The sequence below is a fragment of the Streptomyces sp. NPDC048734 genome (assembly GCF_043198675.1).
Classification (GTDB): Bacteria; Actinomycetota; Actinomycetes; order Streptomycetales; family Streptomycetaceae; genus Streptomyces.
Genome location: NZ_JBICUZ010000009.1, coordinates 210631 through 266393, shown reverse-complemented (window position 1 = coordinate 266393; position 55763 = coordinate 210631). Strand labels below are relative to the sequence as shown.

Annotated in this window: 52 protein-coding genes and 1 tRNA gene; 20 read left to right on the top strand and 33 right to left on the bottom strand. The window is 73.3% G+C overall.

Going from position 1 to position 55763, the window contains the following annotated elements; all coding sequences use genetic code 11:
- Nucleotides 1-213: 213 nt before the first annotated feature.
- Nucleotides 214-1776, bottom strand: coding sequence for a pectate lyase (locus ACGFQC_RS24290; RefSeq protein WP_363089358.1), 1563 nt, complete (start codon nt 1774-1776; stop codon nt 214-216).
- 803 nt (nt 1777-2579) lie between these two features.
- A complete protein-coding gene (locus ACGFQC_RS24285) occupies nt 2580-2984 on the bottom strand; it encodes a MerR family transcriptional regulator (RefSeq protein WP_363089359.1) in 405 nt (134 codons plus the stop codon).
- Between the two features lie 431 nt (nt 2985-3415).
- On the opposite strand from ACGFQC_RS24285, the gene ACGFQC_RS24280 reads away from it, so the two are divergent.
- Nucleotides 3416-4924, top strand: a complete 1509-nt coding sequence (locus tag ACGFQC_RS24280; RefSeq protein ID WP_363089360.1) for a SulP family inorganic anion transporter — start codon at nt 3416-3418, stop codon at nt 4922-4924.
- A gap of 65 nt (nt 4925-4989) precedes the next feature.
- Here the strand turns inward: ACGFQC_RS24280 and ACGFQC_RS24275 are convergent, their stop codons facing one another.
- Entirely contained in the window at nt 4990-5574 is a 585-nt protein-coding gene (locus tag ACGFQC_RS24275) for a DM13 domain-containing protein (protein ID WP_363089361.1), read from the bottom strand.
- Nucleotides 5575-5847: 273 nt separating this feature from the next.
- Between ACGFQC_RS24275 and ACGFQC_RS24270 the strand changes: the two genes are divergently transcribed.
- Nucleotides 5848-6552, top strand: coding sequence for a hypothetical protein (locus ACGFQC_RS24270; RefSeq protein ID WP_363089362.1), 705 nt, complete (start codon nt 5848-5850; stop codon nt 6550-6552).
- Nucleotides 6553-6982: 430 nt separating this feature from the next.
- Here the strand turns inward: ACGFQC_RS24270 and ACGFQC_RS24265 are convergent, their stop codons facing one another.
- Nucleotides 6983-7435 (bottom strand): hypothetical protein, encoded by a 453-nt coding sequence (locus ACGFQC_RS24265; RefSeq protein WP_363089363.1) that lies wholly within the window; start codon nt 7433-7435, stop codon nt 6983-6985.
- 106 nt (nt 7436-7541) lie between these two features.
- On the bottom strand, nt 7542-8471 hold the full coding sequence (locus ACGFQC_RS24260; protein ID WP_363089364.1) for a hypothetical protein: 930 nt from the start codon (nt 8469-8471) through the stop codon (nt 7542-7544).
- A gap of 330 nt (nt 8472-8801) precedes the next feature.
- On the opposite strand from ACGFQC_RS24260, the gene ACGFQC_RS24255 reads away from it, so the two are divergent.
- The 4 genes from ACGFQC_RS24255 (at nt 8802) to ACGFQC_RS24240 (ending at nt 14479) form a co-directional block, all read left to right on the top strand.
- Complete coding sequence (locus ACGFQC_RS24255) at nt 8802-9782, top strand: helix-turn-helix domain-containing protein (RefSeq protein ID WP_363089365.1); 981 nt, start codon at nt 8802-8804, stop codon at nt 9780-9782.
- Between the two features lie 239 nt (nt 9783-10021).
- Nucleotides 10022-12103, top strand: coding sequence for a DUF4139 domain-containing protein (locus tag ACGFQC_RS24250; RefSeq protein WP_363089366.1), 2082 nt, complete (start codon nt 10022-10024; stop codon nt 12101-12103).
- 7 nt (nt 12104-12110) lie between these two features.
- Nucleotides 12111-13682 carry a DUF4139 domain-containing protein gene (locus ACGFQC_RS24245; RefSeq protein WP_363089367.1) on the top strand — a complete coding sequence of 524 codons (1572 nt, stop codon included), beginning with the start codon at nt 12111-12113 and terminating at the stop codon, nt 13680-13682.
- 344 nt (nt 13683-14026) lie between these two features.
- Nucleotides 14027-14479, top strand: coding sequence for a YbhB/YbcL family Raf kinase inhibitor-like protein (locus ACGFQC_RS24240; RefSeq protein ID WP_363089368.1), 453 nt, complete (start codon nt 14027-14029; stop codon nt 14477-14479).
- 77 nt (nt 14480-14556) lie between these two features.
- Here ACGFQC_RS24240 and ACGFQC_RS24235 read toward each other — a convergent pair whose 3' ends face one another.
- Both ACGFQC_RS24235 and ACGFQC_RS24230 read right to left on the bottom strand, forming a co-directional pair.
- Nucleotides 14557-14889, bottom strand: coding sequence for a DUF6343 family protein (locus ACGFQC_RS24235; RefSeq protein WP_363089369.1), 333 nt, complete (start codon nt 14887-14889; stop codon nt 14557-14559).
- A gap of 162 nt (nt 14890-15051) precedes the next feature.
- On the bottom strand, nt 15052-15762 hold the full coding sequence (locus ACGFQC_RS24230) for an alpha/beta family hydrolase (protein WP_363089517.1): 711 nt from the start codon (nt 15760-15762) through the stop codon (nt 15052-15054).
- A 299-nt stretch (nt 15763-16061) separates the two neighbouring features.
- Here ACGFQC_RS24230 and ACGFQC_RS24225 point away from each other — a divergent pair, with 299 nt between their 5' ends.
- On the top strand, nt 16062-16724 hold the full coding sequence (locus ACGFQC_RS24225) for a phosphoribosyltransferase family protein (RefSeq protein WP_363089370.1): 663 nt from the start codon (nt 16062-16064) through the stop codon (nt 16722-16724).
- Nucleotides 16725-16743: 19 nt separating this feature from the next.
- Nucleotides 16744-17055, top strand: a complete 312-nt coding sequence (locus ACGFQC_RS24220; RefSeq protein ID WP_363089371.1) for a hypothetical protein — start codon at nt 16744-16746, stop codon at nt 17053-17055.
- Nucleotides 17056-17121: 66 nt separating this feature from the next.
- On the opposite strand, the gene ACGFQC_RS24215 is transcribed toward ACGFQC_RS24220, so the two are convergent.
- From ACGFQC_RS24215 to ACGFQC_RS24205, 3 genes are all read right to left on the bottom strand, one after another.
- Nucleotides 17122-17198, bottom strand: a tRNA-Met gene (locus ACGFQC_RS24215).
- Between the two features lie 49 nt (nt 17199-17247).
- Nucleotides 17248-17451 (bottom strand): cold-shock protein, encoded by a 204-nt coding sequence (locus ACGFQC_RS24210; protein WP_073499692.1) that lies wholly within the window; start codon nt 17449-17451, stop codon nt 17248-17250.
- 550 nt (nt 17452-18001) lie between these two features.
- Entirely contained in the window at nt 18002-18565 is a 564-nt protein-coding gene (locus ACGFQC_RS24205) for a snapalysin family zinc-dependent metalloprotease (RefSeq protein ID WP_363089372.1), read from the bottom strand.
- A gap of 207 nt (nt 18566-18772) precedes the next feature.
- Between ACGFQC_RS24205 and ACGFQC_RS24200 the strand changes: the two genes are divergently transcribed.
- Nucleotides 18773-19222, top strand: coding sequence for a DoxX family protein (locus ACGFQC_RS24200; RefSeq protein WP_363089373.1), 450 nt, complete (start codon nt 18773-18775; stop codon nt 19220-19222).
- 314 nt (nt 19223-19536) lie between these two features.
- Here ACGFQC_RS24200 and ACGFQC_RS24195 read toward each other — a convergent pair whose 3' ends face one another.
- Entirely contained in the window at nt 19537-20526 is a 990-nt protein-coding gene (locus ACGFQC_RS24195; protein ID WP_363089374.1) for a phosphotransferase, read from the bottom strand.
- Between the two features lie 514 nt (nt 20527-21040).
- On the opposite strand from ACGFQC_RS24195, the gene ACGFQC_RS24190 reads away from it, so the two are divergent.
- Together ACGFQC_RS24190 and ACGFQC_RS24185 are read left to right on the top strand one after the other, a co-directional pair.
- Nucleotides 21041-22480: a multicopper oxidase domain-containing protein gene (locus ACGFQC_RS24190; protein WP_363089375.1), complete on the top strand. Its 1440-nt coding sequence runs from the start codon at nt 21041-21043 to the stop codon at nt 22478-22480.
- A 142-nt stretch (nt 22481-22622) separates the two neighbouring features.
- Nucleotides 22623-23291 (top strand): DUF4232 domain-containing protein, encoded by a 669-nt coding sequence (locus ACGFQC_RS24185; RefSeq protein WP_363089376.1) that lies wholly within the window; start codon nt 22623-22625, stop codon nt 23289-23291.
- 44 nt (nt 23292-23335) lie between these two features.
- Here the strand turns inward: ACGFQC_RS24185 and ACGFQC_RS24180 are convergent, their stop codons facing one another.
- From ACGFQC_RS24180 to ACGFQC_RS24160, 5 genes are all read right to left on the bottom strand, one after another.
- Nucleotides 23336-26191: a hypothetical protein gene (locus ACGFQC_RS24180; protein ID WP_363089377.1), complete on the bottom strand. Its 2856-nt coding sequence runs from the start codon at nt 26189-26191 to the stop codon at nt 23336-23338.
- Nucleotides 26185-26652, bottom strand: coding sequence for an STAS domain-containing protein (locus ACGFQC_RS24175; protein WP_363089378.1), 468 nt, complete (start codon nt 26650-26652; stop codon nt 26185-26187). Before ACGFQC_RS24175 ends, ACGFQC_RS24180 begins: the two co-directional genes overlap by 7 nt.
- Nucleotides 26649-27032: an STAS domain-containing protein gene (locus tag ACGFQC_RS24170; RefSeq protein WP_363089379.1), complete on the bottom strand. Its 384-nt coding sequence runs from the start codon at nt 27030-27032 to the stop codon at nt 26649-26651. Before ACGFQC_RS24170 ends, ACGFQC_RS24175 begins: the two co-directional genes overlap by 4 nt.
- Nucleotides 27029-27406, bottom strand: a complete 378-nt coding sequence (locus ACGFQC_RS24165; protein ID WP_363089380.1) for a hypothetical protein — start codon at nt 27404-27406, stop codon at nt 27029-27031. The genes ACGFQC_RS24170 and ACGFQC_RS24165 overlap by 4 nt, the downstream gene beginning before the upstream one ends.
- Nucleotides 27407-27544: 138 nt before the next feature.
- Nucleotides 27545-28156 carry a hypothetical protein gene (locus ACGFQC_RS24160; protein ID WP_363089381.1) on the bottom strand — a complete coding sequence of 204 codons (612 nt, stop codon included), beginning with the start codon at nt 28154-28156 and terminating at the stop codon, nt 27545-27547.
- Between the two features lie 517 nt (nt 28157-28673).
- Between ACGFQC_RS24160 and ACGFQC_RS24155 the strand changes: the two genes are divergently transcribed.
- A complete protein-coding gene (locus ACGFQC_RS24155; RefSeq protein ID WP_363089382.1) occupies nt 28674-29270 on the top strand; it encodes a hypothetical protein in 597 nt (198 codons plus the stop codon).
- 162 nt (nt 29271-29432) lie between these two features.
- Here the strand turns inward: ACGFQC_RS24155 and ACGFQC_RS24150 are convergent, their stop codons facing one another.
- From ACGFQC_RS24150 to ACGFQC_RS24140, 3 genes are all read right to left on the bottom strand, one after another.
- Complete coding sequence (locus ACGFQC_RS24150; RefSeq protein WP_363089383.1) at nt 29433-30182, bottom strand: cupin; 750 nt, start codon at nt 30180-30182, stop codon at nt 29433-29435.
- 157 nt (nt 30183-30339) lie between these two features.
- Nucleotides 30340-31989, bottom strand: coding sequence for a cellulase family glycosylhydrolase (locus ACGFQC_RS24145; protein ID WP_393288643.1), 1650 nt, complete (start codon nt 31987-31989; stop codon nt 30340-30342).
- A gap of 388 nt (nt 31990-32377) precedes the next feature.
- Nucleotides 32378-34036, bottom strand: coding sequence for a catalase (locus tag ACGFQC_RS24140; RefSeq protein ID WP_363089384.1), 1659 nt, complete (start codon nt 34034-34036; stop codon nt 32378-32380).
- Between the two features lie 222 nt (nt 34037-34258).
- On the opposite strand from ACGFQC_RS24140, the gene ACGFQC_RS24135 reads away from it, so the two are divergent.
- Nucleotides 34259-35152, top strand: a complete 894-nt coding sequence (locus ACGFQC_RS24135) for an aminoglycoside phosphotransferase family protein (protein ID WP_363089385.1) — start codon at nt 34259-34261, stop codon at nt 35150-35152.
- A 176-nt stretch (nt 35153-35328) separates the two neighbouring features.
- Here ACGFQC_RS24135 and ACGFQC_RS24130 read toward each other — a convergent pair whose 3' ends face one another.
- Nucleotides 35329-35820, bottom strand: coding sequence for a VOC family protein (locus ACGFQC_RS24130; RefSeq protein WP_363089386.1), 492 nt, complete (start codon nt 35818-35820; stop codon nt 35329-35331).
- Nucleotides 35821-36122: 302 nt separating this feature from the next.
- Here ACGFQC_RS24130 and ACGFQC_RS24125 point away from each other — a divergent pair, with 302 nt between their 5' ends.
- Nucleotides 36123-36776 carry an ATP-dependent Clp protease proteolytic subunit gene (locus ACGFQC_RS24125; protein WP_363089387.1) on the top strand — a complete coding sequence of 218 codons (654 nt, stop codon included), beginning with the start codon at nt 36123-36125 and terminating at the stop codon, nt 36774-36776.
- A gap of 1 nt (nt 36777) precedes the next feature.
- Nucleotides 36778-37380: an ATP-dependent Clp protease proteolytic subunit gene (locus ACGFQC_RS24120; protein ID WP_363089388.1), complete on the top strand. Its 603-nt coding sequence runs from the start codon at nt 36778-36780 to the stop codon at nt 37378-37380.
- A 21-nt stretch (nt 37381-37401) separates the two neighbouring features.
- On the opposite strand, the gene ACGFQC_RS24115 is transcribed toward ACGFQC_RS24120, so the two are convergent.
- Nucleotides 37402-37806, bottom strand: coding sequence for a helix-turn-helix transcriptional regulator (locus ACGFQC_RS24115; protein ID WP_363089389.1), 405 nt, complete (start codon nt 37804-37806; stop codon nt 37402-37404).
- 227 nt (nt 37807-38033) lie between these two features.
- Between ACGFQC_RS24115 and ACGFQC_RS24110 the strand changes: the two genes are divergently transcribed.
- Entirely contained in the window at nt 38034-38921 is an 888-nt protein-coding gene (locus tag ACGFQC_RS24110) for an RNA polymerase sigma factor SigF (protein ID WP_363089390.1), read from the top strand.
- Nucleotides 38922-38956: 35 nt separating this feature from the next.
- On the opposite strand, the gene ACGFQC_RS24105 is transcribed toward ACGFQC_RS24110, so the two are convergent.
- Nucleotides 38957-39412, bottom strand: a complete 456-nt coding sequence (locus tag ACGFQC_RS24105; RefSeq protein ID WP_363089391.1) for an ATP-binding protein — start codon at nt 39410-39412, stop codon at nt 38957-38959.
- Between the two features lie 108 nt (nt 39413-39520).
- A complete protein-coding gene (locus tag ACGFQC_RS24100) occupies nt 39521-40795 on the bottom strand; it encodes a DUF6777 domain-containing protein (protein ID WP_363089392.1) in 1275 nt (424 codons plus the stop codon).
- A gap of 163 nt (nt 40796-40958) precedes the next feature.
- Between ACGFQC_RS24100 and ACGFQC_RS24095 the strand changes: the two genes are divergently transcribed.
- The gene (locus ACGFQC_RS24095; protein WP_363089393.1) at nt 40959-42236 is read left to right on the top strand and encodes a streptophobe family protein; all 1278 of its coding nucleotides are present in this window, start codon (nt 40959-40961) and stop codon (nt 42234-42236) included.
- Nucleotides 42237-42256: 20 nt separating this feature from the next.
- Here ACGFQC_RS24095 and ACGFQC_RS24090 read toward each other — a convergent pair whose 3' ends face one another.
- The 4 genes from ACGFQC_RS24090 to ACGFQC_RS24075 form a co-directional block, all read right to left on the bottom strand.
- Entirely contained in the window at nt 42257-43261 is a 1005-nt protein-coding gene (locus ACGFQC_RS24090) for a serine/threonine-protein kinase (RefSeq protein WP_363089394.1), read from the bottom strand.
- The gene (locus ACGFQC_RS24085) at nt 43258-43854 is read right to left on the bottom strand and encodes a hypothetical protein (protein WP_363089395.1); all 597 of its coding nucleotides are present in this window, start codon (nt 43852-43854) and stop codon (nt 43258-43260) included. Before ACGFQC_RS24085 ends, ACGFQC_RS24090 begins: the two co-directional genes overlap by 4 nt.
- A gap of 7 nt (nt 43855-43861) precedes the next feature.
- Nucleotides 43862-46201 (bottom strand): FHA domain-containing protein, encoded by a 2340-nt coding sequence (locus ACGFQC_RS24080; RefSeq protein ID WP_363089396.1) that lies wholly within the window; start codon nt 46199-46201, stop codon nt 43862-43864.
- A gap of 168 nt (nt 46202-46369) precedes the next feature.
- Nucleotides 46370-46780 (bottom strand): hypothetical protein, encoded by a 411-nt coding sequence (locus ACGFQC_RS24075; RefSeq protein ID WP_363089397.1) that lies wholly within the window; start codon nt 46778-46780, stop codon nt 46370-46372.
- A 306-nt stretch (nt 46781-47086) separates the two neighbouring features.
- Here ACGFQC_RS24075 and ACGFQC_RS24070 point away from each other — a divergent pair, with 306 nt between their 5' ends.
- A complete protein-coding gene (locus ACGFQC_RS24070) occupies nt 47087-47470 on the top strand; it encodes a nuclear transport factor 2 family protein (protein ID WP_363089398.1) in 384 nt (127 codons plus the stop codon).
- 195 nt (nt 47471-47665) lie between these two features.
- On the opposite strand, the gene mgrA is transcribed toward ACGFQC_RS24070, so the two are convergent.
- Nucleotides 47666-48658, bottom strand: coding sequence for an L-glyceraldehyde 3-phosphate reductase (gene mgrA, locus ACGFQC_RS24065; RefSeq protein WP_363089399.1), 993 nt, complete (start codon nt 48656-48658; stop codon nt 47666-47668).
- A gap of 145 nt (nt 48659-48803) precedes the next feature.
- Here mgrA and ACGFQC_RS24060 point away from each other — a divergent pair, with 145 nt between their 5' ends.
- Together ACGFQC_RS24060 and ACGFQC_RS24055 are read left to right on the top strand one after the other, a co-directional pair.
- On the top strand, nt 48804-49691 hold the full coding sequence (locus ACGFQC_RS24060; RefSeq protein WP_363089400.1) for a LysR substrate-binding domain-containing protein: 888 nt from the start codon (nt 48804-48806) through the stop codon (nt 49689-49691).
- Nucleotides 49692-49779: 88 nt separating this feature from the next.
- Nucleotides 49780-50295, top strand: coding sequence for a DinB family protein (locus ACGFQC_RS24055; protein ID WP_363089401.1), 516 nt, complete (start codon nt 49780-49782; stop codon nt 50293-50295).
- Here the strand turns inward: ACGFQC_RS24055 and ACGFQC_RS24050 are convergent.
- The 5 genes from ACGFQC_RS24050 to ACGFQC_RS24030 all read right to left on the bottom strand — a co-directional run bounded on the left by ACGFQC_RS24050 (nt 50259) and on the right by ACGFQC_RS24030 (nt 55375).
- Entirely contained in the window at nt 50259-51347 is a 1089-nt protein-coding gene (locus ACGFQC_RS24050) for an adenosine deaminase (protein WP_363089402.1), read from the bottom strand. The genes ACGFQC_RS24055 and ACGFQC_RS24050 overlap by 37 nt on opposite strands.
- Nucleotides 51348-51424: 77 nt before the next feature.
- Entirely contained in the window at nt 51425-51817 is a 393-nt protein-coding gene (locus tag ACGFQC_RS24045) for a VOC family protein (protein WP_363089403.1), read from the bottom strand.
- Nucleotides 51818-51945: 128 nt separating this feature from the next.
- Complete coding sequence (locus ACGFQC_RS24040; protein ID WP_363089404.1) at nt 51946-52851, bottom strand: aldo/keto reductase; 906 nt, start codon at nt 52849-52851, stop codon at nt 51946-51948.
- A 29-nt stretch (nt 52852-52880) separates the two neighbouring features.
- Nucleotides 52881-53771 carry a glycoside hydrolase family 19 protein gene (locus ACGFQC_RS24035; RefSeq protein ID WP_363089405.1) on the bottom strand — a complete coding sequence of 297 codons (891 nt, stop codon included), beginning with the start codon at nt 53769-53771 and terminating at the stop codon, nt 52881-52883.
- A gap of 281 nt (nt 53772-54052) precedes the next feature.
- Nucleotides 54053-55375, bottom strand: coding sequence for an aldehyde dehydrogenase family protein (locus ACGFQC_RS24030; protein WP_363089406.1), 1323 nt, complete (start codon nt 55373-55375; stop codon nt 54053-54055).
- Nucleotides 55376-55763: the final 388 nt, after the last annotated feature.

The window sequence follows — 55763 nt, the reverse complement described above, 5'->3', positions numbered from 1 at the left end:
CCTGCCGACGCGGTGCGTCAGTCGCGGTCGGGACGCAGCCTGCGGTGCGTCCCGGAGCGGCCGATGACCAGGTAGGTCCAGGCTTGTCTCCTTGCTTGCGCAGCCGGATGGAGCCGCCCCCGCGGGGGCGGCTCCATCCGGCGCCGGGGACGGGGGATCAGTCCGGCCCGTCCCGGTGCCGCGTCGGGCACCGGGACGGGCCGGACCGCCCGCCTACTGGGCGTAGGTCTCGAACTCGGCGACCCTCGGCGTGCCCGTCGAACCGGTGATCTCGAAGGTGACCTTGCTCAGCGAGGTCCGCGGGAAGGTGATGGCACCCGCGCCGCTGCCCGAGGTCAGCACGGTGCCGGTGTCAGCGTTGACCACCTTCCAGGCGCCGATGACACCCGTGGCCCCCGCCGCCTCCCGGATGACGACCCTGGAGACGGACGTGGCGGAGCCCCACTTGATCGAAATGGCTCCGGTCGAGGCGGCGGGCGACCAGTACGTGCTCATGTCGCCGTCCCGCACGTTGCCGTAACTCGTCCCGGTGGCCTTGCTGGAGCCGTCCGATCCGGCCCCGACGCTCAGGTTGGTCCCGCTGGGCTGGCTCGGTCCCGAGGTGGGACTGGGGGTCGGGGTCGGGGTGGCGGACGTGGGCGGGGTGGTCGGGGTCGACGTGGGCGACTGCACGGCGCAGCTGCCGTTCGACACCTGGAGGCCCTTGCCGGCCCCGGCCGTGCGGCTGACGACGTCCGGGACGCACGCGGCGGCGTCGAGCGTGTAGGCGTAGGGGATGCTGACCGTGGTGTTGGACTGCGGGTTCGGTCCGGCGGGGTTGTTGTCGGTGCCGGGGCTGGACCAGGTCACGTTGTCGAAGACGTTGCCGCTGACCTGCCAGTAGCCGGCCGCGTCCGTGTAGAAGGTGCCCAGGACGTCCTTGGAGTCCTCGAAGTAGTTGTTGTCCACCTTGGCGCGCGCTCCGGCGCGGGAGTTGATGCCGGACTCGTTCAGGCTCACGTAGTGGTTGTTGTAGATGTGGGCCGTTCCGCCGCGCAGCAGGGGCGTGCGGGAGTCGATGTTCTGGTAGAGGTTGTGGTGGAAGGTGATGAACCCGTTCGAGAGGTCGCTCTCGCTGGAGCCGACCAGGCCGCCGCGCCCGGAGTTGCGCAGGACGCTGTACGACAGCGTCACGTACTTGGTGTCGTCCTTCATGTCGAAGAGGCCGTCGTAGCCTTCCGACTCCCCGCCCGACGCCTCCAGGGTCGTGTGGTCGACCCAGACGTTGCGGACGCCGCTCTCCATGCCGATGGCGTCGCCGCCGTTGGATGTGGGCGAGCCCGACTTCTTCACGTTCTTGATCGTCACGTTCTGGATGATGATGTTGCTGGCTTCACGGATGTGGATGCCCAGCTGGTCGAAGACGGCTCCGCCGCCGACGCCGACGATCGTGACGTTGCTGATCTGCTTCAGCTCGATCACCCCGGCGGCGGTGTTGCAGCTGCTGCCCGACACCTTGGCCGTGTTGCCGTGGTTGATGGTCCCCTCGACCTCGATGGTGATCGGGGTGCTGCTGCTGGCCCTGCCGCACAGGGCCGCGTGGATCGCGGTTCCCGTGGTGGCCCGCACCGTCTGACCACCGGCTCCACCGGTGGTACCGCCGTTCTGGGTCGCGTAACCGGTCGCGGCACCGGTCGCCGCGGAGGCCTCCGGCATCGACAGCACGACACCGACCCCGGCCGCGAGGGCCATCGCGGCCGATGCGGCGGACAGTCGCAGGGCGACTTTTCTCTGCATGGATGTCTCCTGACTCCTCGTTCTTCCTGGCCTGGCATTGCTGCCGCACACGGCGAAGGTTTGTCCGTGGACCGTCAATCCAGACTGACAGGAAGAACGTGCTGGACGGTCGCATGCCGGCTCGTCATGACGTGCACCCTTCGTTCGGCGGCACGTCGGCGTCGCGGGACACTCCGTGCCGGATCACTGGCGGCTCGTGCACAAGTCGCGGCGCCCACCGCGACGGTCGGCTCCCCGGAATGGTCCCGGCTCCGAGAAAGCGCTTTCCGTGCGGCGACGATAGGGGTCCGGTGGCGAGGTGGCAAGAGGTCGGGAAGGGCCCGCGCGGAGGGCGGCAACCGCCCGCGACCCCGTTCCACTTCACGACGTACGGCACTCACGCCCGAGTGCTGACGTTGCTTCCGTGAACGCGTTTCCCCGCCCGTGGAGCCGTTTCCGCCGCAACCGGGCCTGCCAGGCGGCATGACGTCCGACTTCTCTTCACGTTCCCATACGTGAACGTGGGTGATGTACGTGGTCAGCTCGGGCGTCCGGGCGGCGCCCCCTGAGGGTCTCGACGCGGCGCGGGGTGAGCACGGTCTCCACCGCGCGGACACCGCTCAGGCCAACGGGCTTCTCGTCGACGAAGACGGAGAGGCCGTCCACCGTTCGACACCGGACAAAGGCGACGAGGCCGAGAAGGCCGCCACGATCCCGCCGCTCCTCATCACCGAGGACGACATCGACCAGGCGCCCCGCACCACCTCGACTGACGCGCGCATCCCGCCCGCCGGCCAGGGCATCCCGCTCCGCCCGCCCGCCGGTCAGGGCGCCGTGGTCCGGGTCAGCCGCTCGGCGAGCGCGGCCGCGAACTCCTCGGCGCGTGCCAGCTGGACGCGCAGGTCCTCGACCCGCCGCTGCGCGGCCTGTTCGAAGCCTCGGATGCGCCTCCGCAGCTCCTCGCGCTCCGCGGGCGGCAGTTCGTCGTCCGAGTCCAGGCGGTCCGTCGCCTCGAGCAGGCCGCGCATCTCGTCGAGGGTGAAGCCGAGGGGTTTCATCCGGCGGATGACCATCAGGCGCACGACGTCCGCCTCGGTGTAGAGACGGAAACCGCCCTGGGAGCGGGCCGAGGGGATGACGAGGCCTGCGTCCTCGTAGTGCCGGATGGTGCGCAGCGACAGCTCGGTCCGTGCGGCGACCTCGCCGATCTGCATGTGCTCGCTGCTCACGCGGCGCCCTTCTCGTCTCTGGCGGCGATCACCGGAAGCCGACGCCGATCTCTACTCTAACGTCAGGGTAGAGTTGCCCCGGCCCGGGGACGGCTCTCCGCCGCGCCTTCCTCCCGGTACGGGCCCGCCGTCCCGCGCCGCACGTCGTGTCGGGGCCGACGAAGCCCCCGTCGAAATCCGCCGTCCGCAGGAGAGAGCGTGCGCATGTCCGTGACGACCGGTGTCGCCGCCCTCCCGCCGTGAGCCTTCGCCGCCAGGTGGTGCCCGCCGCCCTCACGGCTCGCTTCTGAGCCGCCCACCGGTCCCGTTCCGCCCCTCGCGGACCTCTTGGAGGACCGGTCCGCTCATTCGCGCCTTCCCCATCTCCCACGTCTTTTCCGCACGCCCGCCGTGATGCCGGGTGTGCCCGAGCACGACAGGCCTGCCTTCCCTTGTCTTCCTCCGCACTGTCCCCGGCCGCGTGGCTGCGTGACCCCCGGCGTCCCACCTGGCTGTCCGACCCGAAGGTGCTGCGCACCGAGGTGCTGGCCGGTCTCGTGGTCGCCCTGGCGCTGATCCCCGAGGCGATCTCGTTCTCGATCATCGCCGGGGTCGACCCGGCCGTCGGTCTGTTCGCCTCCTTCACCATGGCCGTCACCATCGCCGTGGTCGGCGGCCGGCCTGCCATGATCTCCGCGGCGACCGGTGCCGTCGCCCTGGTCATCGCCCCGCTGAACCGCGAGCACGGCTTCGGCCACCTGGTCGCGGCCGTCATCCTGGCCGGCGTCATCCAGATCGCCCTGGGCGCGCTCGGGGTGGCGAAGCTGATGCGGTTCGTGCCGCGCAGCGTGATGGTCGGCTTCGTCAACTCCCTGGCCGTCCTGATCTTCATGGCGCAGGTTCCGGAGATGACGGACGTGCCCTGGCCGGTCTATCCGCTGATCGCCGCCGGCCTGGCCCTCATGGTGTTCTTCCCCAAGGTCACCACGGTGGTCCCGGCTCCGCTGGTGTCCATCGTCATCCTCACGGTCATCACCGTCGCGGCGGGGATCGCGGTGCCGACCGTCGGCGACAGGGGGGACCTTCCCTCCGCGCTGCCGGTGCCCGGCCTGCCGGACGTGCCGTTCACACCGGACACCCTGACCACCGTCGCCCCCTACGCGTTCGCCATGGCCCTGGTCGGGCTGATGGAGTCGCTGATGACCGCCAAGCTGGTCGACGACATCACCGACACCCACTCGTCCAAGACCCGTGAGTCGGTCGGGCAGGGCGTCGCCAACATCGTCACCGGCTTCTTCGGCGGCATGGGCGGCTGCGCCATGATCGGCCAGACGATGATCAACGTGCGGGTGTCCGGCGCCCGTACCCGTCTGTCGACGTTCCTGGCGGGCGCCTTCCTGATGGTGCTGTGCATCGTCTTCGGTCCGGTCGTCTCGGACATCCCCATGGCCGCGCTCGTCGCCGTGATGGTCATGGTGTCGGTGGCCACGTTCGACTGGCACTCCGTCGCGCCGAAGACGCTCAGGCGGATGCCGGCCGGGGAGATCACCGTCATGGTGGTGACCGTCGTGTGCGTGGTCGCCACCCACAACCTCGCCATCGGTGTCGTCGTCGGCTCGGTCACGGCCATGGTCGTCTTCGCCAGGCGTGTCGCCCACTTCGCCGAGGTCACCTCGGTCACCGACCCCGACGGCTCGACCGTCGTCCACCGGGTCACCGGTGAGCTGTTCTTCGCCTCCTCCAACGACCTCGTCGACCGCTTCGACTACACCACCGAAGCCGACCGCGTCGTCATCGACCTGTCGGCCGCCCACGTCTGGGACGCCTCCTCCGTCGCCGCGCTGGACGCCATCGAGCACAAGTACGCCCAGCGCGGCAAGACCGTCGAGATCACCGGCCTCAACGAGGCCAGCGCCCGCCTCCACGGGACACTCAGCGGCGAACTCACGGGCAGCGGCTGACCGGGCACCGGCGGCGAGAGGGACACCGCGCGGCCGCGGGGCACCACTGTGAAGACCAACGCCCCTCAGGTGCGGGCGAGTTCGGCCGCGCCGAAGGACACGTCGAAGCGGTCGCACCAGATGCTGACACTGCGGTAGTCCGAGGGATCCACGTCGGCGGGGAGGGCGTAGTTCTGACTTCCCCTGTTGCCCTTGAGTCTGCCGAGGCTGACGTGCTCCCCGTCGTCGAAGACGCGCCATCCGGCGTGTCCCCGCCGCACCGGCGCGTCGGTCAGCCAGACGCGCAGGTCCGGTCCGTTGCTGGTGTCCAGGTTCTCCAGCCTGACGACGTGGGAGCCGTCGACCAGCCGTACGAGCTTCACCGTGCCCGAGGTCGCGTGCTCATGGCTGATCAACTCACCACTCGCCAACGTGTGCGGACCGGCGGCCGGGGCGGACCGCCCGGAGGGCTCGTCCGAGGGGGCCGGTGCGGGAGCCGACGCCGGAGGGGTCGAGCCGCTCACGACTCCGGGGAGAGCCTCCTGGACGGTCTCGTCCTGCCACAGCTTCCACGGCTGGAACCAGTACAGACCCAATCCGGCACCCGCCACCGCCGCCACCAGCACCGCGATGGCCAACGGCCCGGTCAGCGCCCTGCGCATGCGCCCCATCTCCGCCCCGATCTCTGGGAGTTCACTTCGTCGTCCGCCCATTCAACGGGCGGGGACGGCCGTCGCGCACCCCGTGACCGATGACGGAATCCTTACGTCGCGCCGGTCGCGCCGGTCGCACCGGTCGCACCGTGCGAGCGGCGGCAACGCGGCTGCGCACGAGGGCTGACCGCGGGAAGGCCGCGCTCCGTAGTATCACTTCGACACAACGCCGTACATGCCGTGGGTCGGCGGCCCGCGACCTGTCGGGTCCTATCAAGGAGCGTGAGCGTCATGTCCGAGACCACCACCCAGACAAACGGGGTGACCAGCCAGTATGCGGCGCAGGTCGCCGGTGACCTGGAGCGCAACCTCAAGGAGCAGGACCGCGTTGCCGGTGAGATCGCCGCGCTGCAGGAGCAGTTGGCCTCCCTGGAGAAGGACCGCACGGTGCTGCTGAACGTGCAGCAGGCCCTCGGTGTGGAGTCCGCGCCCGCCGCGCCCGCGACCGAGAAGACCGCCACCGAGAAGACCGCCGTTGAGAAGAAGGCCCCGGTCGAGAAGACCCTGGTCGAGAAGGCCGCGGCGGTGCCCGCTCCGCGGAAGAAGGCGCCGGCCGGTGCCTCCCGCCGGCCGAAGGCCGCCAAGCCCGCGGCAGCGGCTGCCAAGCCGGCCGTCAAGAAGCCGGCGGCCCGCCCGGCGGCCTCGAAGACGGCCCCGAAGGCGGATCAGCCCTCGCTCGTCTCCCTCGTCCGCGAGCACCTCGCCGGCCGGAGCGAGCCGCGTTCCGCGGCCGAGGTCGCCCAGTCGCTGGGTGAGCAGTACCCCGAACGGAACATCAAGACCACCGTCGTGCGCACCGCCCTCGAAGCGCTGGTGGCCAGGAACCACGCCCAGCGCGGCAAGCAGGGCACCTCCGTCTTCTACACCTCCCCGGAAGCGCCCGCCGCCCCGGCCGCGGACGCAGAGGGGGCGCCACGAGAGGAGCGGTCCGCGTAAGGACGGGCCCTGCGCCGTCAGGTGCGCACTCCCGGCGTGCCGGGCCCTGCCGCTCGTGCTGGACGTACTCGGGTCAGGACCCGGTGCGGCGAGTGGGCCCCTCCGCAGGAGCGAGCATGGCGTCACGGGGCGGGCGGGAAGGTGCCGACAGGGCCTTGTGGGGATGCCGGGCGCAAGGCGTCCCCACAAGGCGCGGACTGTCAGTCCCGGCTGTGCGGGAGCGAGGGTCTTTCGTCTGGATCGGGCCGGATCAGGGAGCGCGGTCCGGTGCCGGGGGCACCTCCCGCGCCTTTCAGGCGGTGGGAGAGCCTCGCGAGGCGGAGGAGGGAGTCGGGGCGGAGCCCCGGCGACCGACGACAACGCGGCGAGGGGCGGTGCCAGGGCCCGCGAGCCCGGCCTGATCCAAACGACAGGCCCGAGGGCGCGGGGATCAGACCGCCCACCTGTCACACGTGCTGGCGCCCACCCAACGGTGCGAGCTGATGGCGTTGTTGGCCGAGTGGCCGGTGGTGAAGTAGTCGTCGGTGAGGTTGGAGGCGTAGCCCTCGGCGCGGGACAGGCAGATGTGGCCGCCGGTCCACGACGTGCCGGTTCCGTTGAAGAACTGGACCTCCTGGTTGTTGCCCTTGTTGAGGATGGACGAGGCCTTGTTGGTGTCGCCGCCCTGGAAGCTGTACGAGCCGTCGCCCCAGTTGGCGTCGTCGCCCTCGGCCCGGCCGAGCCGACCGACGCAGTTGAGGCTGTCGTAGGCGTACATGGAACCGGCGGCCGCGGCCGAGTAGTCGTCGGAGCAGGTCTCGGCGGCGTGCGCGGTGGAGAGAGGGACGACGGTTCCGAGAGCGGCCATGGCCAGCACGGTCAGGGTGGCGGGAAGCTTCTTCATGCGGACAACTCCTTGGACGATCTGTCGGGTGGGAACTTCCCCGCGGCCATGACGCCGCGGAAATCTGCGGTGGGACGCCTACCGGACACCGGGTACCGGATGTCTTTTACCTGCTGTCGCGGTTCCTGGCCCGGGAAAGCGCGGTGATCCTCATCTGCTGGTAGGTCGCAGACTCTTCGGAGTGGGCAAGCAGCGCCTGTCCCCTGTACTCGTCCTCAAGGGAACGCGCGGTTTCCCCGAGGGATGTCCTCCGGGCGCATTCGGCCTCGGTCACGGCCAGTTCCACTTCGGCGCTCTGCGCTTGGGACGCGTTCATTCCCTCGACCAGGGAATCCCGTTTCCGGCGTATCTCGTCCGGGCTGCTGAAAGGGGCTCCCGAAGCGGTCATGCACCGGGACCATGCCTTGACCGCGGTGGCCAGGCGCTCGTCCCGGAGAATCCTCGGCACATACAGCGGGGTCAGTCCGTTCACCGTCTTCTTGACCCGGAACCAGGTCGGGTAGTCGCCGAAGAGCCGCTCCCGCGCCTCGGCGTGACAGCCCTCGCGCGGTGTCCGGACCGTGCCGCCGGACGGCAGCTCGACGGAGATGGTGTCGTCGAAGTCGCCGTCCAGCGCGAGTGAGTAGCGAATGCGCTCCTTCTCCGGGAGTGCGTTGGCGTAGGTGATGTTGGGATGGCTACGGCGTGACTCCTCGGCCGCCAGGTCGAAGGGGCGGCCGTACCCGTACCGGCGAGCCCAGTCGACGTCGTCCACCACGTACGCGCCGACCTTGCGTTCCGCGACGCCGGCCACGGGATTCGGCCAGTAGGAGTAACCCTGACGGGTCATGCACTCTCCGACGAGCTCTTCCTCCGCGAGCTCGATCTCGGCCTCCTCCGCGAGGGTCAGCTCTCTGATCTGCGCACCCGCCACGCCGGCCCCCGCGCCTTTCTGCGGCCGCTCCGCATCCTCCGCGTCTTCGCCCTGGGCCCCGCAGCCGGCCACCAGGAAGGCGAGGAGAGCGCCGGAAAGACGAACGGAGGTTTTTCGCTTCACTCGGCACGTCCTCCTCGGATGGGTTCCTGCGCCGGCCTTCGAACGACAGGGGACTCACCGCCGGCTCGAGAACGACGCCCCCGCCGAGAGACCTTAGGGTCATCGCGGGGCGCGGACTTTGTCATCCGTGCGGGGGACTTTGTCATTCGTGCGGGGGGTCCGGGGAACGGCCACCAGCTCCGCACGGGCCCGTGGAAGTCGTTGCACAACCAGACATGATCCTGCCAAGCTGATGCCGGAAGTCGTCCGTACAGAGAGGTGGCTTGTGGGGGAACGAGCCGAAGTGTCGCCAGGCCGGCTCCACGAGCGGTGCGGGCGGAGTCCCGCCTCATGAGCGCGGTCCTGGACACCGCGTGCGTACCGCCACAGGACCGGAAGGAGGCGATCCGGCACGCGGTGTGGGAATCCGTCGTGGCGGTCGACATCGATCACCATCCGCCGACCGAGGACATCTCGGTACGCATGGGCCTCGGCGCCGTCGGCCCCATCGGGATCTGCTCGGCACGGGCGACCGCCACCACCATTCGCCGGACGGAGCGGCTGGCCCGGCGGGACGAGGAAGCGGCGGTCTTCCTCGGCCTTCAGGTGACGGGCACCAGCCTGGTGGTGCAGAACGGCCGCCAGTCCTTACTGGGCCCGGGAGACTTCACCGTCTACGAATCGACCGCTCCCTACACCCTTCTCTTCGCCGAGGGGGTCGACCATCACTTCCTGCGTTTCCCCCGTACGGCACTCGCGCTCCCCGAGCGGTCGCTGCGGGACATCGCCGCGGTCCCCCTCGGCTCAGGCAACCCCGTCGCACGCCTCGCCTTCACGTACTTCTCCCAGCTGGCCGTCAGCGAGGAACTGCGCGAAGGCGTGCACACCGACGCCGTCCTGGAGCCCAGCATCGAACTGCTCCGCGCCGTCGTGGCGTCCCATCTCGGCGACTCCGGTGCGGCCAAGGCACCGTTGGAGGCGACACTCAGTCTGCGGATCACCCGGTACATCCGGGCGCACCTGGCGGATCCCGGCCTGTCGGCGGCACGGATCGCCGGCGCGCACGGCATCTCCGTGCGTCATCTCTACACCGTGCTGTCCCGGTCGGGGATCAGTCTCGGAGACTGGATCCGCTCGCACCGCCTGGCGGCATGCAGACGAGAGCTGGCCGGGCCCGACAGCCGGCTGCGGACCATCGCGGCGATAGGGCGGAGCTGGGGCTTCGTGGACGCGACCCACTTCAGCAAGGTGTTCAAACAGGCCTACGGGATCTCACCTCGGGCCTGGCGTGACCAGAACCACGATCACCCGGCGCCCCCGTCCACCGCGTAGTGTCCAGGGACAACTCCCCCCTTCCACCGGCCCTTTGCCCGTCTCCGCCCCGTACGACCCGTAGACCAGGTGGGGCGACGACACCAGCCTCGACGGCTGCGACACCGCCGGCTCCGTTGCCGTCCGTCCGCCGTCACCCGCAGACCGCCACCGGGCCGCGTCCGGTCGTCGCCACGGGACCCGCGGGGAACGCGCACGGGACGTAGGCTGTACTCGGCACGGACACGGTGGGGGCGTACATGCGGGTGGAAGAGGCACGGAGTTGGGGGTCGACCCTCGATTCGGTCGTGGTGTACGCGCAGGGCGCGCTCTGCCGCCGTCTGGCCCGCGGCAGCGTGCCGCCGGACGGGCGGGTACGGGTGACGGGGCTGCCCCGCTCGCTGGACCCCGGCTCACTGCGGGCGCGAGTCCTCGGCGCTCCCGGCGTGCGCGTCGTCGAGGCCAGGGTCGAGGTCGGGGCCGAGCCGCGGGACGCCGGCGTCCCCGACGCGTTGCGGCGCGAGGTGGAGCGGCTGGGCGAGGCGTACGCGGCGGCACAGGGGCGTCGGGACCGGCAGCTGGATCTGATCAGGGAAGTCGCGGCCCTGCACCCGGTCCCGCCGGCCCGCAGGCGCGACGATCCGCACCGGCGCACCCCGGTCGACGCGTGGCTGGAACTCGCCGACTTCGTCGAACAACGGCTGACGGACCTGCACACCCGCCTCGCCGAACTCGACGAGGCACTGCGTCTCGTCGGGCACGACCTCGCCGTCGCCACGGACCGGCTGGCCCGCGCCTCCACCGACGTACCGCCGGCGCACGTCGCGACCACGGTCTCCGCGGTCCTCACCCTCGCCGGCGGCACCGGTGACGCGGAAGCGGAGCTGGAGCTGGAGTACGGGGTGCCGGGCGCCGTCTGGGTACCGGCCTACCGTCTCGGCCACCGCCGCGGCGAGGACAGCGGCCGCCTGGTGCTGCGCGCCTCGGTCGCCCAGCGCACCGGGGAGGACTGGACGGGCGTACGGGTCGCCCTGTCCACCGCCGACCTGCGGCGCCGCACCGGTCTGCCGAAGCTCGGCTCGGTCCGGATCGGGCGCCGCCAGCCCGCCCCCGCCCCCTCCGGCTGGCGCGAGCCCCCGGCCGGGCTCGCCGACCTGTTCACCGGATACGACGCCCCGGGCCCGCGTCCGGCCACGGCCGCCGCCGCACCCAGGGGTTCGGGGGCGGCGACCGTGGCCGGCACGGCCGACCTCGCTCGCCCTGCCCCTCCGCCGTCCTACGGCGGACCCCCGCCCCTGCCCGCGGCGCCCGGCGGCCCGCCCGTCGCCCCTCCGATGCCCTTCGGCGGCCCGGTGCCGGACCTCGCGCAGCCGACCAGGCCGCGTCCGGGCGGCGCCCCGCGCAGCGCCGGCAGGGCCTTCGCCGCTCCCTCCGCTCCCGCCGCCAAGGCACCCCCGGCTCCGGGCCGGGCCGCGCCCCCGCCACCGCCCGCCCCGGCGGTCGGTCCGCCGCGGCCCAGCGGCACCGAACTCGACTACGCGGCACTGGTGCTGTGCGGCCCCGACGAGCCGGGCGACCGCCGGGGCCGGCTGTTCCCCGACTCCCCCTTCGACCCGGTGGCGGCCGAGCACCGGCGCCGCGCCGAGGCGGTGGCCGCGCTGCCGCTGCCCGGGCACGCCGTGCGGCCCCGCGAGTCGGCGGGCTCCTTCGACCACCGCTTCGACGCCGCCGCCCGCGCCGACATCCCCTCGGACGGCACCTGGCACACCGTCACCGTCGGCGAGATCCCGGTCGGTCTGCGCACCGAGTACCTGTGCGTGCCGTCGGTGGAGCCGACCGTGTACGCCACCCTCGTGCTCTCCAACGCCACCGACCAGGCTCTGCTGGCCGGCCCGGTGGAGGTCACCGTCGACGACGACTTCCTGCTGACCGCGGCGCTGCCCACCCTCGCGCCCGGTGGGGTGCGCCGGGTGGGACTCGGGCCGGCCGAGGGCATCCGGGTCACCCGCCGCACGAACCTGCGCGAGTCGACGGCGGGCCTGCGCAACAACATCACCGTGCTCGACCACCGCGTGCACGTGGAACTGGCCAACCGGCTCGCCGGGCCCGTGACCGTCGAGGTGCGCGAGCCGGTGCCGGTGACCTCCGACCCGGACGTCCGGATCGAGGAACGGGCTGACTGGACGGCACCCGAGGACGGTTCCGGGTCCGACCGGCACGCACCGGGCACCCGCGTCTGGCGGGTGACGCTGCCCGCCGGCGGCACCACCGCTCTCGACGGCGGCTACGAGATCCGCATCCCGGCCGGCAAGACCCTCGTCGGCGGCAACCGCAGGAGCTGACCCACCCATGTCCACGGCCCCGAAGCCGATCCCCCTCCCCGTCACCGCCGTCACGTGCCTGGAGGACCGCGCCCACGTCGAACGCACCGCCGTGCTCGACCTGCGGGCCGGTGTCCAACGGCTGCGGCTCGGGCCGGTCGGCGCGCTGGCCGTCGACCGCACCTTGCACGCCGAGCTGACCGCCGAGCACGACGCGAGCGTGCTCGACGTGCGGATCGTCCGCGCCTGGACGCCGCGCGGGCCGCTGCCGTCCGCCGACGACGACTCCGCCCTCCGCCGGCACGTGCACGCCCTCGAAGAGGAACGGCTCGCCGTCGAGCAGCGCCGCGACCGGCTGCGGTCCCGCCTCGACCTGCTCGGCCGCCTCGCCGCCGACCTGCTGCGGGAGATCGGCGAGGGCGCCGGCCACGGGGAGACCGAGGGCCCGCGCTGGACCCGCGAACTGGACCGGGTGGACGCCGAACGCGACGCGTACGGTGAGCGACTGCGCGCCGCGGAAGCCCGGTTGACCGCCCTGGCCGCCGAACTCGGGGAGGCGCAGCGGGCCGTGGACCTCGCGGAGACGGAACCCGCCGAGCTGGTCGGGTACGTCGAGCTGACCGTGGAGGCCGGCGCCGCCGGCCCGGTGGGGCTGCGCCTGACCCACCTCACCCCGTGCGCGCTGTGGCGGCCCGCCTACCGGGCCGTGCTCGACGGGGACTCCCTCACGCTGGAGACCGACGCGATGGTCTGGCAGCGCACCGGCGAGGACTGGTCCGACGTACGGCTGACGTTGTCGACGGCCCGGTCCGCGTCTGCCGCCGAGCCGCCGCGCCTGCGGGAGGACCGGCTGACGCTCACGGACCGCACCGCGGCGGAGCGCCGCACGGTCGACGTCGAGGTGCGCGAGCAGGAGATCGGCGACCTCGGCCCGGCCCCCGTGATCGGCCTGCCGGGAGTCGCCGACGGCGGCGAGACCCGCGTGCTCAACGCCTCCGCGCCGGTCTCGGTGCCCGCGGACGGCCGCGCCCACCGCGTGCCCCTGTCCGTCTTCACCACGGCTGCGCGAAGCGAGTACGCCTGCGCGCCCGAGCTGTCACCCCTGGTCACCCGCGTCGCGCGGTTCGACAACCGCTCCGGCCACGCCCTGCTCGCCGGGCCCGTGGACCTGGTCCGCGACAGCGGGTTCACCGGCCGCGGCACCCTGGACTTCACGGCCCCGGGCGCCCCCGTCGAGCTGGCCTTCGGAAGCTGCGACGACTACCGCGTGGTCCGGCACGCCGAGGAGTCCCACGCCTCCTCCGGCCTGACCCAGCGGACCGTGACCACCCACACCGTCCGGCTGCACCTCTCCCGGTTCTCCGCCCCCGCGGAACGGGCCGAACAAGTCGTCGCCGTGCGGGAGCGCGTCCCCGTCTCGGAGGTCTCGGCGGTGGAGGTGCGGCTGCGCGAGGAGGCCTGCTCCCCCGTGCCGGACACGGTCGACGCGGAGGGCATCGCCCGCTGGGACGTCGTCCTGCCCCCCGGCGGCCGCCGCACGATCACCCTGGTCTACGAGGTGTCGGCGAGCGCGAAGGTGACGGGGCTGTCGGGACGGTGAGGTGAGGGCGCACGCCCGGCCGGCCCCCGTCCGTCGTGGACCGCCCGTCGGCGCGGGGTCACCGCGGCACCGTCACCGCGGCCACGGCCCGTGCTCCCGGCCCGCCTGCGCCCGGAGCCGGACCGGCGGGCGTCCCCGGCAGGTCGCCGACGTGGCGTGGCGGGCAACCGGCCACCGGCCCCGTACCGCCGTCGGTACGGGGCCGGTCGCTCCGGCCCGGGCGAGGCCGCTGCCCGGGCACCGGCCATCCTGCCGGGCCGTACGTTGCAACACCGTTGCACGGTCCGGCTCGTGCCGCGGCGCCCCGCCGGTACGCGCGGACCAGGACGGGTACTCCGGGTTCCATGGCCGGCATCGAACTCATCAGCAGCGCGTTCGACGACCACGCCGTCCTGGCGCGCAGGTACGCGTACGAAGGAGAGAACGAATCCCCGCCGCTGGCGTGGAGCGGCATCCCGGACGAGGCGACCGAGCTGGTGCTGTTGTGCGAGGACCCCGACGCGCCGTCGGGCACGTTCGTGCACTGGGTGGTGGTCGGCATCGACCCCCGCAGCGGGGGTACGGAAGCGGGCGCGGTCCCGCCCGGCGGCACCGAACTCGTCAACGGCTTCCACGAACGGGGCTGGGGCGGACCACACCCCCCGCCGGGGGACGAGGCACACCGGTACCACTTCCGCCTGTACGCGCTCGGGGAGCCGTGCGTCCTGCCCGGGGCGCCGAGCGCCGACCAGGTCCACCGGGCCGTCGACGACCGGCGACTCGCCGTCGGCACCCTCGTGGCGCTCTACCGGCGCTGAACGAGGACCGGGGCCCACGGCAGGAGACCGGGCCCACGGCAGGAGGGGCATCCTTGCTGCGGCCCCGCGTCACGCCCTCACCGTGCGCCCCGCTCACGCCGCAGCCGACGCCCGACCACCAGGAGATCGGCCGCCGCCGACAGGGCCAGGGCCCCGCACAGGACGGCTACGGCGATCAGGGGGCCGCGTCCCGGGCTGTCGCCGGGTCCCGAGTGGGCGGCCCACACGGCGAGGACGACGGCCGCCGCGACGAACACCGGCACGAAGACACCTGACAGGAGCAGGCGCAGCGCGAGGGGGCTCTGTGCGGTGGCCGGTTCGGTTCCGGTCCTCGGGGAGCGCCGTCCGAGCGTCCCCGAACGCGCGCGGCGCGCCCGCCGCTCACGGCGTCCCGGATCCGACGCGCTCATGGTGTTCCTCCCTCCGCACCGGTCCGGCTCCCGCCGTACCTTCCGCGCACGGCGCACCGCGGCGCCGGCGGCGGGCGGTGGCCGTCCCCGGCGCCCGTCGGCGCCCCCATGTCGTCTCCGGCACCGTGCACCGCGCCGCGCGGCGGCCCCGCGTCCGACCGGTCACCTCTCGTTGCGGGCCGGAGCCCGGGTCGGTCCCGGCCGCGCGGTCGTCCGGGACTCGTGCGCGGAGCGCAGCCGGTCGTCGCACCACCGCCTGGCCGTCGCGGCGACGTGTTCCAGAGCTCCCGGTTCCTCGAACAGGTGCGTCGCCCCCGGGACGACGTGCAGGGCGTGCGGGCAGCGCATCCGCCGGGCCGCCTCCTGGTTCAGGGCCAGCACCTGCTGGTCCCGCCCGCCGACCAGGAGCAGTACCGGGACCGTCACCTGCTCCAGGGCGTCCCCCGCGAGATCCGGGCGCCCGCCCCGCGACACCACGGTCAGCACGCGGTCCGGCCGTTCGGCGGCCGCCACCAGCGCCGCGGCGGCACCGGTACTGGCGCCGAACAGGACGACGGGCAGGTCGTGGGTGTCGGGCCGGGTCCCCAGCCAGTCGATCGCGGACACGAGCCGCCGGCCCAGGAGCGCGATGTCGAACCGGTGCTCGGCGGTCAGCGCGTCGTGCCGCTCCTCGCGCTCGCCGAGCAGATCCATCAGCAGCGTGCCCAGCCCGGCGGTGCGCAGCTCGGCGGCCACCATGCGGTTGCGCGGACTGTGCCGGGAGCTGCCGCTGCCGTGCGCGAAGAGCACCACGGCCCGCGCCGGTGCCGAAACGACGAGGTCGCCGGAGAGCGCGACCTCGCCGGCGGGCACCAGAACCATGTCGGAGGTCATCGGTATCAGCCTCTTCCCCATCGGCCGATCGTGTGGATCGCCAGGACCCGGATGTCCCCCACCGCGTACCCACGATGCCGGGGGGAACCCGCTCGCGGCGGCGGAGTTCCCGTTTGGCCGCCGTCCGGGAGGAAACCCCGGACAGGAGGGGGCGACCGCGCGCACCGCACGTACTCGCGCGAGCGGGAACCCGCGGGAGACGGACAGGGAGGCGGACGGGAACCATCCCCGACGAGCAGGCCCTGCCCGCGGCGGACACCGTGCGCACGTCCTCGTCCGAGGAAGGCAGGTGAGAGGTCATGCGGTTCCAGGACCGTCGCCAGGCCGGCCGGGAACTCGCCGCCCGGCTGCTGGAGTGGTCGGCGGACGGTGGTCTCACCGATCCCCTCGTGCTGGCGCTCCCCCGGGGTGGCGTCCCGGTGGCCGTCGAGGTCGCCCGGGCGCTCGGGGCACCGCTCGACGTCCTCGTGGCACGGAAGATCGGCGTCCCGGGACACCCCGAGACCGGCATCGGCGCGATCGTCGGGGACGACCCTCCCCTGTTCGACCGGCGCTCGGTGGAGATGCTCGGCCTGAGCGAGGACATGCTCGACCCGGACGTCAGCCGTGAGCGGACCGAACTGCGGCGCCGGGAACGGCGGTACCGCGGCGACCGGCCCGCACCGCGCGTCGGGGGCAGGACCGTGATCGTCGTCGACGACGGGCTCGCCACCGGCGTGACCGCGCGTGCCGCCCTGCGCCACCTGCGCCGGCAGGAGCCCGCGCGGCTGATCCTCGCCGTTCCGGTCGGCGCACCCGAGTCGGCGGCGGCCCTGCGCTCGGAGGCGGACGACGTCGTCTGCCTGCACCGGCCACCGGACTTCCGGGCGGTCGGCCTGTGGTACGCCGACTTCGGCCAGGTCGGCGACGAGGAGGTCACGCGGACCCTGCACGGGCACAGCGCCGGCGCGGGCAGGGGCTGAGGGAGAGGAGCCCGTGTCCATGGACCGCGGGAAACGGGATGACGACGCACCGCAGGAGCGTGGGACCGCTCCGGAGAGCCGGTCCTTCGAGGGCCGTGGGCCCTACTCCGAGGAGCACGAGCGGGTCTTCCAGGCGTTGAGCCGTCTGCAGCGGGAACACCAGGGCGAGGCCGTCCACCTGGAGGAGGTGGCGAGCGCCTCGCGCCTGCCGCCGGAGGAGACCTCCGAGCTGCTGCACGACTTGGTGGCCGTCCACGGCCTCGCCACCGAACTGGCCGGATCGGACACCCCGGGTCTGGGCCCCCGCTTCGGACTCAGACCCCACCTGTGACGGCCCCGGCCCGGCTCCGTGCGCCCACGGGGAAGAGGGGCCCGGCTGATGCCGGGCCCCTCTTTTTGGTAGCGGGGACAGGATTTGAACCTGCGACCTCTGGGTTATGAGCCCAGCGAGCTACCGAGCTGCTCCACCCCGCGTCGGTTCCGCCACTCTACACGGCGATCCGGGCGGGCTGGGTACAGGGGGTCAGCCGCGGACGATGTTCTCCGCCTGGGGGCCCTTCTGTCCCTGGGTCACGTCGAAGGTGACCGCCTCTCCCTCCACCAGCTCACGGTAGCCGTTGCCGGAGATGTTGGAGTAGTGCGCGAAGACATCCGGGCCGCCGCCGTCCTGGGCGATGAATCCGAAGCCCTTTTCGGCGTTGAACCACTTCACGGTGCCGCTGGCCATACTGCTGTGTCCTTCGTTCTCGCCGGCGGACGCCGGCTGGAATGGGTGTGGGCGCCATCCATGATCATGGATCGCGTCCCAGACCCGTTCTACCCCACGAAGGGCCCCGCAATCCGCACCTGGCGCTCAAAAAATTCTCCATCGTGACCTGTTCTCAGCCGATGGGCGGACGGCTACGCCCCGCAGTCACGACGGGACCTTCCGTGGCGGTCAGTCACCTCCGCCGCCGCCCCCGCAGGACGATCCGCCGCCGCCCCCGCAGGACGATCCGCCGCCGCACGACCAGCCGCCGCCGTCACCACCGCCGTCACCGCCCCCGTCACCGCCCCAGGACCGGCCCCGCGACCTGAAGCGGCGCCGGTCCTGACGTATTCCCGCGATCAGGATCACGAGGAACGCGAACCCTGCGATCACCATGAATTCCACTGCACTCGACCCCCGTAGTCGTCCGATGTGAATTCCTACCAGGGCCATGCCCGGCGACGTCGAGGGGTCAAGCGCGTCTTGAGGAACTCCAGAGCTTCGGCGGCCCGCCCGAGCCGGCGACGGCTCAGTCCACGGTCGTCACCGTCCCCGGCGCTCCCGTGGAGCGGGCGGGCGCGACACCGAAGTCGCCCTCGACCTCCGCCTTCTCGGCCGCGTTCGGGTAGGGGTTCGTGCACGCGACGCCGGCGCTGGAACCCGACATCAGGCTGGTGCAGGGGCCGGGTTTGCGGTCCGGCAGGCCGAGAATGTGGCCGAGTTCGTGCGCCGATATGCGAACCGTGTTGTAGCCCTGGTCGACGGCCTGCCGCCCGATGTAGACGGTGCCGTTGCCGAGCGAGGTGGTCAGGGCGCGGGGCCAGCCGTTGTCGGCGAGGATCCGGATGTTGGCGCGTTGCCCGGAGGCGACGGGTCGCAGTTCGACGTTGTCCACGCTCTCGTTCCAGATCGCCGCGCCGCGGTCGACGGCGGCCCGGAACTCCGCGGACGCGGCGGCGTCGTAGGTGACGATCCGGGCCGCGAGGGGCTGGTCGGCGGGGGCTTGCGCGTGCGCGTGGGCCGGGCCTCCGAAGAGGGTGGCGGCCGCCGCGAGGACGGCGGCCAGTACCGGGACACGGGTGCGTGAGTGCATGATCGACCTCCTGTGGGGGAAGGTGGGCGTGCTCATGTCACGTGCTGCTGGCCCTCTGCCCATGTCCGGCGACCGTCAATCCGTCATTCGGTGCCGCACCGCTTGAACGAGGCCCGCCGTCCGCACGTAGGGAGAACCGGGAGCCCCGCCCCCGCGTCATGACAGGCGTCGCCCCGCACCCGGACCGCAGCCACTCAAGGAGCACCGATGACCACTCCGCGCCTCAGCGACCGGCTGACGACGCACCAGCCCTTCGTGCTCGGCCTGTTCCGCATGGTCCTCGGCCTGTTGTTCGCCAGCGAGGGCGCCGCCACGGTCTTCGGGGTGCTGGGGCGCAAGGCCAGTCCGGCGGGAGACTGGCCATTCTGGTACGCCGGGGTGATCGAACTGACGTGTGGCGTACTCGTCCTCCTGGGGGTGGCGACCCGCAGTGCGGCGTTCCTCAGCTCGGGCGTGATGGCGTTCGCCTACTTCACCGAGCACCAGCCGGACGGCCTGTTCCCGCTGCAGAACGGTGGGCTCTCCCCCGCCCTGTTCTGCTGGGGTTTCCTGCTGCTGGTCTTCTCCGGGCCGGGCGCCCTGTCCCTGGCCGCTCTGACGGGCCGGGAGGGGGAACCGCGACCCGCCGGCCCGGGGGTGACCGAGCCGTCCCGGTGACGTCCGTCCCGCTCCCCGAGGCCGCCCGGAATGCGCTTCGCCCCCGGAGAACGGGCCCTTGGTGTGACGCGGTGACGACAACTCGGATGATCGTTCTCAACGGTGGTTCCAGCCTGCACGCCACCCGTTCACCCCGGTGGTCGGCGCTGCTCGTGGACTGGGCGCCGGCAGTGCCCGGTCGCGCGGGCCGAGCGCCGTACGCCCGGCGGGTGCCCGGCAGACCGGCGCCGGGCCGGCCGCAGGCGGGTGCACCCGACACGTCCGCGCCGGACCGGCGGCGGGCGGACCGGTCCGGCGGCGCCCGTACCGGCGGTTCAGGTGCGGGCCAGTGTCAGCGCCTCGTTGAGGTTGTGCTCGGCTATGGACGCCATGGCAGCACGGTCGGGGAAGTCGCCGTCGAGCAGGCGTAGCGGACCCGCCGTCAGCGAGAGCCGTTGGGCGAGCGTGTAGAGCGCGAGGCGGGTCTCGTCCAGGCCCGGTGCCTCCAGCGGGCGGTAGGCGTCGTGCAGGCGGATCCGCAGAAAGGCGTGCTCCCACTCGACGTCGAAGTACATCGTGCCCTCGATGTCGATCAGCACGGGGTTCCCGTCCGCGTCCACGAGCACGTGGTCCGGGCCCAGTTCACCGTGTACGACCGCGTGCTCGGCGCGTGGCCGCACCGCCGCGGTCAGCTCCAGCAGGCGCTCCGCCAGCCGGTCGCGGACTCCCGCGATCCGCGGATCACGCGACGCGGCCTCGGCGAGGTCCCGCAGTGCGCGGTCCAGCACGACCGCCTCGCACGACGACCCCCGCGAAGTTCCTCCCGCGTCGGCCACGGCCACCTTGCCGTGGGCGGGTGCCCGATGGCGTCGCATCGCCTCCAGCGCCTCCCCGAGCCCGGCCATGACGGGGGCGGCCGCGCGCGGGTCGCGCGCGAGCAGCTCCTCCAGGTTCTCGCCCGAGAGGTCCTCGACGATCGCGAGGCCGCCCGCGTGGTGGGCATTGTCGCGGTCGACGAAGCGGACCGCCGGGACACGGACGCCGAGCGCGTCCAGCCGCGCGTGCGCGGCCTCGAACAGGTCGAGTCCGAGGCCGGGCGAGAGGGGGTCGGTGAGGTCGTCGTCGCCGTGGGCCGCCGGCCAGTAGTTCTCGGCGGCGTCCCAGAGATAGGCGATCGCCGTCGTCGCGTCGTCCATCACGAGGCGGTACACGCCCTTCTTGCTGCCACCCGCGACGCGTGTGACCGCCGCCGTCCGGCGCCCGCCGCCCAGCGCGGTCCGCGCCGCGTCCGCCAACCGCTCCCGCACCGACGCCCTGAGTGCCACGTCCCGAACCGCCCCTCTTCCGCTACGACTTGGGCACCTTAGGGGAGCGTGGACGCGGGAGCGACCGCTTTTCTCCGTGTCCTACCGCGCCGCTGCGGCCGTCGGAGCCGTTCCAGCCGTTCCGACCGCCCCACCAGCTCCACCGCTCCCGCCGGTTGCCGTCATGACCAGGACGGCGACGCGCAGGGCTCCGAGGCGGGAGCCGCCGGGTGCGCGCCCGCCGTGTTGCACCGTCACCGCGGTCGAGCGACCTCTACACTGCGACCACTCTCGTGTCAGAAAATACCCATTCGTCACTTTCCGCGCGGATGTCGGCGGCCGTCCGCCGCCGGTCTGCCGCCCCAGGAGGCGCCCCGTGACCACTCTGCCCCGACGCGGCGTACTGAAGAGCCTGCCGCTCGCCGCCGGAGCGGTCCTGACGGCATCGCCGGCGGGTGCGCACGCGGTGCCGTCGACGAGTGCGCACGCGGTGCCGTCGGTGGGTGCGCACGCGTCGTCGGCAAACGCTCGTACAGTGCCGCGCCACGAGGACGACCCCGGCTTTCCCCAACCGGAGACGCGCGGCACCCCGCCCTGGAGCACCTCCCTGACCACACGGCTCACGATCGGATTCACCGAAGTGGCGCTGCCCGGCGTGGGCACCGTCCGCACCCGCACCTACGAAGGGGCGGTCCCCGGACCGACCTTGCGGGTGCGCCCCGGCGACGCCCTCGAGATCACGCACGTCAACACGCTGCCGCCGGACACCGCGGGCCCCCACCAGGACATCAACGTCCCCCACCGTTTCAGCACCTTCAACCTGCACACCCACGGCATGCACGTGGACCCGACGGGCGACGCGGACAACGTGTTCCGGGCCTTCGAGCCCGCCGCGGAGCCGGGCGGCACCACGACCCACCGCAGCCGCGTCACGGTCCCGGCCGGGCATCCCGCCGGCACCTTCTGGTACCACCCCCACCATCACGGATCGACGGCCACCCACGTGCTCAACGGCATGGCCGGCGTCATCGTCGTGGAGGGGGACGTCGACGAGGTCCCCGAGATCGCCGCCGCCCGTGAGGTCGTCGTCTGCGTCAACGAACTCCGCCTGAACGGCGGGCGGGTGCCGGATCTGACGTCGGAGGACGCCTTCGAGGGACTCGCCCCCACCTTCCTCGTCAACGGGGCGAAGAATCCCGTCCTCACCATCGCGCCCGGCGAGGTCCAGCGGTGGCGGATCGTGCACGCCGGAGCACTCACCCCGCTCTCCCTGCGGCTGGACGGGCACACGATGCACCGGATCGCCCAGGACGGCATCACCTTCATGGCCCCCGTCCCCTCCTCCACGGTGGCTCTGCCCATGGGCGGCCGGGCCGACGTGCTGGTCCGCGGCGGTGAGCCCGGCACGTACGAACTGATCACGGACGGCGTCGACCGGCCCCTGATGACGGTGGTCGTCGCCGGCCCGCCCCGCGACATGTCACTGCCGGCAGACCTGCCCGGACGGCCCACCAGCCTGCCCGCCCCCACCCGCACCCGGCACGTGGCCTTCCGCAGCTACAGCGACGTGCTCTCCGGCGCCTTCCCCAACGCCTACCGCATCCTGGGCGACGGGGAGACGCCGCACGCTGATGCCGCGGCGGGCCCACGGGACCTGGCCTGGGGCCGCTTCTCCCCCGATCACGTCAACCACCGCGTCCGGCTGGGCGAAGTGGAGGAATGGACCGTCGCCAACGACTCGCACAGCCATCCCCACCACCCCTTCCACCTGCACACCAACCACTTTCTGCTCACGGCGGTCAACAGCCGCCCGCTGGCCACCCCCGTCTGGCACGACACCGTCGGCATCCCGTCCCGCGGCACGATCACCTTCCGGCTGTGCGCCGAGGACTTCGAGGGCCGTTCGATGCTGCACTGCCACCAGCTCCAGCACGAGGACCAGGGCATGATGCAGATCGTCGAGTACGTCCGCTGAGCCCCGCCCGTGGACGCGGCCGGCCCCCGGCACCGTGAACGGTGGTGGATCCGGCGAGATCCTGTCACCAAGCTGTGAAGAACCCGCGGGACGCTGGAGCAGCACTCCGGAACACCACGCTTCTCATCGGGGGAACCACGCCATGAGCACCGTACGCAGAGCCGCCGTCGTCCTCGCCGCCCTCTCCGCGCTGGCACTGACCGCCTGCGGTCCCGCCGAGGACGGCACGGCGGGCGACACCGGCACGACATCGTCCACGAGCCCGTCGGCGACCCCGTCGAAGGCGCCGTCGAAGGCGCCGTCGAAGGCGCCGTCGAAGGCGCCGTCAGGGCCGGCTTCCCCCGCCGGAAGTCCGTCCGGCACCGGCTCGTCCGGCGGTGGCTCCTCGGCCGACCACGACGTCTTCCCGTGCAGCACGTACGACGTGAAGTTCACCGCGAGCCTCGCCGAACCGACCACCAGCAGCTACCTGTTGAAGATCACCAACAAGGGCGAGAAGGCCTGCCGGGCGCTGGGCCACCCGGTCGTGACCTTCGGCGAGCTGGACGGCCAGGCCACGGAGCGGGGCGCGGCCCCCGGCATCGAGGACGCGCTCAGGCTCGAACCGGGTGAGTCGGCCTACGCCGGCCTCATGGGGGGCGCCGACGACGGCCGGGGCAGGACGGTCGCTTCGATCGCGATGACCATGAACACCGAGTCCGATCTCGAACAGACCCCCCTCAACGCCTCGACCCCGGGCCTGTACGTCTCCCCCGACACCAACTCCGTGACCCCGTGGATGGACAACGTGGAGGACGCGCTCAGCCTGTAGGCCGAACCGAGAACCGCACGCCCGTCCGGGAGTCGTGACCCTCGTCAGTGCTCCGCCGGCAGCCCCGTCGCGCGGAGCACGGACACGCCACGGGCCGCGGCCGGTCCCTCGGCCCGGGTGGTGAGGACCGACAACAGGCCGTCCCAGGCCTCGGGGCGGCCCGCGTCCACGGCGGTGCGGTAGGCCTCCTGCGCCTCGACGAGACGACCGGCTTCCCGGTAGAGGGCACCGAGCAGGGCGTACGCGTCCGTGTCTCCGCCGGCCGCGCCCGCGCGGTAGGCCTGTTCGGCCGCCGGCCCGTCGCCGAAGTCCTCGCGGACCCGGCCCAGGGCGGTCCAGGCGTCCGTCGCGCCCAGCTCGGTGGCCCGCTCCACCGCGCGCCGCGATCCGTCGCGGTCTCCGGCCCGCTCGCGGACACGGGCCAGCGCGGACCAGGCCGACGGGGAGCCGTGTTCGGCGGCGAGGTCGGCGGCCCGTTCCGCACCTGGTGTGTCGCCGGCGGTCTCGCGCGCTCTGGACAGCGAGATCCAGGCCTCGACGTCCCCGGAGCGGGCGGCCTCCGCCGCGGCACGCTCCGCGCCGGCATCGTCGCCGCGCGCCCGGCGGACCGCCGACAGGGCGGTCCACGCGTCGCCGTCACCCGCCTGTGCCGCCCGGGCCGCGGCGTCCTCGGCCGCGTCGCGGTCGTCGCGCGCGTCGGCGAGCAGGGCGAGGTCGCGCCAGGCGGCGCCGACCCCGTGCGCGGCGGCCTGCCGGTGGGCGGCCAGCGCTCCCTCGGCGTCGCCGTCCCGCGTCCGCAGGAACGCCAGTGCCGACCAGCCTTCGGCGGTACCGGCCCGCGCGCCTTCCTCGGCCGCGCGCAGGGCCGCCTCCCGGTCGTCGCGCGACCAGTGCAGGCGCACCGACTCCGCCCAGGCGGCCGTGACTCCCGCGGCTGCCGCGCGCGAGGCGTGTCCGGCCGCCGCCGCGGTGTCGCCCGTGCCCGCCGCCAGGCGGGCCAGCCCCAGGTGCGCCCAGGTGTCGCCGGCGGCGACCGCGCGGGCGTACGCGTGTGCCGCCGACGGCGGGTCCGCCGCACGCATGCGGCCGAGGACACCCCACACCAGCGGGTGCCCCGCGGCGACCGCCTCGTCCGCCACGGCGTCGGCTCCGGCCCGGTCCCCGCTCTCCTCGCGCAGCCGCGCCAGCGCGGCCCGGGCCCAGACGTCCCCGAGCTCGGCCGCCCGCCGGTACGCGGCCTGCGCGTCGCCGCCCGCGTCCTCCCGCGCCACGGCGAGGGCCGCCCAGGCCGTCGCGCTCGGGCCGGCGGTCTCCTCCGCGGCGGCAGGGCTCGCCGTGGTGTCCAGGAGCACGGCCCAGGCCGCGCGCGCCCGTTCGCTGCCCAGTTCCACGGCCCGCTCGTACAGGGCGACGGCGCCGGCGTAGCGTCGTCGCTCCTCTGCGGCCCGGCCGAGCGCGAAGGCGTCGTCGCCCGTTCCGGCCCGACGCCCGGCTTCCCAGAAGCCCGCCGGTGGCGCCCGGTGGGCGCGGACCCGGCGTACGTGCTGCTCGAGGTAGTCGTCCGGCCGGTAGCCGTCCGCCTTGCCGACTCCCGGTCCGTGGCGGTCGGCGATCAGTGCCGCGGGACCGCTGTCCGGCGACGTCAGGGTGTCGATCGCGGTCTCGAACCAGTCCTCGCCCGCGGTGGCCCGGGCGGTGGAGTCCATGAAGGCGACCGCCGCGTCCATCAGCAGGAGCGGCGGGACCGCGCCGGTGTGGCCCAGGCGGCGCACCTCGACGGCCGCGGTGAGTACGGCGTGCTCGGCCGCCGTGAACCAGTGATCGGGGCCGTCCTCCCAGTGCCGCACCAACTCCGGTCCGCAGGTGAGGTGCTGGAGGATCCGCCGGCCGGTACCGGCCGCTCGCACGGCGGCGGCCATCCGCGGGTCCCGGGCCGCGGCCCGCCTGGTCGCGGGATGGTCCGCCGGCAGCAGTTCGGGCACGCGGACGGTGGCGTTCCGCCCGACGATCAGGGAACGGACGTGGAAGTTCTCCTCCGGGTCTCCGCGGCCGGCGGCGGTCAGCCGCCGCAGGTGCTCGGGCCACGTCGTGCCGATGACGGCGAGCGGCGCGATCCGGTCCAGCAGGTCGCCCAGCGCCCGGGCGGCGGCCTCGCCGGACGCGCCGGTCACATAGCGCTGGGTCTCGTCGAGCCACAGCACGGTCCGCGCGTCGATGCCGTCCTCGTCGATCCAGCGGGTCAACTGGCGGGCGTCGGCGGGGTGCAGAACGGGCCAGTCCGGCAGTGTCTCCCTGACGGCTTCGTAGGCCGCGCGCGTCTTGCCCGTCGCGGAGCGCCCCACCAGCAGCGCGAACACGGTGCCGTCGGCCGCCGCCGCGTGGGCGAGGCGCCGGCGCAGCGTCGCGTCGTGCGGACGCTCGACGTACTCGGTCAGCGGCCCGCTCACCGTCCCGTCGCTGCCGGGCGAGGGGCGCACCCCCAGCCCTACGGCGTCCCAGTGGGCGGCGGTGCGGAGCGCGACGGGGTGTTCCCGCTCGGCTCGCAGCCAGAGCGGCTGCAGGTCCGCCGCCACGGCGACCGGGTCCGTCCCCGCGTGCCGGGCCAGGGCCGACGCCAGTGCGAGCGTGTCCCGGAGCGATCCGAGTCCGGGCGAGCCCAGGAGCCCGAGGACCGTGGCCTCCGTCGTGCTTCCCTCCCCCTCCTCCCTCGGCCCCCGCGTCTCCGCCGTCATCGCGGCGAGTCGGGCGGGGGACGGCGTGCCGCCCGCGCGGTACAGGGCGTGGAGGCGTCGTTTCAAGGTGCGCAGTGCGCTCGGCGGGAGCCGAGGAGGTGTCAGGGGGCCCGGGCCGGCGGCGGGCCGGAGCGTCACGTCCGGCTCGGGGACCTGCCCGCTCAGCATCTGCCGCCTCCTCCGGGCAGGGCCTGCCCCGAGAACTCGGGAACTCGCCTCCCGGCGGCGTCCGCGCCGTGGCGCCCCGGCTGCTCGACGGCTCTCCCTACCGAGTCGCACAGGGCGGAGTGTCTGTTCGGACCGGTGATGCGGAAGATCTTCCGCACGCGCTCCGACGTCACCACCAGGGCGACGTCACCGCCGCGAGCACGGGTCCGTACGAGCGTCCCGCGCAGCATGAGCAGCCCGGTCGAATCGATCAGGCCCAGTCCGGTCGGGTCCACGACCAGCGGGCACCGCCCCTGTCCGATCAGGTCGGCCGTGAGAGCGTGCATCGGCCGGGCGGTGCCGGCGTTCGGGTCGTCGGTGTCGGGGTCGTTGCCGACCCGTACCACGCTGGCGCTCTCGGACAGGTGCTCGGACGACGGATGAGCCGGTGCCGGTCGCTGCGTGGGGTTCGCCCCGGTCACCGGGGCCCCGCCGACTGCTCCGGGCGGGCCAGGTGCTCGACGGCGCGGGCGACGGTGGGAAACACCAGGACGGCCTTCACCAGCCCCGTCACCCGCAGGATCTTCCCGATCCGCTCCTCGGTGAACACGAGCACCAGGGCGCCGCCCTGCGCCCGGCTGCGCGCCGCCCCGCGGGTGACCTCGCCGAGGCCGGTGCTGTCCAGGTGGCCGGAGCGGCTCAGGTCGACGATCAGCCGGCTTCGCCCCTGCCGCAGCAGATCGAGCAGGGTGGCCCGCAGTACGGGCGCGCCGTACACGGTGACGTCCCCGGCGACGCGGATCACGGTGACGGCGTCCGACAGGTGCTCGTGGGTCACCTCCATCGGGTCGCGCGTCGTCACGGGGCGTCCGCGGAGGGCTGGACGCGGGCGAGCGACTCGACGGCTTGCGGCACGGTGTCGGACAGGACGAAGACGGCGTCGAGACCGGCCTTGGCCAGCGCCTCCCGGTGCTGCCGCATGCCGCAGACCAGTGCGATCGCGCCCCCACCGGTCCGGCACAGCTGGAGGCCGTGCATCAGCGCCGCCAGGTCGAAGCTCCACAGCTCCCCCAGGTCGGCGAGGTCGAGGACGATCCGTACCCGTCCCTGCCGCGCCAGGTCCGCGATCAGGACCCGCAGCTGCCTGCCGTCGCGCGAATGCTGCACCGCGGCGGTCGGAACCACCAGGGTGACCTCGTCCGTGAGGTGTTCGACCGACGCCAGGTAGTCGTCCACGTACTCCCCGCTCCGCAAAGGCGTTTGACGGTACATCAGCGTGCCACAGGAGTGACCTCGCGTGCCGGGAGAACGCGTCGGTCCCGCGCCGGGTTCCGGTCGCCGGGGGAAGCGCCCGGACGGAGGACGCCGCCCCGGTCACCCCGTGCCGGTCAACGCGGTCCGGGCCGCGCTCAGGAACTCCCGATGGGCGAGGGCGTGACGCTCGGGCGGCTCGGACTCCGCGAGGGTCGTCTCGAGGGCCTCGGCGGCCACGGTGACGGCGTCGGGACCCTCCAGCCGGATCACGTTGAGCGCTTCCCGGACGGCGGGCAGGGCCGCGCGGTACGCGTCCCGGTGTGCGGCCGCGTCCGTCGTACCGGCCGCGTCCAGCCACCGGCGGCGCCGCTGGTGGGCCAGGTCGGCGCCGGCCAGGAAGGTGACGTACGCGGCCCGGCGCACCGTCCGCCGGGCCGCCAGCGCCTGGGCGTCGAGGGTCCGGGTGGCGACACTGAGCTGTGCCTCGGCCTGCAGGCGTCCGGCGTCCCACGCCGCGTCGGCCTGCCGACGCCCCGCCTCCCAGGCGGCCTCGGCCTGGCGCCGACCGGCCGCCCATGCCGCGTCCGCCTGACGGACCGCCGCGTCCACAGTGCTCTGCGCCTGGCGTCTGGCCGAGGCCAGTGCGAACCATCCCGTCACGGCGCCGCCGGCGACCGCGCCGGCCAGCGCGGAGCCGGCGGCGATCCACGCGGTGATCATCTCGTCGGCCACTGGCTCCCCCGGCCCGCTCGTCGTGACGGAGCGACAGTCTCCCAGAGAACGCCCTCGCGCCGCCGCGAGGAACGGCACACCGATCACCGTCTCGGCCGTCGCCCGGCGAACCGGAGTCGAGCACAGCTTCCTCCGTCGTCACCGCGACCTGCCCGAAATCGTCCATGCGGCCGAACTCGAGCCGACGGCCCAAGACCCGGCCGTCGGCTCGCCGGTCAGCCGGGCATCGCTCCACGCCGACCTCGCCGACGCCCGGGCCCGCCGCACCCGCCTGGCTGTCCGCACACAGCAGTGGGCGAAGCGACTGTCGCAGACGCCGGGAGCTCAGGCACGGCAGGAGTCAGGACCCGGGAGTGCCGGCGACCGCCCGCGGGCGCGACGCCGGCAAAGGTGTCGGAGGCGTCCGACCGGCACGCGGTCCGGCGGTTCGGGTGACGGATCCGCCGAACGGTGCAACCATTCGGCCAAGCGGGCTGTCTCAGCTGATAACAGTCACACACACCCTCAGGGGGACATCATGGCGCGAACCAGAACCATTTGGGTCACCGCCGCCGTCATGACGGCCACGCTCGGCGCGGCCGTGATCCCGGCTCAGGCCGCTTCGCCCACCGCCCCGGTCGCCGCCTCGCGCGCGGCCGTCGCCTGTCCCACCGGCTGGGGCAGCCTCGGCAAGGCGTACACCGCCGGCGCGACGACGCCGGTGCGCAACGCGCGGACCGGACAGCACGACTGCTACGACCGGCTCGTCATCGACGTTCCGGGCGCGGCAGCCGGCGAACTCGGCTACTCGGTCCGTTATGTGGACCGCCTCTACCAGGACGGTTCCGGCCGTCACATCCCGGTGGGCGGCGGAGCGATCCTGGAGGTGCGGGTGAGCGCGCCCGCCTACGACCCCGAGACCGGCGCCCCGACGTATCCCGCGCGTGCCGCCCAGCCGCTGCCCGGCGTGAACATCACCGGCTACCGGACCTTCCGCGACACGCGGTACGCCGGCAGCTTCGAGGGCGAGACGCAGATCGGGCTCGGGGTGCGGGCGCGGCTGCCCTTCAGGGTGCAGCGGCTCGACGACCGCCTCGTCGTCGACGTCGCCCACAGCTGGACGGCCACCCGCTGACACCGGCCCGCTGACACCGGCCCGTTCCGCTGCCGCTGCCGTCGCCGTCGGCGGCGACGGCGGACGCGGCCTGTTCGCCGCGAGCCGGAGCGTGGAGCAGGAGGGGGCGCGCCTTCAGGGGCGGGCGGCACGCGCCGGTCCGCTCACGGCGTCGCGTGCCGGTCACACGGCCGTGGCGCCCGGCAGCGCGTACTCGTCCCTGCGGCCGCACATCCCGAAGCCGTCGCGACGGGTCGGTACCGCCTCGTGCGCGGTCGCGCCGGCGAGGTACGACGGCTTCCCGGCCGCCAGCGCGTCGAGCTGGGCGCCGGTGCGTTCGGCGGTGGCGAGCGCACCGGTCCGCCACAGCTCGCGCCACACCGGCACCCTCTCGCGCACCAGTGCGGCGGCGGCCCGCTGGAAGGCCAGGAGCGGCTCCGGGTCACCGGCGACGAGGGCCTTCCGCAGGTCGACGTACCCCTCGACCGCGAGGTCCCGGCGCCGGCGCGCGGCAGCGGACGCCTCCGGGCCGGTTCCGGGCGGGAGCGCCGCGGCGGCCGCGTACCGCCGCGGATCGGCGAGCACCTCGGGCGGGAACGTGAAGACGGCGTCCCCTGCCTCGGGCAGGCCGCTGTTCTGCATCAGCACCGTGACGCGCAGGCCGCCGCCCTGCACCATCCGGTGCACGGTGCCCGGCGTGAACCAGGCCACCGATCCGGCCTCCAGGGGGATGTCCCGGTAGCCGTCGGGGCTCAGGGTCTGCACCGCTCCCCGGCCGTCGGTGACGACGTACGCCTCCGTGCACACCAGGTGCAGGTGCGGGCTGCCGCCGCACACGCCGTCGGCGGCCTCCCAGTCGTACGCGCTCAGGTGGGACAGGCCGACGGCACCGGGCAGCGGGTGCGGCGGCGCGGATCCGGACTCGCTCACCACGACGCACCCTTCATCGAGAAAGCGCTCGCTCCACGGCGAGCCTAGGCCAGGGGGCGGGTGGGTACAAGGCCGCCCGTTCGACGCCGGTGCCGGCCCCGCGGCACGCGTCGGCCGGCGAAGGCCCGATGCCCTCGCCGGCCGACGGGAAGGGCATCGCTCAACCGGTCGTGCAGGCGGTGCCATTGAGGGTGAACGCGGTCGGCGCCGTGTTGGTGGCGCCCTTGGTGCCGATGAAGCCCACGCTCACCGAGCCGCCGACGGGGATCGTCGAGGTGTACGACGCCGCGGCCACGCTCACCGCGCTCCCGCTCTGGGTGGGGGTGCCGCCCCACATGTTCGCCACCGTCTGGCCGTCCGGGAAGGCGAAGGCGAGGGTCCAGCCGTCGACCGCCGCCGTGCCGGTGTTGCGCAGGGCGATCTCGGCCTGGAAACCGCCGGACCACTGCCCCACCACGCGGTAGCCGACCGAGCACGCCGCACCGGGGGTGCCACCACCCTCGTCGGTGGTGACGTCCACCGCGGCCGAGCGCGCCGAGCGGTTGCCGGCCGCGTCGCGGGCGTAGACGGCGAACGTGTACGCCGTGTCCGGGGTGAGGCCCGTCAGCGTGGCGGTGGTCGCCGTGGACGCGGCGACCTTGCTCTCGGTACCGCCGCTGATCCGCACGACGTCGTAACCGGTGACACCGACGTCGTCCGTGGCCGCGCCCCAGGTGAGAGTGGCGGAGGTGGCCGAGACGGCGGAGGCCACCGGGGTGCCCGGGGCGGTCGGCGCCTGGGTGTCGCCCGGGGTGCCGCCGCCGAAGACGGTGGCCTCCTTCGCGGTCCGGGCGATGCCGTTGGCGCCGTTGAAGATCCGCTGCCCCCAGGAGCTGAGGCGGGTCGGGTCGAAGTCGGTGGCGAGGTCGAGGACCGGGTCGGTGTTGCCGCTCCAGGACCAGGCCAGATAGCCGAGGTCGAGCTGTTCGGCGGTGGCCATCATGGTGTCCTCGTCGGGGTCGCCCCACTGGTCGGCGGGGCCGCCGAACTCGCCGATGAGCAGCGGGAGTCCGGCGTCGACGAAGGCGTTGAGGTAGTCGGTGATCTCCGCCGCCGTGTCGAAGACGCTGTACATGTGGATGGAGAAGATCAGGTTGCCGGTGGGATCGGCGTCGTAGACGGTCCGGGCGTTGGCGCGCATGACGCCCTGCCAGTCCTGTCCCCAGTTGGGGGCGTCGACCATGATCGTGTGCTGGAAGCCGGCGGCGCGCAGTTTCCTCACGGCGGCGATCGTCGGGTCGGTCCAGCCCTCCGGGGCGGTGTTGCCCCAGGGCTCGTTGCCGATGTTGACGATGACGTAGTCCTCCTGGCCGGCCAGGACGTCCTTCAGGCCGATCCAGTAGTCGGCGGCGTGGTCGAGGGTGCCGGCGGCGGCGTCCTCGCCGTAGCCCGTGGTGTCGTGCACCTCCAGGACGCAGATGAGGCGGTTGGCCTTGCACTGGCCGATGACGGCGGCCACGTCCTCGGGGGTGTTCCTGGTCCAGCGGTGGCCGTCGGAGAGGACGACGCGGACGGTGTTGGCGCCCAGCGCCTTGACGTCGGCGAGGGACTGCGTCTCGCCGGGGTACCAGGTGTGGGCGTGGTTGACGCCGCGCATCACGAAATCGTTGCCGTTGCCCTCCAGCAGGCGCCCGTCGCTGATGTGCAGGCCGGTGGCGAGGGCGCGCGGGGCCTCGGCGGCCTGCGCGCCGGCCGGGACGAAGAAGCCCAGGACGACGGCGAGGGCGAGCAGAGCGGCCAGGAGGGGGGCGGGGTGGCGCAGACCGGCCAGGAAGGGGACGGGGTGGCGCGGACCGGCCGGGGCGGAGCGACTCGCCGACGCCGCCTCCGTCGGACCGACGGGAGCGGAGGCCGGGGCGGAGACGGGAGCGGAGGCCGGGGCGGAGACGGGCAGGAACCTCTTTCGGGTCGTGCTGCGTGCTCTTCTCACTGCGACTCCAGGAGTGAGCGCCAGAAACTCAGGCATCGGGAGGATGGGTGGGAGCGCTCCCATGAAGCCACTGCGACAAGTACACGTCAAGACATCGCGCACAGGCCGTCGGCCGCCCCGTCACTCCGACGAGGTGGCCGGCGACCTGTCTCCGGGGCGGCCCGTCCGGCCGCCCCGGTGTACCGGGGGAGGCGCCGAGGTGTCCCGGCGGACCGCCGCGCCGGACCTCTCAGCGGGTGACGACGTGCCGCTCGTCCGGTACGCAGTGGGTCATCGTGAGGCCCTCCACGTCGCGGGGCGGGTTCTTGCCCAGGTGGGCGAGCCGGTCGCGGTCCTCATCGGTCAGGTCCTGGCCCGCCAGGGGTTCGAGGTCGGCGATGTCCTCGGGGGTGATGCCGAGGCCTTCACCGACCCTCAGCCCCAGGTCGTTCTCGACCAGGAGGAAGTGCCAGACCATGCGCTCCCGCACCGGCCGGTCGCACTCGGCGAGCGCCGCCGTGAGGTTCTTGACCAGGTCGTCGCGCTCCCACTGCTCCATCAGCAGGTAGCGCTGACCGGCCTGCTGGTAGTCGTTGGTGCGCGGGATGCGCTTGCGGGTCAGCCGGCCGCGGATCTCCGGGCCCTGCTCGTCGTGCGCGGGGTACCGGTCCTCCCGCAGCCCGCCGGTGATCGACGGTTCGTAGTTGACGCTCGGGTTCTCGCCGCCGCCGTCCACGTGGTACGTCATCTGCCCGTCGCGCTGGTTGGTGCGCACGTCGGCGTTCTTCGCCTGGTTCACGGGCAGTTGGAGGTAGTTCGGGCCGACGCGGTGGCGCTGGGTGTCGCTGTAGGAGAAGGTGCGGCCGACGAGCATCTTGTCGTCGGAGAAGTCCAGTCCGTCGACGAGGACCCCGGTGCCGAAGGAGATCTGCTCGTTCTCGGCGAAGAAGTTCTCCGGCATCCGGTTCAGCACCATCCTGCCGACCGGCTTGGGCGGGAACTCCTGCTCGGGCCAGGTCTTGGTGTCGTCGAGCGGGTCGAAGTCCAGCTCCGGGTGCTCGCCGTCCTCCATCATCTGCACGAGCAGCTCCCACTCGGGGTACTCACCGCGCGCGACGCTCTCGTAGAGGTCCTTGGTGGCGTGGCCGAGGGAGTCCGCCTGCACGTTGGCGGCGTCCTCCTCGGTCATGCTGCGCACCCCGGCCTTGGGCATCCAGTGGTACTTGACCAGCACCGTGCGGCCCTCGGCGTCGACCCACTTGTAGGTGTTGACGCCGAAGCCCTGCATGTGGCGGTAGTCGGCGGGGATGCCGCGCGGGCTGAACAGGTTGACCAGCATGTGCATCGACTCGGGGGTCTGCGACATGAAGTCGAAGATGCGGCGCGGCTGCTGCTCGAAGGTGACGGGGTCGGGCTTGAGCGCGTGGATGACGTCCGGGAACTTGATCGCGTCCCGGATGAAGAAGACGCCGAGGTTGTTGCCGACGAGGTCCCAGTTGCCGTCCTCGGTGTAGAACTTCACGGCGAAGCCGCGCGGGTCGCGGGCGGCCTCGGAGGAGTCGCGACCGCCGATCACCGTGGAGAAGCGGACCGCCAGGTCGGTGCGCTTGCCGCGTTCCTGGAACAGCTTGGCGCGGGTGTACCGGCTGATCGGCTCGTCCCCCCAGGTGCCGTATGCCTCGAAGTAGCCGTACGCGGTGACGCCGCGGGCGTGGACGACGCGCTCGGGGATGCGTTCGCGGTCGAAGTGGCTGATCTTCTCGAGGAACTGGTAGTTCTCCAGGGTGGCGGGGCCGCGGGCGCCGACGGTGCGCTGGTTCTGGTTGTCGTGGACCGGGTGGCCCTGTCGGTTGGTGAGCACCTTCCGGTCGCCGCCGCGATCGGGCCCCTTGCTCGATACGTCGGTCATGTACATGCTCTCCTTCGCGTCGGTTCCCCGCGGTCGCGGGGCGCGGGGCTGCCGCGCAGCCACCGCCGGAATCTCGGACGGACGGCCCGGGTACCCGATGGGCCGGGACGAGTCACACGAGTCAGCTTGGGGCCGGGCGCGGCGCGCTGCATCCGGACGGCGGGGGCGCCCGCCCGTAAACCTGCTGGACAGCCGCCGGGCCGTCCACCTGGAATGAGCGGCATGTGTGCGATGAAGATGCGCCCGGACGAGGTCGACGTGGACGCGGCGCTGGTACGGCGGCTCGTCGCCGGGCAGTTCCCGCGGTGGGCATCGCTGCCGGTGGAGCGGCTGGAGTCCTCGGGCACGGAGAACGCGATGTTCCGGCTGGGCGCCGACAAGGTGGTGCGGCTGCCCCGGCATCCGGGGGCGGTGGAGAGCGTGGCCCACGAGCGGCTCTGGCTGGAGCGGCTGGGGCCGAGGCTGTCCGTCGCCGCGCCGGTGCCGCTGGAACGGGGTGCTCCCGGCGAGGGATTCCCCTGGCCGTGGTCGGTCTACCGGTGGCTGGACGGCCGCAATCCCGTCGCGGGCGCTCTGGAGCGGCCCGCGGCGCTGGCCGCGGACCTGGGGGCGTTCGTCGCGGGACTGCGCCGGGTCGACGCGCGGGGCGGGCCGCCCGGGCACCGGGGTGTGCCGCTGGCGGAGCGGGACGCGCCCACCCGTTCGGCCATCGCCCGGTTGGCGGGCAGGATCGACACGGTCGCGGTCACCGCCCTGTGGGAGGAGGCGCTGCGGGCGCCGGGCCGCACGGCACCGCCCGCGTGGGCCCACGGCGATCTGTCACCGGGCAACGTGCTGGTGGCGGACGGCCGGTTGGCGGCCGTGATCGACTTCGGCAGCGTGGGCGTCGGGGACCCGGCCGTGGACCTGATCGCGGCCTGGAACCTGCTGCCGGCGCCGGCCCGCGCCACCTTCCGGGCGGCGGTGGGCGCGGACGACGCCGAGTGGGCGCGCGGCCGGGGCTGGGCGCTGTCGATCTCGCTGATCCAGCTGCCGTTCTACTGGGAGACCAATCCCCCGCTGGCGGAGAACTCCCGGCACGTGGTCAAGGAGATCCTGGCGGAGGCCGGAGGATGAGGGGGCCCGGGACCGGAGGGTGACGGGCCGCGGGCGGGCCTCGGCCGCACTCCGGGAGGGCACGGGCCGACGGTGACGGGCCTCGGCCGCACTCCGGGAGGGCACGGGCCGACGGTGACGGGCCTTCCGGACCGGCCGCCCGAGGTCCGCCCCCCTCCCGACGGCCCCTTGCCCGCCTACTCCTCCCCCTCCCCCTCGTAGGCCTTGCGCAGGGCGGCGATGTCGAGCTTGCCCATGGCGAGCATGGCCCTGGTGGCGCGGCCGGCCTTCTCCTGGTCCGGGGAGGTGAGCATCCGGATCATCTCGGTGGGCACGACCTGCCAGGACACGCCGTACTTGTCCTTGAGCCAGCCGCAGGGGCCGGGCTCGCCACCGCCCTCGATGAGCCGGTCCCAGTAGTAGTCGACCTCTTCCTGGTCGGCGCAGTCGATCTGGAACGAGATGGCCTCGTTGAACGTGAACTGCGGGCCGCCGTTCAAGCCGACGAACTTCTGGCCGTTGGCCGTGAACTCCACGGTGATCACGGAGCCGGCGGGGCCCGGGCCGGCCTCGGTGTAGCGGGCGACGGTGCCGACGCTCGAGTTCTTGAAGATCGACGCGTAGTGGTGGGCGGCTTCCTCGGCCTGGCCGTCGAACCAGAGGCACGTGGTGAATCCGTCGGTGGTCATGGGTTCCTCCAGGAGCGCGAGAGTGCGGGGAACGCGGTCATCGGTGTCGACCGGTGCGGCGCCCGGAACTCATCGCCCGGCGGCACCCCGGTTTCGGCTCACCCGGTGCGGGCCCCGGTTTCGGCTCGCCCGGTGCGGGCCGTCCGGGAACCGCCCGCACAGGCTGTGGCAGAAGGCCCTCTGCTGTCGGCGAATCTGCCCAGGGCAGGGAAATCCGCCGCGGGGGCGGTCACGCGCCGAGAGTGGGTGGCGCGGCGGCCGACGCCGCCGCACCCCCTCTCGACTCTCGACAAGGAGCGCCCATGTCCCGACACCTCGCCGGTCCCGCGCCGGTCCTGCTGCCACGGGCCGAGGAGGGTGACACCCCTCCCAGCCGTTTCGACGACCAGCTAGCGGCCCGACTGCTCGATCAGCGCATCGTGTTGCTCGGCACCCAGGTCGACGAGGTGTCCGCGAACCGGGTCTGCGCGCAGTTGCTGATCCTGTCTGCCGAGGACCCGCGCACCGACATCAGCCTGTACATCAACAGCCCCGGCGGCTCGGTCCACGCGGGCCTGGCCATCTACGACACGATGCGGCTCGTCCCGAACGACGTCTCGACGCTGGCGATGGGATTCGCGGCCAGCATGGGCCAGTTCCTGCTGAGCGTCGGCACGGCCGGCAAGCGGTACGCGCTGCCGAACGCGCGCGTCATGATGCACCAGCCGTCGGCCGGCATCGGCGGCACCACCGCGGACATCGAGATCCAGGCCGAGAACCTGGAGTTCACCAAGCGGACCATCGAGCGGATCACCGCCGAGCACACCGGTCAGAGCCCGGAGACCATCTCCCGGGACGGCGACCGGGACCGCTGGTTCACGGCCGAGGAGGCCAGGGAGTACGGCATGGTCGACCGGGTGGTGGAGTCGCTGGCCGACGTCCGCCCGGCCGCCCCGAAGCGACGGATGGGGCTCTGACATGGGGACGTACACGATCCCGAACGTGGTGGAGCGGACCCCGCAGGGCGAGCGGTCCTACGACGTCTACAGCCGGCTGCTGGCCGAGCGGATCATCTTCCTCGGCACCGAGATCGACGACGGCGTCGCCAATGTCGTCATCGCGCAACTGCTCCATCTGGAGTCGTCGGCACCGGAGAACGAGATCGCGATCTACATCAACTCCCCCGGCGGCTCGTTCACCTCGCTGATGGCAATCTACGACACGATGACGTTCGTCCAGGCGCCCCTCGCGACGTTCTGCGTCGGCCAGGCGGCCTCCACCGCGGCCGTGCTGCTGGCGGGCGGGGACCCGGGGCGGCGGTTCGTGCTGGAGCACGCGCGGGTGCTGCTCGGGCAGCCGGCCAGTGGCGGGCGGCAGGGCACGGTGTCGGACCTGGCGCTCCAGGCCAAGGAGATGGTGCGCATCCGTGCCCAGGTCGAGGAGGTGCTGGCCCGGCACACGCACCACGACGTCGCGACCCTGCGCGCGGACATGGACCGCGACAAGGTGTTCACCGCGCGCGAGGCCGTGGCGTACGGCCTGGCGGACGAGGTGCTGAGCCGGCGCCCCGTGCGGGGGTGAGGCACCGGCCCGAGCGTGCCGTCAGGCGGCCAGGCAGAGTCCGTCGAGCGAGGACGTGGTCGTCGTACGGCTCGGGTACGAGGTCCGGCTGGTGAGCCGGACCAGCTCGCCCTGGGCGCGCGCCAGCAGGTCGCCGAGACTCAGGCCCAGCGCGCGGGCGGCGGCCGCCAGGACCTCCGAGGAGGCCTCCTTGCGGCCGCGCTCCACCTCCGACAGGTACGGCATGGAGATGCGGGCGGCGTCGGCGACGTCCCGCAGCGTGCGCTCCTGGGCCTGGCGCTCGCGGCGCAGGACGTCGCCGACGAGGTCGCGCCAGAGGGGTTCTCTGGCGGTGGGCGGCCGGTCGGCGGGGCGGACGGTTCCCGGGCGCTCGGCCGAGGGGCGCGGCGGGATCACGCGGGCGTGGTTCGGCGCTTGGTTGCTCACCGTCCCAGCCTAGGAGGACCGGCCGCCCGGGGAAGGACCCCGGCGTTCCGCCCTCAGGGAAATCGCGGCCGGTTCACCGGCGTGGCACGGGGGACGGAACCGGCGCGTTCCGGTGGGCATGTGTTCGCCGACTCGGGGTAGCCGCTGCGTGAGCGGACTTGCCCTGTCCGGTCCGCTCACGCAGCGGGTACAACAGAGGTCGGAACGTGACTTTCGTGGGAGAGGCAATGCACACCGCCGTGATCGGGTCGCAGGCACAGGTCGTCGAGGACACCGCCGGGACCGGCGCGGGTCGCGCACCGCTGCCGGGAATCGAGGACCCCGGGCGCGTGGCCCCCCGCGACGCGCGCCAGCTGTCGCGTCAGTTCTTCCGACGGCTGACGGAGCTGGAGGAGGGGACGCACGAGTACCAGTACGCACGCAACACCCTCATCGAGATGAACATGTCGCTGGTGCGGTTCGCGGCCGGCCGGTTCCGGGGCCGCGGCGACGACATGGAGGACGTGGTCCAGACCGGGATGATCGGCCTGATCAAGGCGATCGACCGGTTCGAGATCTCGCGCGAGGTGGAGTTCACCTCCTTCGCGCTGCCCTACATCGTGGGCGAGATCAAGCGCTTCTTCCGGGACACGACCTGGGCCGTTCACGTGCCCCGGCGGCTCCAGGAGCTGCGGGTGGAGCTGGCCAAGGCGCGCGACGAGCTCTCCAGCCGCCTCGACCGGGAGCCGACCGTCGCCGAGCTGGCGACGCTGATGAACCTCACGGAACCCGAGGTGATCGAGGCGCAGATCGCGGCCAACGGCTACAACTCCTCCTCCCTGGACGCCGCCCTCACCGGCGACGGGACCGAGGGCGGTGAAGCGGTGCTGGCCGACTTCATCGGTGTGGAGGAGGACGGCCTGCGGCTCGTCGAGGACTTCCACTCGCTGGCTCCGCTGATGGCGGAGCTGAGCGAGCGCGACCGGCAGATCATCCACCTGCGGTTCGTGGAGGAGGCCACCCAGGCGGAGATCGGGGAGCGGCTCGGCTGCTCGCAGATGCACGTCTCCCGCCTGATCAAGCGGATCATCGTGCGGCTGCGCGAGGGGATGCTGGGCGAGCTCGGCTGCGCCTGAGTGCCCGCTGCCGTGGGGCCGCCGGCCCCACGGCGTCAGTCGGCGGCGACCCCGAGGACGGCGCGGACGCGCTTGCCGACGGGGATGCGGTCGACGGTGACCTCCGTGGCGACGGCGTGCACGATCTCCAGACCGTGGCGGCCGACGCGGCGGGGGTCCTTGGGGAACCGCAGGGGCAGCCGGTCGCTGCTGTCGTACACGGCGACCGTCACCGAGGTGTCCGTGCCCTCCAGCTCCAGGATGTAGGGGCCGTTGCTGTGCCGGTCGGCGTTGGTGACCAGCTCGCTGACGACCAGCATGACGTCGTCGCCGAAGCGGGCGTCCATGCCCGCGCACCACTCGGTCCTGAGCTGGTCGACGAAGTGGGCGGCGAAGTCGCGGGCCTCGGCGATGGAGCCGGGTTCACCGGTGTAGTGGGCCGCGCGGCGGAGCGGCTCCACGGGTACGTCGAAACCGGTCGGTATCACTGCCCCGTCCAGGTGCTTGATCATGCTGTTCTCTCTCGGAGGCCGGCCTGGCCGGACACTGCTGCACCAGCCCTCGTACCCCGAAGTGGGCCGTGCAGTCCCCCGCTCTCGGTCCGGCTGCCATGGGCTTCCTCACAGCAGGGGTGAACGGCCAGGGGACCCGTCGGCCGAGGGGGACGCGGAGCGGGACGTGGTGTCGGACGCCCCGGAGGACGTGGATTCCTCGGTCCGCGGTTCGCTCGACGGTCCCGACGGGCCTGAGGGTTCCGGGGGCGCCGAGGGTTTTGAGGGGTCCGGGGGCACCGAGGGTTTTGAGGGGTCCGGGGGCGCCGGCGACGAGGGCGGCTCCTCGGAGCCGGGGGGCCGCGAGGGGCTGGCCGAGTCCGGCGGCTCGGGACCGCGGGAGGTCGACGGCGAGGTGGGCGGCGAGGTAGGCGGCGACGTGGTTGTGGTGGCGCTCGCGGACGGTTTGGGCGGGGTCACCGGGGGCTTGGCGGGCCGGTCCTTGCCGCCGGTGTCGCCCCGCTGCCGGGCGAACCAGCGGTCGGCGCCGGGGTCGTACAGGACCAAGGCCTCGATCACGGTCGTCGACGGGGTGACCACGACGACGTTCGCGGGGTGGTACGACGGCCAGGAGTCGCCGGTGCGCCTCGGGGTGGTCTGCTGCGCGACGGGCGGGGCCAGCGGGTTGCCGCAGGCGCAGCGCACGCGGGGCACGCCGCGGCCGTCGACGAGGACGGCGGTGCCGGACTGCAGGACGGCCTGGTAGGAGGTGGCGGCGCCGTCGCGGTAGCCGTGGTTGGTGACACGGGTGTCCATGCGCAGTTGCACGGGGGTGAGGGACCGCAGGTAGGCGGGGACCTCGGCCGGGTCGATGCCGGGGACGGACGCGAACGCCCGGTTCTTGTCGGGGTCCGCCCGCAGTGCCGTGACCTGCTTCTCCACGTCGCAGGCGGCCACGTCCCGGGTGCCGCCGTACAGGCCGGGGGCGCCGCCGTCGACGCCCCGCACGGCGTTGGCGGGCGCGGAGGTGGTGGCCGGGACCGTGGTGGCGGGCGGGGGTGAGCTGCCGGTGGCGGTGGACTCGGTGAAGGGGTCCGGGCCCGTCTTGCCCGCGGCCTGGAGGAAGACCTCGCTGTCGCCGCCGGAGCCGTCACCGCCGGAGCGGGTCATCAGGACGATCGCGACGGCCGCCGCGACGACGAGGGCTGTGGTCAGCAGCGCGATGCGGGACGCGGACCTCCACCACGGCCGGTTCGGTCCGGGGCCGCCGCCGGGCGCGGTCGAGCCGCCCGGGGTTCCGCCGGGCGGCGGGGCGGGCGGGCCGGAGGGCGGCTGCGAGGGTCCGGACAGCGGGCCTGAGGGCGGGCCGGAGGGGCGGCCGGAGGAGGGCGGTTCGACACTCACGAGCACTCCCGACGGGATCTCCCGCGACGCCACTCACGTAACGCCGCACGCCGCTTGGTCCGCAACATCTTCATTGTGTGCCCTTGTCCGGCTTCATCCGCAAGTGGGCGCGGACGGCCCTCCCGGCAGGCGTGCGGGCCGGGCCCTGCTTAGCGTGGCGAGGGTGAGCCCGAACCTCCCCTCCGGCCAGGCGCCGTCCCGTCACGGCTGGGTGCCGGCGGTCGCCGTGGCGCTGGCCGCGCTGATCGCCATGGTGGTCACGGCCGCGCTGGGACTGTGGGCGGCGGGCGCCACCGATCTGCCCGGCGGGGCCGGTCCGAGGGTGGTCGCGGCGACCGTCGTCACCGCGGTCGGGGGCTCGGTCGAACTCTCCGGCGATGCCGGGGGGATCGCCGCCACGCGGGCGGGCCTCATGGTGATCCCGCTGTCCGTGACGCTCGCCGGCGCCCTGGTGGCCGCCGCCGGGTTCCTCCGGCCGCTGCGGCACCGGGCGGTCGCCTCGGCGGCCGAACTCGCCGGCTGGGCGGCCCGGATCGCCGTGGTGTGGCTCCTCGGTCTGACGGCCCTCGCCCTCGCCGCCCGCCGGACGTTCGCGGTGCCGCTGGGCGACGACGCGCTGAACGACCTCGGTGAGGTGTTCGGCGTGACCCCGAAGGCCGGTTTCACCACCGACGTGCCGCTCACCCTGCTGTTCGGACTGCTGTGGCTGGCCGGCGTGCTGGTGCTGGCGCTGCTGGTCTCCCGTGGGGCTCCGTTGCCGCCGCGGCTGCTGCGCTTCCAGGAGTCGGTGCGGCCGGCGGCGTACGCGATGGTCGCGCTGCTGCTCGCGTGCGTCGCGCTGGGTGTCGTCGTCGCGCTCGTGACCGCGGCGACGCGCGGCCGTGCCGCGCAGACCCTCGCCGTGGTGCTGCTCGGCCTGCCCAACCTGGTGTGGCTCGCGTTCACCGTCGGGCTGGGCGCCACCTGGCAGGGCCGGGTGCAGGGGCCGTTCGGGCTGCCGATGCCGCACGTGCTGGACGAGGTGCTGCGCGCCCCGGACACCGCCACGCTGAACCTGCGCACGCTCGGCGAGCAGGACGGCCGGGTGTGGTGGCTGGTCGCCGTGGACGCGGTGCTGCTGCTGGCGGCGGCGTTCGTGATGGCGGCCCGCTCCCCGGCCCGGACGCCGGCCTGGCGGCACGCGGTGCACATGGCGGTGGCCCTGGTGCTGACGGTGCTGATGATCTGCCTCGTCGGCCGGATCTCCGCGCACTACGGCCTGACGCTGTTCGGCATCAGCGATCTGGGCGGCACGGGCCTCACCGGTGACCTGTTCCTGCGCCCCGAGGTGTGGTCTGCGCTGGGCCTCGCGGCACTGTGGGGGCTGGTCGTCGGCTTCCTGGGCGGACTGGCGGCCCGCGGGAGAGCCGGCCGGGGAAGGGTGGGCCACGGGGTTCGCTAGGCGGCGCTCGCCGGGCGGCGTCAGGCCCGATCGTCCCGTGGTTCGAACACCGGGGCCGCCCACCGGGGCGGCGGCTCGGGGCGGTCCTGGCCTGCTGCCGCGAGCTTGCGGTCCGTCTCCGTCGGCGGATGTCGCCGGGGTGAGCCGGACAGCAGTGCCGTCCTCAGGGCGGCGACGAACGCGAGGCAGGTGGGGTGGCGGGCGTCGGGGGTCTTGGCGAGGGCCCGCGCGAAGACCTCGTCGACGGCGGGCGGCAGGTCGGGGCGGGCGGTGGTGAGCGGGGGCGGCTCGTCGTACTGGTGGGCCCACAGCAGGGCCATGTCGTCGTCGCGGCGGAACGGCGGGTGGCCCGCGAGGGTCTCGTGGACGACGCAGGCCAGGCCGTACACGTCGCAGCGGCCGTCGACCGGGCGGCCGGAGATCTGCTCGGGAGCGACGTAGTCGAGGGTGCCGACGAACTGGCCGACGGTGGTGAAGCCGGTGAGGGACAGCGACTTCTTCGTCAGGCCGAAGTCGGTGAGGTAGACGTGTTCGGGGTGGTCGCTGTCGGTGCCGCGGTCCACGAGGATGTTGCCGGGTTTGACGTCGCGGTGGACGAGGCCGTGCTCGTGGGCGGCGTCGAGGGCGGAGGCGACCTGGGCGGCGATCCGGACGGCGGTGGCCGGCTGCAGCGGTCCGCGGTCGTCGAGGAGGTGGCGCAGGTCGCCTCCGGCGACGTACCGCATGGCGATGTAGAGGAGGCCGTCGGTCTCGTCGGCCTCGTAGACCGGCACGATGTGCGGGTGGTCGATCGCGGCGGCGACCCGGGACTCGTGGGTGAAACGCTTGCGGAAGGTGTCGTTGCGGGCCAGTTCGGGGGCGAGCAGTTTGAGCGCGACGGTCCGTTCCAGCCGCAGGTCGCGGGCGCGGTACACGACGGCCATGCCGCCGCGTCCGATCTCCCGCTCGATGCGGTAGCCCGCCACCTGGCGGCCGACGAGGTCGGAGGGCCGGCCGGAGAAGGGGCTCGTCGTCCCGCGGGTCATCGGCGTTCGCCGTCGGGCGTCACGACCCGGGTCGGGGCGTGGCCGACGTCCGGGCCAGCGTCCGGGTCGCCGTCCCGGCCGCCGTGCGGACCGGCGTCCCGGACCGCGGCGGGCGGGTCGTCTGCCGCGTAGGTGCTCAGCCGGCTGCCGTCGCCGTACGTCCAGCACAACCGGGCGGGGTCGTAGAGCCAGACGGACTCGCCGTCGACGACCACGCCGATCCGCAGGCCCTGGGTGCGGCGGCGGAAGGCCTCGCCGTCGAGGCCGCCCGTGGCGAGTTCCTCGACGGCGGCGCGGTAGCGGGCGAGGGCCTGTTCGGTGCGGCCGAGCAGCGGGCGCGGGTCGGCGGCGATGGTGAGGGGGTCGTCGGGCAGGGGCGGGTCCTGGGGCACGGCGACGAGGTAGCGGCCGTCCACCCAGGCCGACCAGCCGTTGGAGCACAGTACGTGTCCCCAGTCGCCGCGCCGCTCGACGAGCCGGACGGGCAGCAACGGGTCGAGGGGGACGGTGGGCCGGGCCGGGTCGGGGGTCTCCCAGGCCGGCATGCCCTGCTGGGGGACGACGTGCGTGGGCCGGAAACCGGGGGGCGTCATCGCGGGCCTACTTCCGCATCACGGCGGGTTCGTGCCGGCGCAGCAGCCGGGAGACGGCGTACCCGAAGACGGCCGAGAGCACGACGAGCATGCCCACGTCGAGCAGCCACACCCCCGCCGAGTGGGCGAACAGCGGGTCGCCGGCGAGGTCGCCGGGCACGATCCGGGCGAGGTCGAGGGTGCCGGCCATGGCGGCGAACGCCCAGCGGGAGGGGATGAGCCAGGCGAGCTGTTCGAGGCCCGGCACACCGTCCAGCGACAGCAGCGCGCCGCAGAAGACGACCTGGACGATGGCGAGGAGCACCAGCAGCGGCATGGTCACCTCTTCCTTGCGCACCAGGGCGGAGACCACCAGGCCGAGCATCATCGCGGTGAAGGCGAGCAGGGCGACCGCGACGGCGATCTCGACCAGCGGGGGCATCAGGACGCCCTCCCCTCCGGGGGCGCCGAGGTCGACCCCGAGCAGGGCGACGAGCGTGAGCACGACCGCCTGCACGACGGTGACCGCGCCCAGCACGACGACCTTCGACATCAGGTACGCCGATCTGGACAGGCCGACGGCGCGCTCGCGCTGGTAGATCACGCGTTCCTTGACGAGTTCGCGTACGGCGTTGGCGGCGCCGGTGAGGACGCCGCCGACGCACAGGATCAGCAGCGCGTTCATCGCGGTGTCCCGGGTGAGCCGGTCACCGGCGAGGGCGCGGGCCATGGCCCCCATCACGAAAGGCAGGGCGATCATGATGACGAGGAAGGTGCGGTCGGCGCTCAGCGCGGCCGTGTAGCGGCGCACGAGGGTGCCGAGCTGGGCGCCGCGGCTGCGCGGGCGGGGCGGCGCCGGTACGACGACCTGGTCGGAGTGGGGCAGGAGAGGCTGGGCGCTGGAGTCGACGACGTACCGGCGGTGGAGGGGGGAGGCGGCGTACTCCCCGGCCCAGTCGCGGTCCCGGTCCCGTTCGAAGGCCTCGAAGGCCTCGGGCCAGTCCACGAACCCGAAGAAGGCGAGGGCGTCGTCGGGCGGGCCGTAGTAGGCGATCCGGCCGCCGGGTGCGAGGACGAGGAGACGGTCGCAGACGTCGAGGCTGAGGACGCTGTGGGTGACGACGACGACCGTGCGGCCGTCGTCGGCGAGGCCGCGCAGCATGTGCATGACCGAGCGGTCCATGCCGGGGTCGAGTCCGGAGGTCGGCTCGTCGAGGAAGAGCAGGGACGGTTTCGTCAGCAGTTCCAGGGCGACGCTGACGCGTTTGCGCTGGCCGCCGGAGAGGCTGTGCACGGGCTGGTCGGCGCGCTGTTCGAGGCCCAGTTCGCGGATGACCTCCGTGACGCGCGCCCGGCGTTCGGGCTTGGCGGTGTCCTGGGGGAAGCGCAGTTCGGCGGCGTAGGTCAGCGCGCCGCGGACGGTGAGCTGGGCGTGCAGGATGTCGTCCTGCGGGACCAGGCCGACGCGCTGGCGCAGTTCGGCGTAGTCGCGGTAGAGGTCGCGGCCGTCGTAGACGACGGTGCCGTGGTCGGCGGGACGCTGTCCGGTGAGGGCGCCGAGCAGGGTGGACTTGCCGGCGCCGCTGGGTCCGACGACCGCGAGCAGGCACTTCTCCCCCACCGGGAAGGACACGTGGTCGAGGAGGACCTTGCGGCCGCGGTCGACGGCGACGGTGAGGTCCTGCACGTCCAGGGAGACCTCGCCGGTGTCGACGTACTCCTGGAGTTCGTCGCCGATCAGGCAGAACGCCGAGTGGCCGATGCCGACGATGCCCCCGGCCCCGAGGGGGGCGGCGGTGACGGGCAGGCCGTTGAGGTAGGTGCCGTTGTGGCTGCCGAGGTCGGCGATCTCGTAGGTGCCGTCGGGCAGGGCGCGCAGTTCGGCGTGGTGGCGGGAGACGACGAGGTCGTCGAGGACCAGGTCGTTGTCGGGGGCGCGGCCGATGCGGACGGTGCGGGTGGGCAGCGGGCGGACGGTGGTGGGCCGGCGGAACGTCCCGGTCACGGCGGGGTTGGCCACCGCGGAGGGGCGGGGCGGGTCGGGCGGCGGGCGGCCGGTCAGGACGGCGCACGGGCCGTCGTCCGGGCTGCCGAAGCGGATGACGCTGCCGGGGCCGATGCCCCGTTCCCGCACCCGGCGGCCGTCGGCGTAGGTGCCGTTGGTGCTGTGCTCGTCCGTGAGGGTCCAGTGGTCGCCGTCCGGCCGCAGGACCGCGTGGTGCCAGGAGACGCGGGCGTCGTCGAGGACGATGTCGCTGAGCGGGTCGCGGCCGACGCGGTACTCGTGGCCGGGGACCATCACCGTGACGCCCGTCTCGGTCTCCAGCACGAGTTCGGGCGCGGTGGACGTGATCGGCGACTCCGCCATGCCGGAATTCTATCGATTCGCACCGCTGTGCGCCGCGCGGGAGATCCACACGCGGGAGATCCAGCCGCGGGCCGCGGACCGGCCGCGGGGGTCGCGGCCCGGTGGAAAGCGCGGACCGGCGGCGCGGGGTCCGGAGTGACGCCACCGACCCGCGGCGGCGGATGCCGGTCAGCCGACCGGCATCACCAGGGGCGGGACGGTGCGCTGCATGCGCAGGGCGTCGACGGACTCGGCGAGCAGTTCGTACTCGGTGGTCTCGTCGCTGGCGGCGATCCGCACCAGCCGTCCGGCCGCCAGTTCGTCGGCGATCAGTTCCTGCTGTTCGACGTCGGCGCACCAGGCCCTCAGCAGGCGGGGGACGTCCGGCACGGTGTCGGAGACGGGGACGAGGGCGCTGGGCGGGATGCCCGTGCTCTCCGGCTGCGGGTCGAGCCGCTCGGCGATCCAGGAGGCGCGGTCCCTCAGCCACCACAGGGCGAGCGCCAGCGTCGGGGCCCGGTAGGTGCCGAGCGGGACGCCGATACGGCGCCCGTCGCACACTCCGTACGCGGTGACATGGCACAGGAATTCGTCGTGCACGTCCTTCTCCCCCGTCGCTCGCTGCCGGTGCGGGCCTCGCTTTCCGTGCGGCTCCTGTGGGGTGAACTGCCCCTGACGTTTGAGTATGTTGACTACTGAAACACTGTCACCACGCTTTTTTGGCCAGTCTCTTGGCATATTCCCCGGCGTTCATGGCCGAAATGCGGCGGGTCCGGGCCGACCCCGTCATGACCCGCGGGGCAATCGACCGGGCGGGTGGGCGCGGGCAAGGTGGTCGCACCGGATCGGCGGAGCCCGGATCCGGTTCCCGACCAGGATCGACGACCTGTCGGGGGTCGATTTCCCATGTCCGCGCAGACCGACCGCTACCAGAACGCCGTCGCCCGCTGCTTCGAGGCCTGGAACGCCCGCGAGCCCGGGACCCGGCCCAGGGCCGTGGCCGACGCCTGGGCCCCGCAGGGCGGCTACACCGACCCGCTCTCCGACGTACGCGGCCACGAGGGGATCGCGGCCGTCGTCACGGCGGCACAGGAGCGGTTCCCCGGTTTCGTCTTCCGGCTCACCGGCGCGGTCGACGGCCACCACGACACGGCCCGCTTCTCCTGGGAGCTGGTGGACGAGGCAGACGGGTCGGCGCCGGTGGCCGGCTCCGACGTGATCACGCTGGACACCGACGGCCGCGTCGTCGCCGTCCTCGGATTCCTCGACCGGGTGCCCGCCGGGGCATGACCGGGGAATTCCTCCGCTCGCGGCGGTCCGCCCGGTGAAAGGCGATGACCGCCGCGAGCGGAGGGCGCCGTGCACGACGCCGGAAACCCGGAAACCCGGAAACCCGGAAAACGGAAGCGGAATTCACCGCCGCCCTGCGCGCAAGCTTCGACAAAGAGGCGGGCGAATCCGTCACCGTCCGGCCGGCGGAACGGCTCAGCCGTTGATCACCGCGTCGATGCGGGCCAGTTCCTCCGCCTCGAACTCCAGGTTGTCCAGGGCGCCGACGCTGTCCTCGATCTGCCGGGCGCTGCTCGCGCCGACCAGCGCGGAGGTGACCCGGCCGCCGCGCAGCACCCAGGCCAGGGCGAGCTGGGCCAGCGACTGGCCGCGGGACCCGGCGATGTCGTCGAGGGCGCGCAGCTTGCCCACCAGTTCGCCGGTGAGCGCGTCGGAGTTCAGGAAGGGGCTGTCGCTCGCGGCCCGCGAGTCCTCCGGGATGCCGTCGAGGTAGCGGGCGGTGAGCACGCCCTGCTCCAGCGGGGAGAAGACGATGGAGCCGACCTGGAGCTCGTCCAGCGCGTCCAGCAGGCCCTCGCTCTCGGGGCGCCGGTCGAGCATCGAGTAGCGCGGCTGGTGGATGAGCAGCGGGGTGCCCAGCTCGCCCAGGATGCGGGCGGCCTCGCGGGTCTGCTCGGCCGAGTAGTTGGAGACGCCGACGTACAGCGCCTTGCCCTGCTGGACCGCGGAGTGCAGGGCACCCATCGTCTCCTCCAGCGGAGTCTGCGGGTCGGGGCGGTGCGAGTAGAAGACGTCGACGTAGTCGAGTCCCATCCGCTTCAGGCTCTGGTCCAGCGAGGACAGCACGTACTTGCGCGAGCCCCACTCGCCGTAGGGACCCGGCCACATCAGATAGCCGGCCTTGGTGGAGATCACCAGCTCGTCGCGGTACGGCGCGAAGTCGGCCTTCAGGAACTCGCCCAGCGCGGACTCGGCGGCGCCGGGCGGCGGGCCGTAGTTGTTCGCCAGGTCGAAGTGGGTGATGCCGAGGTCGAAGGCGCGGCGCAGGATGGCCCGCTGGGTCTCCACGGGGCGGTCGGGCCCGAAGTTGTGCCACAGTCCGAGCGACAGCGCGGGGAGCTTCAGGCCACTGCGTCCGGTGCGCCGGTAGGGCATGTGCGCGTAGCGGTCGGGGTGTGCGGTGTACAACGCGACTCCAGGAGGGGGGTGGGCTCGGATGACCGGTCCCGGCAACCGTAGGCCGGTCACGGGACCGTCCCCCACTCTCGCCCTGCCTGCGGGCAGTGGTCCAACAGAAGAATCCGATGGAATTCAGCGGATAGGCTTCTCAATCATGGAACTGCGCCACCTCCAGCACTTCGTCGCGGTCGCCGAGGACCAGCACTTCACCCGGGCCGCCGAACGCCTGATGGTCTCCCAGTCGGGGCTGTCGGCGTCCATCCGCGCGCTCGAGCGGGAGCTGCGGGCGCCCCTGTTCGTCCGCACGACCCGCCGGGTGACGCTGACCGAGGCGGGCCGCGCGCTGCTGGCGGAGGCGGAACGGATCCTGGTGCAGGTGCGCGCCGCGCACGAGGCGGTGGCGGCCGTGCAGGGCGTGGTGCGCGGCACCCTCTCGGTGGGCACCGAGCAGTGCATCGCCGGGGTGCACGTGGCGGGGCTGCTCGCCGCGTTCCGGCGGCGCCACCCGGACGTGGAGATCCGGCTCCGGCAGTCCGGTTCGGGCGCGCTCGCCGAGGAGGTGGCCGCCGGGCGGCTGGACCTGGCCTTCGCCTACCGCACCCAGGCGGACAGCGACCAGCTGCGCTCCGCCTCGCTCACCGGTGAGCCGATGTACGTGCTGTGCCACCCCGACCACCGGCTCACCGGCGCCGCGGCCGCGCCGACCCCGGCCGACGTCGCCGACGAGGTGTTCGTCGACTTCCACCCCGACTGGGGTCCGCGCCGCGCCACCGACGCGGCCTTCGCGGCGGCCGGGGTCCGCCGGACGGTCGCGCTGGAGGTCAACGACGTGCACAGCCTGCTGGACCTGGTGGACGAGAACCTCGGCATCGCCGTCGTGCCGCGCCACTTCCGGCACAAGCGGGAGGCGCTCACCGCGCTGCCCCTGAAGGGGACGGGCGAGGTGGTGTACGAGACGGTCGCCCTGCTGCCGCCCGCCCGGGCGACCAGCCCGGCGGCACGCGCGCTGATGACCCTCCTGGAGACGGAGCGCGGCGGGTAGGTTCCGGCCGCTCGGGGCCTGTCCGGTGGATCATGCCGGACGGGTCCGAGGGGCGGCGCCCGGGCGGCGGGTGCGCCATGGTGGACGTATGCATGCCAAGGACATCCTCATCGACGGCTACGGCCGCGTCCGGGAAGAGGTCCACGCCGTCGTCCGGGACCTCGCCCCGGACGACCTCGACGCCCGGCCGGCCGCCGGGGCGAACCCGGTCGCCTGGCTGGTCTGGCACCTCACCCGCGTCCAGGACGACCACGTGGCCGACGCCTTCGGGCTCGATCAGGTGTGGCTCGCACAGGACTGGGAGAAACGGTTCGGCCTGCGCCTGCCGCGCCGGGACACCGGGTACGGGCACAGCGCGGCGCAGGTCGCCGAGGTACGGGTCACCGACGGCGACCTGCTGACCGGGTACCACGACGCCGTCCACGCGCAGACCCTCCGGGCGCTGCGCGGGGTGACCGCGGCGGACCTGGAACGCGTCGTGGACGAGCGCTGGGACCCGCCGGTCACCCTCGGCGTACGCCTGGTCAGCGTCCTGTCCGACGACCTCCAGCACGTCGGACAGGCCGCCTACGCGCGCGGGCTGCTTCGGAGCGCGGCCGCGTAGCCCGGCAGGACGACGTCCTCGATGAGGGCCTTGCGCTCGTCGAACGGGACGAAGGCGCTCTTGAGGGCGTTCACGGTGACGGTGCGCAGGTCCTCGACCGTCCAGCCCGCCTCCTCGACCAGCAGTGACATCTCGCGCGTCATCGTCGTCCCCGAGACCAGACGGTTGTCGGTGTTGAGGGTGACACGGAAGCCGAGGTCCTTCAGCGCGGTGATCGGGTGCTCGGCGATGGAGGTGGCGGCGCCGGTCTGGAGGTTGGACGTCGGGCACATCTCCAGCGCGACACGGTGGTCCCGCACCCAGCCGGCCAGGCGGCCGAGCTTGCCGTCGACGATGTCGTCGGTGATGCGCACGCCGTGGCCGATGCGCTGGGCGCCGCAGACCTGGAGGGCCTGGTGGATGCTGGGCAGGCCGTGCGCCTCGCCGGCGTGGATGGTGAAGGGGACGTTCTCGCGGCGCAGGTGCGCGAAGGCGTCGAGGTGGTCGGCGGGCGGGAAGCCGTCCTCGGCGCCGGCGATGTCGAAGCCGACGACTCCGGCGTCCCGGAAGGCGACCGCGAGGTCGGCGGTGGCGCGGGTCCGGTCGAACATCCGCATGCCGCACAGCAGGGTGCCGACGCGGACCGGGGTCCCGGCGGCGGCCGCCTTGGCCATGCCGGCCGCGAGGCCCTCCTGGACCGTCTCGACGACCTCGGGCAGGGTCAGGCCGCCGTCGAGCATCAGCTCGGGGGCGTAGCGCACCTCGGCGTAGACGACGCCGTCCGCGGCCAGGTCCAGGACGTACTCCTCCGCCGTGCGCAGCAGGCCCTCGCGGGTCTGCATGACGGCGAGGGTGTGCTCGAAGGTCGCTATGTACCGGACCAGGTCACCGGAGTTGGCGGCCTCGAAGTACCAGGCGGCCAGCTCCTGCGGGTCCGTGGTCGGCAGGGGGTGGCCCACCGCGGCCGCCAGCTCGACGACGGTGGCGGGGCGCAGGCCGCCGTCGAGGTGGTCGTGCAGGACGGCCTTGGGGAGTCGGCGGAGGATGGCGGAGTCTACGCGCGTAGCGGTCATGGTGGATCTTTCCTCGGGCGGGGCGGTAGGGCGGGGTTGCGGGGACGGGACGGGGAAGAGGGCGAGGGCCGGCGGGGTCAGCGGGCGGGCTGGAGCAGGTCCCAGCGGTTCCCGTACAGGTCCCGGAAGACGGCGACGGAGCCGTACGGCTCGTGGCGGGGCTCCTCCAGGAAGGTCACTCCGGCGGCGCGCATCCGGGCGTGGTCCCCCGCGAAGTCGTCGGTGTGCAGGAAGAACCCGACCCGCCCGCCGGTCTGGTCGCCGACCCGGGAGCGCTGGGCGTCGTCCTTGGCCCTGGCCAGCAGCAGACCGGTGCCGTCCTGGTGGCCGCCGGGCCGCACGACGACCCAGCGCGATCCGTCGGGACGCGCCGCGTCCTCGGCGAGGCGGAAACCGACGGCCTCGGTGTAGAAGCGGATCGCCTCGTCGTAGTCGTCGACGACGAGGGTGACCAGGGCGATACGACTCATCGGGACCTTTCGGGAGGGCTGATTAGCGGAAGAGGTTATACGTAAAACTTGGTGGACGCCAGTCACCTCCGGCCCACCCCTGCGAGTCCGGGCTCGGCGGGGTGGGCGCGGCGGGAACAGGCCGGAGGTCAGTCCGCCTCGCCGTGGGCCCCGTTCAGGCGGTCCAGTTCCGCCGGCGTCAGCCGGAGGCGTCCCGCCGCCACGTTCTCGGCGAGGTGCTCGGGGTTGCCGGTGCCGGGGATGGTCAGCACGTGCGGCCCCTGGGCGAGGGTCCAGGCCAGCCGGATCTGCGCGGGGCTCGCGCCGTGGGCGCGGGCCGCCGCCAGGACCGCTTCCCCGTGGGCGGTCGTGGCGCCCCGCGGACCGCTCTCGCCGGCGATGGCGTAGAACGGGACGAAGGCGATGCCCTGGTCGCGGCAGAGGCGCAGGAGTTCCTCGGTGGCGGGCGGGCGGTCTCCGAGGCCGTAGCGGTTCTGGACGGCGACCACCGGGGCGATGGCCTGCGCCTCGGCGAGGTGGCGGGGCTCCACGCCGGAGATGCCGAGGTGGCGGACGAGGCCGGCCTGGCGCAGCTCCGCCAGGGCGCCGAAGTGTTCGGCGATCGACTCCTGGCCCATCCGGCGCAGGTAGACGAGGTCGAGGTGGTCGCGCCCGAGCTGGCGCAGGTTCTCCTCGACGTGGCCGCGGAGGTCCTCGGGGCGGGCCGGGGTGCCCCACTCTCCCGACCAGTCGCGGAAGGGGCCGACCTTGGCGGCGATGAGCAGGTCGTCCGGGTACGGGGCGAGGGCGCTGTTGATCAGTTCGTTGGCGGAGCGCAGGGAGGAGAAGTAGAAGGCGGCGGTGTCGATGTGGTCGACACCGAGGTCGAGCGCCTTGCGCAGGACGGCGATCGATCGGTCGCGGTCGCTCGGTGTGCCGAGGTGGAAGGCGGCGTCGCCCGTCAGCCGCATCGCGCCGAATCCGATGCGGCCGACGGTCGTGTCGCCCAGTCTCCAGGTGCCTGCGGCATCCGCGGTGATCGTTTCCGAAGTCATCGGCGGAGTCTCGCACACACCGTCCGGGGTCAGCAGTACAGATTGCCGCCCGGGGAGACGCCCAGGATCTGGGTGAACTGCTGGTACTTGGTGACCCGGCTCTGCACCTGCGCCGGGTTCTTGCCGTCGCACTCCAGGGAGCCGTTGATGGACCGTACGGTCTGGCCGAAGCCGGCGCCGTTGACCATGGCGTTGTGCGGCGTCATGGTGCCGGGACCGCTCTGGGTGTTCCAGTACCACAGGGCCGTCTTCCAGGCCACGGCCGCGTCGTTCTGCACCAGCCAGGGGTTGTTGAGGAGGTCGATGCCGAGCGCGTCGCCCGCGGCCTTGTAGTTGAAGTTCCAGCTGAGCTGGATGGGGCCGCGCCCGTAGTAGGCGGCCTGACCGGCCGGGCAGCCGTACCACTGGCTCCAGTCGCAGTAGTGGGGGTAGTTGGCGGTGTTCTGCTCGACGACGTGCACCAGACCGCCGGTCTCGTGGCTGACGTTGGCGAGGAACGCCGCCGCCTCCTGCTTCTTGGTGGCGTCGCTGCCGGTGGTGGTGAAGCCGGGGTAGGCACTGAGGGCGGCGGTGAGGCCGCTGTAGGAGTAGAAGGGGTTCCGGCCCGGGAACATCTGGTTGAACTGCGCCTCGGTGACCACGAAACTGCCGACCGGTGTCCCGGGGCCGGTGTCGCAGGCGTACGGCTCCCAGTACCAGGTGCTGATGACGGGGTCGTAGCCCGGGTTGTCGTGCTCGGCCACGTAGGCCCTGCCGTCGGTGTAGCGGACGACGTCGCCGGTGCGGTAGGCCTTGCCGGCCACCCAGGCGGGATAGCTCGAACAGGCGGCGGCGGACGCGCTCGTGGCCGGCAGGAGCACCGGTACGGCAGTGGAGAGGACGAGTGCGGTCACGACCGCGGAGATACGGCGCCTCGACACGGGATCAACTCCTTCACGGAGCACGGCCGTCCCCGGCACGGGGCGGGGCGGAACCGGGCCTCGTGCGCGTACCGGTGGAGCCGGTCACGGCTCGGGGGCGGCCGTGGTGGGGGTGTGGAGGCACACTCAACCGCTTTGGTATGTACCAGTCAAGGGTGTAGACCAGTCGACCCGGCCGGGTCGACCGGCCGGGGTGCCGCCGGAACCTCCCGCGACCGGGGAGGACGGCCCTGCCCGGCGGCTCAGGTCGGTGACTCGGACAGGCGGCCCCGCCCGACGGCTCAGCCCAGCGGCTTCTCCAGCACCGCCTTGCGGTGGCTGAAGGTCTCCATCGAGTACCGGCCGTGGTAGTTGCCCATGCCGCTCTCCCCCACTCCGCCGAACGGCAGGTCGGAGACGGTGAGATGGGCGAGCGGCAGACCGTGACCGAGGCCTCCGGAGGAGGTCTCGGCGGCGATGCGCTCGCGGGTCTCCTCCGACCGGGAGAAGACGTACAGCGCGAGGGGCTTGTCGCGGTCGTTGACGAACGCGATCGCCGCGTCGAGGCCGTCGACGGTGACGATCGGCAGGATCGGGCCGAATATCTCCTCCCCCATGACGGGGGATGCGGGGTCGACGTCGGCCAGGACGGTCGGCGCGATGTACTTGTCCGCACGGTCGCTGCCGCCGCCGACCACGACGCGGCCGGAGCCGAGCAGGGCGGTGAGCCGGTCGAAGTGGCGCTCGTTGACGATCCGGCCGTACTCGCCGGAGGTCTGCGGGTCGGCGCCGTAGACCTTCTCGACGGCCTGGGCGAGGAGGGGCTCCAGGGCGGCGGCGGTCGCGGGGTCGGTGAGGACGTAGTCGGGGGCGACGCACGTCTGGCCGGCGTTGAGGAACTTGCCGCGGGCCAACCGGTCGGCGACGACGGCGAGGTCGGTGTCGCGGTCGACGAACGCCGGTGACTTGCCGCCGAGTTCGAGGGTGACCGGGGTGAGGTGCTCGGCGGCGGCCCGCATCACTATGCGGCCGACGGTTCCGTTGCCGGTGTAGAAGATGTGGTCGAACCGTTCGGCCAGCAGGGCCGTGGTCTGCGGGACGCCGCCCTCGACGACGGCGACCGCGTCGGTGTCGAGGTGGGCGGGCAGCAGCCGGGCCAGTGCGGCGGAGGTCGCCGGGGCCAGCTCGCTGGGCTTGACGACGACGGCGTTGCCCGCGGCGAGGGCGCCGACGAGCGGAGCGAGCAGCAGCTGGGCGGGGTAGTTCCAGGGCGCGATGACCAGGACGACACCGAGCGGGTCGTACTGGGTCCAGGCGCGGGCGTCGGCGCCGAGGTGGGCGGGGGCCGGGGCGGGCTCGGGGCGCAGCCAGTCGTCGAGGTGGCCGAGGGTGTGGTCGATCTCGCGGATCGTGAAGTCGATCTCGGTGCGGTAGGCCTCCGTGGCGCTCTTGCCGAGGTCGGCGTGGAGGGCGGCGGCCAGGTCCTCGCCCCGTTCCGTGAGCATCTCGCGCAGGCGGCGCAGCTGTCCGGTCCGCCAGGCGGCGGGCTTGGTCCGGCCGGTGCGGAAGGTGGCGCGCAGCCGGGCGACGACGTCGGCGGGCTGCTCGGGGGTGGCGGTGGTCACGGTGCCTCACTGGTGGTGCGCGGGCTTCTCGGCCCTGGGTACGGATGGCGAGCGGTCAGCTCGGTGTATATGCCAACCTTTCATGCGCCAAAACATATTCCCGGGCCCGGCCGTTTCACCGCGCGGCCCCGCCGCCGGGTCGTCCGCGCGGCTCAGCGGCCGGCGTGGGCGACCCTGTTCCTCATGGCCCGGGGCCGGACGCAGGAGTCCCGCGGGGCCCACCTCGACGCCTTGGCTGGTCGTCGGCGCACCCGAGGGGACGCGGGAGCACGGAGACGGGGGGGGGGCCCCCCCCCCCCCCCGGGGGGGCCCCCCCCGCGCCCCCCCGCCCCCCCCGCCCCCCCCCCCGGGCCCCGCCAGGACAGGGGGCGGCACTCCGGGGAAAAAA

Coding starts and splice junctions, on each gene's coding strand:
- ACGFQC_RS24185 (WP_363089376.1), top strand. CDS start 22,623: ATGAGCACCGTACGCAGAGCCGCCGTCGTCCTCGCCGCCCTCTCCGCG.
- ACGFQC_RS24050 (WP_363089402.1), bottom strand. CDS start 51,347: ATGACCGCTACGCGCGTAGACTCCGCCATCCTCCGCCGACTCCCCAAG.
- ACGFQC_RS24130 (WP_363089386.1), bottom strand. CDS start 35,820: ATGACCACCGACGGATTCACCACGTGCCTCTGGTTCGACGGCCAGGCC.
- ACGFQC_RS24240 (WP_363089368.1), top strand. CDS start 14,027: ATGGCCGGCATCGAACTCATCAGCAGCGCGTTCGACGACCACGCCGTC.
- ACGFQC_RS24255 (WP_363089365.1), top strand. CDS start 8,802: ATGAGCGCGGTCCTGGACACCGCGTGCGTACCGCCACAGGACCGGAAG.
- ACGFQC_RS24140 (WP_363089384.1), bottom strand. CDS start 34,036: ATGACCGACGTATCGAGCAAGGGGCCCGATCGCGGCGGCGACCGGAAG.
- ACGFQC_RS24040 (WP_363089404.1), bottom strand. CDS start 52,851: ATGACTTCGGAAACGATCACCGCGGATGCCGCAGGCACCTGGAGACTG.
- ACGFQC_RS24135 (WP_363089385.1), top strand. CDS start 34,259: ATGTGTGCGATGAAGATGCGCCCGGACGAGGTCGACGTGGACGCGGCG.
- ACGFQC_RS24200 (WP_363089373.1), top strand. CDS start 18,773: ATGACCACTCCGCGCCTCAGCGACCGGCTGACGACGCACCAGCCCTTC.
- ACGFQC_RS24085 (WP_363089395.1), bottom strand. CDS start 43,854: ATGACGCCCCCCGGTTTCCGGCCCACGCACGTCGTCCCCCAGCAGGGC.
- ACGFQC_RS24210 (WP_073499692.1), bottom strand. CDS start 17,451: ATGGCCAGCGGCACCGTGAAGTGGTTCAACGCCGAAAAGGGCTTCGGA.
- ACGFQC_RS24120 (WP_363089388.1), top strand. CDS start 36,778: ATGGGGACGTACACGATCCCGAACGTGGTGGAGCGGACCCCGCAGGGC.
- ACGFQC_RS24180 (WP_363089377.1), bottom strand. CDS start 26,191: ATGCTGAGCGGGCAGGTCCCCGAGCCGGACGTGACGCTCCGGCCCGCC.
- ACGFQC_RS24290 (WP_363089358.1), bottom strand. CDS start 1,776: ATGCAGAGAAAAGTCGCCCTGCGACTGTCCGCCGCATCGGCCGCGATG.
- ACGFQC_RS24225 (WP_363089370.1), top strand. CDS start 16,062: ATGCGGTTCCAGGACCGTCGCCAGGCCGGCCGGGAACTCGCCGCCCGG.
- ACGFQC_RS24205 (WP_363089372.1), bottom strand. CDS start 18,565: ATGCACTCACGCACCCGTGTCCCGGTACTGGCCGCCGTCCTCGCGGCG.
- ACGFQC_RS24110 (WP_363089390.1), top strand. CDS start 38,034: ATGCACACCGCCGTGATCGGGTCGCAGGCACAGGTCGTCGAGGACACC.
- ACGFQC_RS24275 (WP_363089361.1), bottom strand. CDS start 5,574: ATGGGGCGCATGCGCAGGGCGCTGACCGGGCCGTTGGCCATCGCGGTG.
- ACGFQC_RS24105 (WP_363089391.1), bottom strand. CDS start 39,412: ATGATCAAGCACCTGGACGGGGCAGTGATACCGACCGGTTTCGACGTA.
- ACGFQC_RS24265 (WP_363089363.1), bottom strand. CDS start 7,435: ATGAAGAAGCTTCCCGCCACCCTGACCGTGCTGGCCATGGCCGCTCTC.
- ACGFQC_RS24090 (WP_363089394.1), bottom strand. CDS start 43,261: ATGACCCGCGGGACGACGAGCCCCTTCTCCGGCCGGCCCTCCGACCTC.
- ACGFQC_RS24270 (WP_363089362.1), top strand. CDS start 5,848: ATGTCCGAGACCACCACCCAGACAAACGGGGTGACCAGCCAGTATGCG.
- ACGFQC_RS24125 (WP_363089387.1), top strand. CDS start 36,123: ATGTCCCGACACCTCGCCGGTCCCGCGCCGGTCCTGCTGCCACGGGCC.
- ACGFQC_RS24060 (WP_363089400.1), top strand. CDS start 48,804: ATGGAACTGCGCCACCTCCAGCACTTCGTCGCGGTCGCCGAGGACCAG.
- ACGFQC_RS24220 (WP_363089371.1), top strand. CDS start 16,744: ATGGACCGCGGGAAACGGGATGACGACGCACCGCAGGAGCGTGGGACC.
- ACGFQC_RS24045 (WP_363089403.1), bottom strand. CDS start 51,817: ATGAGTCGTATCGCCCTGGTCACCCTCGTCGTCGACGACTACGACGAG.
- ACGFQC_RS24155 (WP_363089382.1), top strand. CDS start 28,674: ATGGCGCGAACCAGAACCATTTGGGTCACCGCCGCCGTCATGACGGCC.
- ACGFQC_RS24230 (WP_363089517.1), bottom strand. CDS start 15,762: ATGACCTCCGACATGGTTCTGGTGCCCGCCGGCGAGGTCGCGCTCTCC.
- ACGFQC_RS24245 (WP_363089367.1), top strand. CDS start 12,111: ATGTCCACGGCCCCGAAGCCGATCCCCCTCCCCGTCACCGCCGTCACG.
- ACGFQC_RS24080 (WP_363089396.1), bottom strand. CDS start 46,201: ATGGCGGAGTCGCCGATCACGTCCACCGCGCCCGAACTCGTGCTGGAG.
- ACGFQC_RS24235 (WP_363089369.1), bottom strand. CDS start 14,889: ATGAGCGCGTCGGATCCGGGACGCCGTGAGCGGCGGGCGCGCCGCGCG.
- ACGFQC_RS24250 (WP_363089366.1), top strand. CDS start 10,022: ATGCGGGTGGAAGAGGCACGGAGTTGGGGGTCGACCCTCGATTCGGTC.
- ACGFQC_RS24055 (WP_363089401.1), top strand. CDS start 49,780: ATGCATGCCAAGGACATCCTCATCGACGGCTACGGCCGCGTCCGGGAA.
- ACGFQC_RS24070 (WP_363089398.1), top strand. CDS start 47,087: ATGTCCGCGCAGACCGACCGCTACCAGAACGCCGTCGCCCGCTGCTTC.